At 72.7% G+C, this 57,671-nt stretch carries 39 protein-coding genes and 2 pseudogenes (2 of these 41 only partly in view); 25 read left to right on the top strand and 16 right to left on the bottom strand.

Annotation, left to right across the window (positions count from 1 at the left end; all coding sequences use genetic code 11):
- On the top strand, positions 1–741 hold the 3' portion of the coding sequence (locus OG519_RS31240) for an SDR family oxidoreductase (RefSeq protein WP_405591029.1). 39 nt of this gene lie to the left of the window's left edge; 741 of the gene's 780 nt are visible here — the last part of the coding sequence; its start codon lies off the left edge, out of view; its stop codon occupies positions 739–741.
- Positions 742–813: 72 nt separating this feature from the next.
- Here OG519_RS31240 and OG519_RS31235 read toward each other — a convergent pair whose 3' ends face one another.
- The gene (locus OG519_RS31235; RefSeq protein ID WP_405591026.1) at positions 814–1,839 is read right to left on the bottom strand and encodes an enoyl-CoA hydratase/isomerase family protein; all 1,026 of its coding nucleotides are present in this window, start codon (positions 1,837–1,839) and stop codon (positions 814–816) included.
- A 664-nt stretch (positions 1,840–2,503) separates the two neighbouring features.
- On the opposite strand from OG519_RS31235, the gene OG519_RS31230 reads away from it, so the two are divergent.
- On the top strand, positions 2,504–3,820 hold the full coding sequence (locus tag OG519_RS31230) for an FAD-dependent oxidoreductase (protein ID WP_405591023.1): 1,317 nt from the start codon (positions 2,504–2,506) through the stop codon (positions 3,818–3,820).
- Positions 3,821–3,902: 82 nt separating this feature from the next.
- Positions 3,903–4,628: an HAD family hydrolase gene (locus OG519_RS31225; protein ID WP_405591020.1), complete on the top strand. Its 726-nt coding sequence runs from the start codon at positions 3,903–3,905 to the stop codon at positions 4,626–4,628.
- Here the strand turns inward: OG519_RS31225 and OG519_RS31220 are convergent.
- The 6 genes from OG519_RS31220 to OG519_RS31195 all read right to left on the bottom strand — a co-directional run bounded on the left by OG519_RS31220 (position 4,625) and on the right by OG519_RS31195 (position 18,721).
- Positions 4,625–5,794 carry an AfsA-related hotdog domain-containing protein gene (locus OG519_RS31220; protein WP_405591017.1) on the bottom strand — a complete coding sequence of 390 codons (1,170 nt, stop codon included), beginning with the start codon at positions 5,792–5,794 and terminating at the stop codon, positions 4,625–4,627. The genes OG519_RS31225 and OG519_RS31220 overlap by 4 nt on opposite strands.
- Complete coding sequence (locus OG519_RS31215) at positions 5,791–6,531, bottom strand: thioesterase II family protein (protein ID WP_405591015.1); 741 nt, start codon at positions 6,529–6,531, stop codon at positions 5,791–5,793. Before OG519_RS31215 ends, OG519_RS31220 begins: the two co-directional genes overlap by 4 nt.
- A 62-nt stretch (positions 6,532–6,593) precedes the next feature.
- Positions 6,594–9,680 (bottom strand): type I polyketide synthase, encoded by a 3,087-nt coding sequence (locus OG519_RS31210; RefSeq protein WP_405591013.1) that lies wholly within the window; start codon positions 9,678–9,680, stop codon positions 6,594–6,596.
- Positions 9,677–15,688 carry an SDR family NAD(P)-dependent oxidoreductase gene (locus tag OG519_RS31205; RefSeq protein ID WP_405591010.1) on the bottom strand — a complete coding sequence of 2,004 codons (6,012 nt, stop codon included), beginning with the start codon at positions 15,686–15,688 and terminating at the stop codon, positions 9,677–9,679. The genes OG519_RS31210 and OG519_RS31205 overlap by 4 nt, the downstream gene beginning before the upstream one ends.
- Positions 15,688–17,478, bottom strand: a complete 1,791-nt coding sequence (locus OG519_RS31200) for a fatty acyl-AMP ligase (protein ID WP_405591008.1) — start codon at positions 17,476–17,478, stop codon at positions 15,688–15,690. Before OG519_RS31200 ends, OG519_RS31205 begins: the two co-directional genes overlap by 1 nt.
- A 187-nt stretch (positions 17,479–17,665) precedes the next feature.
- A complete protein-coding gene (locus OG519_RS31195; protein ID WP_405591005.1) occupies positions 17,666–18,721 on the bottom strand; it encodes a transposase domain-containing protein in 1,056 nt (351 codons plus the stop codon).
- 892 nt (positions 18,722–19,613) lie between these two features.
- Here OG519_RS31195 and OG519_RS31190 point away from each other — a divergent pair.
- On the top strand, positions 19,614–21,893 hold the full coding sequence (locus OG519_RS31190) for an MMPL family transporter (protein WP_405591002.1): 2,280 nt from the start codon (positions 19,614–19,616) through the stop codon (positions 21,891–21,893).
- A 265-nt stretch (positions 21,894–22,158) separates the two neighbouring features.
- On the top strand, positions 22,159–22,635 hold the full coding sequence (locus OG519_RS31185; protein WP_405590999.1) for a hypothetical protein: 477 nt from the start codon (positions 22,159–22,161) through the stop codon (positions 22,633–22,635).
- Positions 22,636–23,189: 554 nt separating this feature from the next.
- On the opposite strand, the gene OG519_RS31180 is transcribed toward OG519_RS31185, so the two are convergent.
- Positions 23,190–23,708 (bottom strand): MarR family winged helix-turn-helix transcriptional regulator, encoded by a 519-nt coding sequence (locus OG519_RS31180; RefSeq protein ID WP_405590996.1) that lies wholly within the window; start codon positions 23,706–23,708, stop codon positions 23,190–23,192.
- 789 nt (positions 23,709–24,497) lie between these two features.
- Between OG519_RS31180 and ribB the strand changes: the two genes are divergently transcribed.
- The 8 genes from ribB to fabF all read left to right on the top strand — a co-directional run bounded on the left by ribB (position 24,498) and on the right by fabF (position 31,241).
- The gene (ribB, locus tag OG519_RS31175; protein WP_405590993.1) at positions 24,498–25,187 is read left to right on the top strand and encodes a 3,4-dihydroxy-2-butanone-4-phosphate synthase; all 690 of its coding nucleotides are present in this window, start codon (positions 24,498–24,500) and stop codon (positions 25,185–25,187) included.
- A gap of 77 nt (positions 25,188–25,264) precedes the next feature.
- Positions 25,265–26,551 (top strand): lysophospholipid acyltransferase family protein, encoded by a 1,287-nt coding sequence (locus tag OG519_RS31170; RefSeq protein WP_405590990.1) that lies wholly within the window; start codon positions 25,265–25,267, stop codon positions 26,549–26,551.
- A gap of 46 nt (positions 26,552–26,597) precedes the next feature.
- The gene (locus tag OG519_RS31165; protein ID WP_405590987.1) at positions 26,598–27,149 is read left to right on the top strand and encodes a hypothetical protein; all 552 of its coding nucleotides are present in this window, start codon (positions 26,598–26,600) and stop codon (positions 27,147–27,149) included.
- Complete coding sequence (locus OG519_RS31160) at positions 27,146–27,913, top strand: SDR family NAD(P)-dependent oxidoreductase (RefSeq protein WP_405590985.1); 768 nt, start codon at positions 27,146–27,148, stop codon at positions 27,911–27,913. Before OG519_RS31165 ends, OG519_RS31160 begins: the two co-directional genes overlap by 4 nt.
- Positions 27,913–28,398: a hypothetical protein gene (locus tag OG519_RS31155; protein WP_405590982.1), complete on the top strand. Its 486-nt coding sequence runs from the start codon at positions 27,913–27,915 to the stop codon at positions 28,396–28,398. Before OG519_RS31160 ends, OG519_RS31155 begins: the two co-directional genes overlap by 1 nt.
- Before the next feature lies 1 nt (position 28,399).
- Positions 28,400–28,546, top strand: a complete 147-nt coding sequence (locus OG519_RS31150; RefSeq protein WP_405590979.1) for a hypothetical protein — start codon at positions 28,400–28,402, stop codon at positions 28,544–28,546.
- Positions 28,547–28,874: 328 nt separating this feature from the next.
- Positions 28,875–29,891, top strand: a complete 1,017-nt coding sequence (locus tag OG519_RS31145; protein WP_405590976.1) for a beta-ketoacyl-ACP synthase III — start codon at positions 28,875–28,877, stop codon at positions 29,889–29,891.
- Between the two features lie 108 nt (positions 29,892–29,999).
- The gene (fabF, locus tag OG519_RS31140; RefSeq protein WP_405590973.1) at positions 30,000–31,241 is read left to right on the top strand and encodes a beta-ketoacyl-ACP synthase II; all 1,242 of its coding nucleotides are present in this window, start codon (positions 30,000–30,002) and stop codon (positions 31,239–31,241) included.
- A gap of 329 nt (positions 31,242–31,570) precedes the next feature.
- Here fabF and OG519_RS31135 read toward each other — a convergent pair whose 3' ends face one another.
- Together OG519_RS31135 and OG519_RS31130 are read right to left on the bottom strand one after the other, a co-directional pair.
- Complete coding sequence (locus OG519_RS31135; protein WP_405590970.1) at positions 31,571–32,251, bottom strand: peptide deformylase; 681 nt, start codon at positions 32,249–32,251, stop codon at positions 31,571–31,573.
- Positions 32,252–32,381: 130 nt separating this feature from the next.
- On the bottom strand, positions 32,382–32,849 hold the full coding sequence (locus tag OG519_RS31130) for an FxsA family protein (RefSeq protein WP_405590967.1): 468 nt from the start codon (positions 32,847–32,849) through the stop codon (positions 32,382–32,384).
- A gap of 210 nt (positions 32,850–33,059) precedes the next feature.
- Between OG519_RS31130 and OG519_RS31125 the strand changes: the two are divergent.
- Positions 33,060–33,260, top strand: a pseudogene (locus tag OG519_RS31125) (SAM-dependent methyltransferase); the annotation flags it as partial.
- A 213-nt stretch (positions 33,261–33,473) separates the two neighbouring features.
- A complete protein-coding gene (locus tag OG519_RS31120; protein ID WP_405593131.1) occupies positions 33,474–34,496 on the top strand; it encodes an LLM class flavin-dependent oxidoreductase in 1,023 nt (340 codons plus the stop codon).
- Between the two features lie 528 nt (positions 34,497–35,024).
- Here OG519_RS31120 and OG519_RS31115 read toward each other — a convergent pair.
- Positions 35,025–36,281, bottom strand: a complete 1,257-nt coding sequence (locus OG519_RS31115) for an MFS transporter (RefSeq protein ID WP_405590964.1) — start codon at positions 36,279–36,281, stop codon at positions 35,025–35,027.
- A gap of 88 nt (positions 36,282–36,369) precedes the next feature.
- Between OG519_RS31115 and OG519_RS31110 the strand changes: the two genes are divergently transcribed.
- Complete coding sequence (locus OG519_RS31110) at positions 36,370–37,377, top strand: ArsR/SmtB family transcription factor (protein WP_405590961.1); 1,008 nt, start codon at positions 36,370–36,372, stop codon at positions 37,375–37,377.
- 33 nt (positions 37,378–37,410) lie between these two features.
- Here OG519_RS31110 and OG519_RS31105 read toward each other — a convergent pair whose 3' ends face one another.
- Complete coding sequence (locus OG519_RS31105; RefSeq protein ID WP_405590958.1) at positions 37,411–38,700, bottom strand: MFS transporter; 1,290 nt, start codon at positions 38,698–38,700, stop codon at positions 37,411–37,413.
- 136 nt (positions 38,701–38,836) lie between these two features.
- Between OG519_RS31105 and OG519_RS31100 the strand changes: the two genes are divergently transcribed.
- The gene (locus tag OG519_RS31100) at positions 38,837–39,784 is read left to right on the top strand and encodes a LysR family transcriptional regulator (protein WP_405590955.1); all 948 of its coding nucleotides are present in this window, start codon (positions 38,837–38,839) and stop codon (positions 39,782–39,784) included.
- A 92-nt stretch (positions 39,785–39,876) separates the two neighbouring features.
- Here the strand turns inward: OG519_RS31100 and OG519_RS31095 are convergent, their stop codons facing one another.
- Entirely contained in the window at positions 39,877–40,668 is a 792-nt protein-coding gene (locus OG519_RS31095; protein ID WP_405590952.1) for a transglycosylase SLT domain-containing protein, read from the bottom strand.
- A 478-nt stretch (positions 40,669–41,146) separates the two neighbouring features.
- On the opposite strand from OG519_RS31095, the gene OG519_RS31090 reads away from it, so the two are divergent.
- Positions 41,147–43,828 carry a hypothetical protein gene (locus tag OG519_RS31090; RefSeq protein ID WP_405590949.1) on the top strand — a complete coding sequence of 894 codons (2,682 nt, stop codon included), beginning with the start codon at positions 41,147–41,149 and terminating at the stop codon, positions 43,826–43,828.
- Positions 43,829–43,910: 82 nt separating this feature from the next.
- Here OG519_RS31090 and OG519_RS31085 read toward each other — a convergent pair whose 3' ends face one another.
- Positions 43,911–46,400, bottom strand: coding sequence for a carbohydrate-binding protein (locus OG519_RS31085; protein WP_405590946.1), 2,490 nt, complete (start codon positions 46,398–46,400; stop codon positions 43,911–43,913).
- Between the two features lie 241 nt (positions 46,401–46,641).
- A complete protein-coding gene (locus OG519_RS31080) occupies positions 46,642–47,349 on the bottom strand; it encodes a hypothetical protein (protein ID WP_405590943.1) in 708 nt (235 codons plus the stop codon).
- A 528-nt stretch (positions 47,350–47,877) separates the two neighbouring features.
- Here OG519_RS31080 and OG519_RS31075 point away from each other — a divergent pair.
- Positions 47,878–48,444: an NUDIX domain-containing protein gene (locus OG519_RS31075; RefSeq protein WP_405590940.1), complete on the top strand. Its 567-nt coding sequence runs from the start codon at positions 47,878–47,880 to the stop codon at positions 48,442–48,444.
- A gap of 52 nt (positions 48,445–48,496) precedes the next feature.
- Here OG519_RS31075 and OG519_RS31070 read toward each other — a convergent pair whose 3' ends face one another.
- Positions 48,497–49,345, bottom strand: coding sequence for a UbiA family prenyltransferase (locus OG519_RS31070; protein ID WP_405593129.1), 849 nt, complete (start codon positions 49,343–49,345; stop codon positions 48,497–48,499).
- A 162-nt stretch (positions 49,346–49,507) separates the two neighbouring features.
- On the opposite strand from OG519_RS31070, the gene OG519_RS31065 reads away from it, so the two are divergent.
- The 6 genes and pseudogenes from OG519_RS31065 to OG519_RS31040 all read left to right on the top strand — a co-directional run.
- Complete coding sequence (locus OG519_RS31065; protein WP_405590938.1) at positions 49,508–50,572, top strand: type III polyketide synthase; 1,065 nt, start codon at positions 49,508–49,510, stop codon at positions 50,570–50,572.
- A gap of 12 nt (positions 50,573–50,584) precedes the next feature.
- Entirely contained in the window at positions 50,585–51,130 is a 546-nt protein-coding gene (locus tag OG519_RS31060; protein WP_405590935.1) for an isoprenylcysteine carboxyl methyltransferase family protein, read from the top strand.
- Entirely contained in the window at positions 51,127–52,143 is a 1,017-nt protein-coding gene (locus OG519_RS31055; protein ID WP_405590932.1) for an NAD(P)/FAD-dependent oxidoreductase, read from the top strand. Before OG519_RS31060 ends, OG519_RS31055 begins: the two co-directional genes overlap by 4 nt.
- Positions 52,144–52,415: 272 nt before the next feature.
- Complete coding sequence (locus tag OG519_RS31050) at positions 52,416–56,363, top strand: carboxypeptidase regulatory-like domain-containing protein (protein WP_405590929.1); 3,948 nt, start codon at positions 52,416–52,418, stop codon at positions 56,361–56,363.
- A gap of 299 nt (positions 56,364–56,662) precedes the next feature.
- Positions 56,663–57,126: pseudogene (locus OG519_RS31045) on the top strand (AraC family transcriptional regulator); the annotation flags it as partial.
- A gap of 320 nt (positions 57,127–57,446) precedes the next feature.
- Positions 57,447–57,671: the 5' portion of a glycoside hydrolase family 3 C-terminal domain-containing protein gene (locus tag OG519_RS31040; RefSeq protein WP_405590926.1), read on the top strand. The gene runs 3,810 nt beyond the window's last position; the window shows 225 of its 4,035 coding nt (coding positions 1–225); it begins with the start codon at positions 57,447–57,449; its stop codon lies off the right edge, out of view.

Raw genomic sequence — 57,671 nt, 5'->3', positions numbered from 1 at the left:
GGCGGAAGCCGAGGAATAGGCCTCGCCATTGTGCAGGCATTGGCCGACGAGGGCGTTCACGTCGTCGTGGGATCACGTACGGTCAGCGAGGAACTCGTAAAGCTCGGCGACGCGGTGACCGCCGTACCGGTGGATCTGACCACACCGGAAGGCGTCGCGGTCTTGGCCGAGCGGGCCGGCGAAATCGACATTCTGGTCAACAACCTCGGCGGTGGGGACGACACCCGTTCGGCCAACAGCGGATTTCTGGATATCGATGACGCGGGCTGGCAGAAGACCTACGAGCTGAATCTGTTCGCCACCGTCCGCGTCACCCGCGCGCTGCTGCCCGGACTGCTCACCCGCCGCGGGATCGTGATCAACATATCCTCCGTCAGCGCCCGGGTGGCCTTTCCCCCGGTGGACTACGGCACCGCCAAGGCCGCCCTCACCAACCTCACCAAGGCGCTGGCCGAGGAGTTCGGCGACCGGGGTCTGCGCGCCCTGACCGTGACCCCGGGACCGACCCGCACCAAGCACTGGTCGGAGCCCGACGGCTACGCCGGTCAGCTGGCCCGTGCCGCCGGGATCGGACTGGACGACTTCCTGGCCGCCGTCCCGCGGCAGATGGGCATCACCACCGGTCGCCTCACCGAGCCGGAGGAGACCGCCGCACTGGTCGCCTTTCTCGCCTCGCCGCGCAGCGGCAACCTCACCGGAGCGGACTTCCTCGCCGACGGCGGCGTGATCAAGAGCGTCTGACCGGGGCTGGACCGGCTTTCCGACGTCGGAGCCCGGGATGCGGGCACACCTCCCGGGCTCCGGCGTCGGGCGTCACCACGTCCCGTCGTCGTCCCGGCCGGTGCCGGCTCCGCGGTCCCGATCCGCGAGCCCGGAATCCTCGGGCTCCCCGGCGTGCCGTGCCGCCAACCGCTCCTGCCACTCGGGCAGGTTCTCGCGGTAGAAGTCGACGGGGGCCTGTCCCGCGCGGAGGCTGTCCCGCAGGTAGGTGGCGTACTGCCGCACCGTCTCCTGGGCGGGTCCGCGGGTGGCGAGGCCGAGGAACTCGGCGCGCTCCATCGCCAGGCCCCGGCCGAGGCGTCCCGAACCCCCGTCGTACACAACGCGCTTGAACGCCCGTACGGTGCCGGGCACGCGCCGGCTCAGCCGGGACGCGAGCGCGATCGCCTCCTCGACGACCTGCTCCTGCTTCACCCGGTAATGCACCACGCCCTCCCGGTGCGCCTCCTCCGGGGTGAACAGGCGGCTTTCCAGCAGCGCGGCCATGGCCGCCCCGGCGCCCAGCGTGCGGGCGAGGATCTGGGTGCCGCCGCCCACCGGGATCAGCCCGAAGGTGACTTCGGGCAGGCCGATGGTGTACGGCCCGTCGCCGATGACCCGCAGATCGCAGGTGAGGGCCAGTTCGAAGCCGGCGCCGAGCGCGTAGCCGTCGATCGCGGCGACGAAGACCAGGTCGCTTTGGCGGATCTGCCGCACCGCGTCCCGGAATTGCTGGAGCGCCCGCAGCCCGCCGGTCGGCCCGCGGTCGAGCAGCGGTCCCGCCCCGGGTATCCGGCCGAGACCCGCGACGACGCGCTGCACCGCGCCGGCCAGCCGCACCGGCAGCGGCAGTCCGCCGCGCCGCGAGCCGGCCAGCAACTCCTCGGAGTCGTAGTGGCCGATGAACATTCCGGGGACCGCGCTGGCCAGCACCACCGAGCGCACCGACGGGTCGCGTTCGGCGGCCGTCACGACGCGGGTGAACTCGGCCATGATGGCCTGGGTGAGGTAGTTGCCCGGCTCAATGGCGAACCGCACCACGAGAACCGCGCCGTGCGCTTGTGTGGTCAACGCTCCCATCGGTGGCCCTCCTCGCGCGTCGGGTCCTGGCCGGCCGGGATCCGCGGCATGTCTGGCATGGCATCACACTCCGCTGATGGTCAGAGGTAGGGCGGAATCAGCCTGGGGATGTTCTCGGCGCCTCCGATCGCGGCCGTGTCGTGCCGCGAATGCGGGGGCCCGGTCACCGGAGATGGATCTCCCGGATTCCGGCGCCGTCGGCGGTCATGCTACTCGGCGCGCTGTTACCGAGAAAGCTGCTGATTTAAGGACCGATTGACGGACGGGTCGACCCGCCGGCCGAAGGACCGATGCGCGGCCGATTCAGGTGGGCGGCCCCGCCGTACGGACCCGGGGGCCCTATGGGCAGCGGTCGGCGGGATACGGAAACGTGGTCGGATATCCGGGCCGAACCCGGCTTAAGTCACCGGCACCGCTGCCGACCGGGACACGGAATGCGCTGGTCGGCCCTGTTCATCGCGGCAGGCCGGCGGTTCTCGGCGCTACCGGCCGGTGGATCGGCGTGGCACAATCCCGTTTCGGGGGATATCCGCCCCAGGACGGCCCTTGCTGAACGCGGGCGACCCCTGCCGACCGGTCGGCTGCCTTGGCCGGCGGGCGGGAATTCCCGCGTCGCTTTTCTCCTTTCTCCCGCCGTGTCGTACCCAGCGATTGGAGCACACAGGTGTCTGCTGGAGAACACGCGATCGTGGTGGGCGGCAGCGCCGCCGGCCTGCTGGCGGCCCGGGTGCTGTCGGACTTCTACCCGAACGTCACCATCGTCGAGCGCGATCAACTGGGCGACGAGGCGACCCATCGCAAGGGAACCCCGCAGGACCAGCACATCCACGCGCTGCTGGCGCGCGGCCAGCAGATCCTCGACCGGCTCTTCCCCGGCCTGATGGACGAACTGGCGCTGGCCGGAGCCCCGGTCGGGGACTTCGGCACCAGTCTGCGCTGGTATTTCGGCGCGACGATGCTGCGCAGGACCCACACCGACATGATCTGCGTCGCGGCGGGCCGCCTGCTGCTCGAACAGCGGATCCGCCGGCGGGTGGCGGCCATCCCCGGGGTGCGGATACTGGACTCGACCGAGGTGACGGGGCTGCTGTCGGACGCCTCGCGTACCCGCGTCACGGGGGTGCGGGTGCACCGGGCGTCGGAGGCGGACGGAGTCGCCGAACTGACGGGCGACCTGGTGATCGACGCCGCGGGACGCGGGACCCGGCTTCCGGTCTGGCTGAGCGAGCTGGGCTATCCGGAGGTGGCCCGGGAGCTGATCAAGGTGGGGCTCGGCTACACCACCCGGTACTACGAAAAGTTCCCCGACTTCAACCCGCTCGGCGAGGACATCGGCATCCTGGCGGTGGCCAGCCCGCAGTCACCGCGCGGCGCGACGATGGGACGGCTGCCGGGCACCCACGCCCTGGTGCTGACCGGGCTGCGCGGGGACCATCCGCCGCGTGAGCACGGCGCGTTCCTCGATTTCGTCGCGTCGCTGCCGGTGCCCGGGATCCACCGCGGCATCGTCACGGCGGAGCCGACCGGGCCGCCGATCTTCTACCACTTCCCGGCCAGCGTCCGGTTCCACTACGAGCGGATGAAGCGCCTGCCCGAGGGGGTGGTGGCCCTGGGCGACTCCCTCTGCACCTTCAACCCCACCTACGGCCAGGGCATGACGGTGGGGGCGATCGAGGCCGACCTGCTGCGCGAGCATCTCGAACGCCACGGGGGCGCGCGGACCGCGCAGCTCCAACGACGGCTGGGCAGGGCCGTGGACGTGCCGTGGGCGCTGTCCGGCGGCTACGACCTGGCGTTCCCGCAGGCCGAGGGCCGGCGGACGATCGCCACCAGGATGGGCAACGCCTACATACCCCGGCTCCAGCGGGCGGCGGCCACGGACCCCGTGCTGTCCCGCGCGTTCCTGCGCGTCGCCGGGCTGGTCGACCCGCCGTCGACGCTGATGCGCCCGGAGATCGTGGCCCGGGCGCTGAAGGGATGACGGCGCGGGCCCCGCTCCTGCCCTGCTGCCGGATGTTCGGTTCCGTGCGGACGGCGCCCGCGCGCCCGAGGAGGGACGACCCGTGCCGCTGCCCGTGATCTGGTTCGACTTCGGCGGTGTTCTGTCGCCGCCCCAGCACGAGTTGTTCGCCGGCTACGAACGCAGGACCGGCATCGGCCCCGGCCAACTCCAGGAGGCCTTCCGGGTGGTGAGCCGGGAGTCGGGCGAGCACGCCATGGCCGCGCTGGAGACGGGCCGGACCACCGAGGCCGCTTGGGGGCGCCGGATCGCCGCCGCGCTGGCCGGGGCCGGTGTGGACCTGTCGCGGGCCCGGTGGGAGTCCTTCGGCGAGCAGTGGTTCGCCGGGGTGCGGGCCGACCCCGCCATGCTCCGCGCGGTGAGCGCGGTGCGGACGGCCGGCCACCGGGTCGGTGTGCTGTCCAACAACGTCCGCGAGTGGGAGCCGTACTGGCGGCGGATGATCGAGCCGGCCGGCCCGCTGGACTTCGTCGTCGACTCCAGCGTGGTCGGCCTGCGCAAGCCGCAGCCCGAGATCTACCGGCTGGCCGAGGCCGTGGCGCGGGCCGAGCCGGCCGACTGCGTACTGGTCGACGACCTGGCGGCGAACTGCGCGGCGGCCCGTACGGCGGGCTGGCGGGCGGTGGACTTCAGGAGCGCCGGGCAGGGCCTGCCCGAGCTGGGGGAACTGCTGGGCCTGCCGGGCCTGGCCGCGTCGTGTCTGGCGTCGCCTGAGCCGGAGCCCGGGACCGGAAGCGACGCCGGGACCGAAGCCGAGTCGCTGCCCTAGGCGTAGGGGTACGGGCTGAGCTCGATCCGGCCCTCGGCGATCTCCGTGCCGAACTGGCGCAGTCCGACCCGGACTTCGACCGCTCCCGGCCGGCGAACGGCGGGCTCGGCCACGTACTCCAGCGGCCCCTCGAACTCGCCGTAACCGCTGAACGTGGTCCTCAGCCCGGTCATCGCGGCGACCGGCGAGAGCAGCGCGCCCTCAGCCGTCGCGGACAGCAGCGCCGTCTGCCGGAATCCCTCGACGATGAAGGGGCCGGGCACATGGTCGTAGTCGTGGTCGAAGTAGGACGGGTGCGCGCGGTCGATCACCAGCGGGTAGCGGACCTGACCGGCCGGGGCCACCGGTTCCGCCAGGACCACCGGTTCCGCCGGTTCCGTCGGTTCGCCGACGACGACGTTGCGGCGGTCGCGCCGCCCCACCGCCGCCGGGTCCACCGGCGCCGCGGGCTTCCACGGCGGGATGTCGGCGAGGTGCTTGCGGGCCCGCTGGAAGGCCCGCAGGGCCTCGTAGTCGGCCCGGGAGAGGAAGACGGTGTCGCCGCTGACGGTCATCACCGGTGCGCCGCCGATCTCCAGCGTGCCGGTGAGCGTCATGGTGCCCAGCTCGCCGCCCCGGAATTCACGGTCGCTGATCCGGTAGCGCAGCAGCCCCTGCAACGGGGCGCGCCCGTCGTCCCGGAACGGCTCGAGCGCGCCGACCCGGAAGTCGAACCTGCGCAGGGTGAAGGGCAGGTCGAGCGGAATGTCCAGATAGCGGTGGACGACCACGAAGGAGCCCTGCCGGGCCGCCTCCGCGATGGAGAAGGGGTCGTGGTGGGGGACGGTGCGGTCGCCCCACAGGCTGTGCGCCCTGGGGATCTGCCAGGCCAGCAGGAACTCGTCGTCGGACAGCCGGGCCGAGTCGGTGACGAAGACCTCGCCGACGGCCCGGCGGTGGGCCGTCGCCCGGGGGACGGTCTGCTCGAAGCCCAGCTCGACCCCGCTGGAGTGGATCGCGGTCATGGCGTCCTGCCCTTCCGTACGGTCGGTCGTCCGGCCCGTCCGGCCCGTCCGGCAGGCCCGGTGGTGGCGCCGGCGGATGCGCCGGCGGTGGTTCGCGGCCGGGGACCGCTGGTCGATCGCCGCGGCGGAGGTGCTGGTCGGCGTCACGCCCGCCGCGGTCATTCCCCGACCAGCCGCCGCCGGATCACCGACAGAGCCGCGTCCAGATGGTCGGCCAGGCTGAAGTGCCCGCCGCTCAGCCGGTGGGTCTCGCAGTCGTCGGTGGTGTGCCGCTGCCACGCCGACAGCGTGCCGGGCGGCACGGACACGTCCCGGTCGCCGGCGAAGGCGGTGACCGGGAGCCGGAGCGGCGGTCCCGGGCGAAAGCGGTAGCCGGCCGCGAGTTCCAGGTCGGCGCGCAGGATCGGCAGGAAGTGCTCAATGATCTCGGGCACCGCCAGAACGGCCGCCGGGATGCCGTCGTAGTACCGCTCGACCAGGTCGATCAGGTCGGCGTCCCCGGCGGGCACCGGGGGCGAGGCCCTGAGGTCGGGCGCGGCGCCGGCCGCGGCGAAGAGGTGGACCGGCGGCTTGCCCCGTGCCTGGAGGACCCGGGTCACCTCAAAGGCGACGGCCGAGCCGAGGCTCTGGCCGAGCAGCGCGTACGGCCGCGGCACCGTTTCGGAGATCGCCTCGGCGAACTCGGCGACGAGGGCCGCCCAGTCGGTCGCGAAGGGCTCCCCCTGCTGGGGCACGCGTCCCGGCAGGATGGCGTTCCACACCTCGATGTCCGGCGCCAGCGGATACGCCCAGCGGTAGAAGGCCCCCGAGGGTGCGCCCGAGTGGGCGAAGCACACCAGCCGTACCGCGGCCCGTGGCTGGTGGACGGCGCGGGTGACCCGCTCCGCGGACTGGGTCACCGTTCGGGCCCGGGCCGCCTGACCGGCGGGCCGAGCCGGGTCCGTGGCGCGTTCGCCGGGGTTCATGCGGCGCCGTCAAGGTCCGCGGACGCGCCCGTGTCCGCCGCCGCCTGCTCCGCTTGTGCCCGTACGCCCCTGGTCACGGCCCGGGCGAGGGCGGCCGGACTGTCCCCGTCGAGCAGCGACTGGAGCGGTACCTTGAGGCCGAGGTCGCGCTCGATGCCGTTCTTCAGCTCCACCACTGTCAGGGAGTTGAGGCCCAGCGAGTCGAGGGTGGCGTCCGCCGCCACCAGCGAGGGGTCGCCGAGGCCCAAGGCGCGGGCCACATGAGCACGGACATAGGCCACCAGGGTCCGCTCCACATCCGCGTCGGGGGTGGGGAGATACGGCCCGAGCCGCTGCTCGGACGCGGGCGGCGCGGCGGTGGGGGCGGCTCCGGCCGGCCGGTCCTGCCGGTCCTGCCGGGAGGCGAGCCAGTACCGCCGGCGCTGCCAGGGGTAGCCGGGAAGGGGGATATGGCGTGTGGGGCGGCCGACCACCGCGTCCCACCGGATGTCCACTCCCGCGTGGTAGAGGTCGGCGAGCGCGCCGTCCAGGACCTCCCGTGCGGGCTTGTCGCGGCGCAGACTGCCCACCACCGTGGGCCGGGCCGCGGTGTGCTCCAGGGTGGCGTGGATGTCGCGTACGAGGACGGGATGCGGGCCGATCTCCACGAAGACGGTGCTGCCGTCCCGGGCCAGGGCGGCCACCGCGCTGCTGAACAGGACCGGTTCCCGCAGGTTGCGGCCCCAGTGCTCGGGGCCGAGTTCGGCGGCGCCGACCCGGTCACCGGTGACGGTCGAGTACTGCGGCAGTCCGCCGAGGCGTGGTCTCAACGTGGCCAGCGCGGCGGCCAGTTCGGTGGCGCCGCCGTCGAGCAGCGGGCTGTGGAAGGCGTAGCCGACGGGCAGCCTGCGGGTCTTGGCGCCGCGGGCGGCGGCGGCCGCCTCGGCCCGCGCGACCCGGTCCGGATCGCCGGCGACCACGGTGGAGCGCGGTCCGTTGACGGCCGCCGCGGCCAGCCGGCCGCCGACCGAGGCGACGATGGCCGCCACCTCGGCCGCGGGCAGGGCCACGTCGGCCATCGCGCCGCCCGCGGCGCTCTCGGCGATCCGGGCGCGGGTGATGAGCAGGCCGAGCGCCTGCCGGCGGTCGAGGTTCCCGGCGACGCACGCCGCGACGACCTCGCCCATGCTGTGTCCGGTCACGGCGGCCGGTTCCACTCCCCAGGAGCGCCACAGGGCCGCGAGTCCGAGTTGCAGTACGGCGATGCAGACCTGGGCCACCTCGGTCTCGTGGAACCTGCCGCGGCCTGCCGTCAGCCGGAGCTCGTCGAGCACCGACCAGCCGGCGAGTTCACGGACGATCGCGTCGCACTCCTCGGCCTCGGCGAGCACCACCGGCTCGGTGGCGAGGAGTTGGCAGCCCATCCCGGTCCACTGGGTGCCCTGGCCGCTGAACACGAAGGCGATCCGGCCGCCCGAGGGCAGCGGGCGGACGAACTCGGTTCTGGCGGCCCTCAGTTCGGCGGCCAGCGCGGCCGGTGTGTCGGCTCCCACGCAGATCCGGTACGGGTGGTGGCTGCGGCCGAGGGCGGCAGCCGCGCAGAGATCCGCGGCCGCGGTGTGGTCCGCGCCCTCCAGGCGTTTGGCGTACCGGTCGGCCAGCTCCCCGAGCGCCGCGGTGTCGCGGGCGGACAGCGGCAGCAGCAGTCGGCGGGGCCTGCTCCCGGTGGGCGGGGGCGCGGCGGCGCGCGGCGCGGGCGCCGCTTCGAGGACGACATGCGCGTTGGTGCCGCCGAAACCGAAGGAGCTCACCGCGGCCAGCCGCCGTCCCCCTGAGGGGAGTTCCCGCAACGTGGTGGGGATCACCAGCCGGGAGCCGGCGAGATCGATCTCCGGGCTGAGCCGGTCGAGGTGCAAACTGGGCGGCACCCGGCCGTCGTTGACCACGAGCATCGCCTTGAGCAGGCCGACGATGCCCGCGGCCGCCTCCTGGTGGCCGAAGTTGGTCTTCACCGAGCCGACCGCGCAGGGCAGGTCACCCGCGCCGTAGACCTCGCGGATCGCCTCGATCTCGATGGGGTCGCCGAGCCGGGTACCGGTCCCGTGCGCCTCCACGTACACCACCTCGTGCGGATCGACGGCGCCGTCGGCCAGTGCCTGGCGCAGCAGCTCGGCCTGGGCCCGGGGGCTGGGCGCGGTCAGGCCGTTGGTGCGGCCGTTGTGGTTCACCGCCGAGCCGCGGACCAGGGCCCGGATCCGGCGGCCGGCGGCCTTGGCGTCGGAGAGCCGTTCCAGCAGCAGCACCCCGCAGCCCTCGGAGCGCACGATGCCGTCCGCCGAGGCGTCGAAGGTACGGCAGCGTCCCGACGAGGCCATGGGCAGCACCTTCTCGGTCGCGGCCATCATCGGCTCGCAGAGCACCACGTTGACCCCGCCGACCAGGGCCAGGTCGCACTCGCCGGCCCGCAGCGCGCGGGTCGCCAGGTGCAGGGCGACCAGCGAGGAGGAGCACGCGGTGTCCACCACCAGGCTCGGACCGTGCAGGTCGAGCAGGAACGACAGCCGGTTGGCGGCGATGCTGTGCGCGCCGCCGGGCGCGGTGTAGGCGGTGATGCCGGCCTGTCCGGAGAGCTGCATCGTCAGGTAGTCCGCCCCGTACAGGCCGAGGAAGACCCCGGTGGGGCGCTCCCGGAGTCGCTCGACGGGCACCCCAGCGTCCTCGACGGCCTCCCACGCCGCCTCCAGGACGAGGCGCTGCTGCGGGTCCATGTGGTCGGCCTCGTCGCCGGCGATGCCGAAGAACCCGGCGTCGAACTGGTCGACCTGGTCGAGGAGTCCGGCCCAGCGGCCGGTGTCGGGCACCGCGTCCCGGCGTCCGTCGGTGGTCCCCGGCCAGGGCTTCACCGTGTCGGTGCCGGAACTGAGCACGTCCCAGAGCGAGTCGAGGTCGGTGACGCCGCCGGGCGCGCGGACCGCCGCGCCGATGACGGCCAGCGGTTCGTGGTGGCCGCGTCCGGCCTCGGCCAATCGGGCCTTGGCCTCCCGTAGTTGCCGCACCGCCTGCTCCAGCAGACGCCGCTGGTCGGTCACGGCGGTGGTGTTCATTCCTCCTCCTGTCCGTGCGGGTCGGGTACGGCGGGTATGTCGGGCGGGGCTGGGATATCGGGTACATCGGATGAGTCGAACGTGTCGAGTTCGGCGGCGAGCAGCGCGGTGACTCCGGCGTCGTCCAGCGCGGCCAGTTCACCGGCCAGGTCGTCCGGCGGCGTCTGGTCCACGGCGGCGGGCTGCCGCGCGGGCGGCGGGTTCCGCGGGTCCGACGGCAGCAGGGAGAGCAGCAGCCGGTCGGTCAGTTCGTCGATGGTGGGGTGGGCGTAGACGAGGGTCGCCGAGAGCCGGGTGGCCAGGGCCGGCTCCAGCCGGCCGCGCAGCTCGATCGCCATCAGCGAGTCGAAGCCGAGCGTCTGGAAGGGCACGTCCGGCTGGATGACGGTGGCCCGCGCGCCGAGCACCTGACGGATCTGCTCGGTCACGAAGACCCGCAAGGTGTGCCGCCGGTCGGCGTCCGACGCCAGTGCGAGGAGTTCGGCGCGCAGCGCGCCGGGCCGGGCGGGGCCGGTTCCGCCGGCTACGCCACCCGTCGCGGGGGCGAGCAGGGGGGCCAGCAGTTGGCGGGCGGCCGGCCAGGCCGCGGCCCCGCCCAGTTCGGCCGACGCGAAGGCGGACACCGCCAGTTGGGGGGCGCCGCACCGCATCGCCTCCTCCAGAAGGCCGATCCCCGTGGCGGGGTCGAGTGGGGGCAGACCGCGCGCCGCGAGCCGGTCGGTCTCCCCGTCCGCCGCGGCCAGGCTGACCCCGGCCCACGGTCCCCAGGCCAGGCTCTGCCCCGGCAGGCCGAGGGCGGCGCGGTGCCGGGCCAGGGCGTCGAGGAAGGTGTTGGCGGCGGCGTAGGCGGCCTGGCCGGGCGATCCGATCAGGCCGGCCAGGGAGGAGAACAGGACGAAGAACTCGATCGGCTGGTCCCTGGTCAGTTCGTGCAGATGCCAGGCGCCGAGCGACTTGCCCGCGGCCGTCTGCGCCATGGCGGCCACGTCCACGTCGGGCAGCAGCGCGTCGCGCAGCACACCGGCCAGGTGCAGCACACCGCCGATCGGGCGGCTGGGGTCGGCGGTCCCGAGCGCGTCCCGCAGGTGCTCGCGGTCGGAGACGTCGACCCGGACGACACGGACGTCGCAGCCCGCCGTGGTCAGCGCGGCGAGCCGGGCGGCGGACCGGGCGGACGGCTCGCCGCGGCCCAGCAGCAGCAGGTGCCGGGCGCCGCGCTCGGTGAGCCAGCCGGCCACCCGCACCCCGAGCGCGCCGAGTCCGCCGGTCACCACATAGGTACGGTCGGGGCGCAGCGCGGGCGAGCGCGCGATCAGCCGGCCGCGCGGCACCTCGGCCAGGACGGGGGTGAGCACGGCCGCCCCCCGCAGGGCGACCTGGCTGGGCGGTTGTTCGGAGCGCAGGATCGCGGGCAGCCGGTCGGCGCCGAAGCCGCGTGCGGCCGGATCGAGGTCCACCAGGGTGCAGCCCTGTGCGGGGAACTCATTGGCCATGGTGCGGCCGAGGCCCCAGAGCGCGCCGCCTGCCGGGCAGTCGGGGTCGGCGGGCCCGGCCGCCGCCTGCGTACCGGTGGTGAGCAGCCACAGCCGCGGCGCCGTACCCCGCCAGGCGCGGCCGGTCACCGCCTGGGCCAGCAGCAGCGCGTCGCGGGGGCCGGTCCGCAGCGACTCGCCCAGCTCCCGGGCCGGTGCCGGCATGGCCGCCCGGGCGTCGATCACCCCGCTCGGCACCCGGCCGAAGGTCGCCTCGGCGATGTCGAGCAGCGCGGTCAGCGTCGCGGCGTCCGCGCCGGCGGGTGGGGAGAGGGCCAGCACCCGGTCACCGGTGGGCACCAGGGCGGCCGCCAACGCGCCCACCAGAGCGTCGTCGTGGGTCAGCAGCAGCCAACTCCCGCTGCCCTGGGTCCGGGGCCCCGGCAGCCACTCCTCCCAGCGCACGTCGTAGATGCCGCCGTCCTCCGGACGACGGCGGGCAGCCGCGATCGTGACCCGGAAGCCGGTGGCCGACCAGACGGGCGAACCGTCGTCGTCGCTCACCAGGACATCGGCGACGACCTGGCGGTCGCCCGCCTCGTTCCGCCCGCCGGCGGTTCCCGGGCCCCGGGCCCCGTCCTCACTGGCCTCCCCGTCGTCCCCGTCGTCCCCGTCGTCCCCGTCGTCCACGCTGTCCCCCTCCCGGACCCGGACATGGCACCAGCCGGTGAGCAGCGGCGCGCCCTCCCGGTGCGACCTGACCTCGTCGGCGCCGACCGGAAGCGGGAGTTCGCCGTCGTGGGCCGCGTCGGCGGCGGCGGCGATCGTGTGCAGGCAGGAGTCGAGCAGTGCCGGGTGCGGTCCTTCGGTGCCCCGGGACAGGCCGTCGGGGAGCTGGATCCGGGCCAACGCCTCACCGGGAGCTACGGTGAGCCGGGTCAGCGCGCGGAAGGCCGGGCCGTACCGCAGCCCGGCCCGGGCCAGCCGCTCGTAGAGCCCGTCGACGGACACCTCGGTGACACAGCGCGTCGCGGCCAGGTGCGGTCTCTCCGACGCGGGTCGGTCCGCGTCGGCGGCGAGTCGGACGACCGAGCCTTCGGCGTGCGGATGGCTCGCGCCCGTCGGCGTGCCCGACGTGATCGCGAACCGCCGGCCGCCGGGCTCGGGCCGCAGCCCCAGTTGGAGAGCGGGCGGCTGGTCCGCCGCCAGCGGGCGGGGGCGCTTGAAGGCCACCTCACGCAGCGCGACCGGTGCGCCGTCGAAGGCTTCGGCCGCCGCCTGGAGCGCCGCCGTCAACCAGTACGTGCCCGGTACGACCGGGGTCCCCTCGACCTCGTGGTCCGCCAGTTCCGGCCGGGTGGCCAGGCTGATCGGCAGGTCCCACAGCCGCAGTTCCGGCGCGACGCCGACCGGGATCCTGGCGCCGAGCAGGCTGTCGCCCGACCCGTACGCGGGCGCGTCGGGCATGGCGGCGGCGGAAGCGGTGGCGGCGGCTTGGGCCGTGGTGACGGCGGCTTGGCCGGTCGGCCGGGCCAGCGGATAGTGCTGGTGCCGCCAGCCGTGGGGCGGCAGCGGGGTGTGCGCGCTGCCGCCCGGGTGCAGGGCCCGCCAGTCGACCGAAGCGCCCGCGGTGTACAGCGTGCCCAGCGCTTCGAGCATGCACCGCGCCTCGTCCTCACCGCGGCGCAGCGAGGAGACCACGAGGCCGTCGTCGCGCCCCCGGTCGGCCAGGTACTCCGCCACCGGGCGGGCCAGCACCGGGTGCGGCCCGATCTCCACGAACGTGTCGAAGCCGTCGTCGAGCAGCCGGCCGAGCGCGGGCCCGAACCGGACCGGGGCCCGTACGTTCTTCACCCAGTAGTCGGGCCCGAGTTCGGTGCCGGGGATCGGTGCCGCGGTGACGGTGGAGTACAGCGCGACGTCGGTCGCGCCGGGCCGCAGCCCGGCCAGGGCGGCGCGCAGCCGTGGTTGCAGCGGCTCGACCTGCGGGCTGTGCGCCGCGAACTCGACCGCGATCCGGCGCCCGAACACCCCGCTCTCCGCGAGCCGGGCGAGCACGCCGTCGAGCGCGTCCGGCGTACCGGAGAGCACGGTGGCCCGCGGGCCGTTGACCGCCGCCACGGACAGTTCCCGCTCGCGGCCTTCGACCAGCGCTGCCGCGTCGTCCGCGCCGAGTTCCACCAGGGCGAGGCCGCCGAGACCGGTCAGCTCGGTGAGCAGCCGGCTGCGCTCGCAGACGATCCGGGCCGCGTCGGCGAGCGAGAGCGCGCCGGCCACGTGTGCGGCGGCGATCTCCCCCATGCTGTGCCCGACGACACCGTCGAACCGCAGCCCCCACGAGCGCCAGGTGGCGGCCAGGGCCACCTGCGTCACGAACAGCGACGGCTGGACCTCCGCCGTCCCCTCGACCACCAGCCCGTGTTCGTCGCTCCACAGCGAGCGGCCCAGATGGCGTGCCACGGCCGCGTCCGCGGCCCGCACCGCGTCCCGGAAGACGGGCAGGGTCGCGGCGAGCCGCTGACACATCCCCGGCCACTGCGATCCCTGGCCGGGGATGACGAGGGCCACCTTGGGCTCGCGGCGGGCCTCGCGGGGGCCGGCCACGCCGGGCGCCTGTTCCCCCGCCGCCAAGGAGCCGAAGCCGGCGGCGAGTTCGGCGGCGTCGCGGCCCACCACGGCGGCCCGGTGCGGGAGATGGTCCATGCGCAGAGCGGCCGCCGACGCCGCCCTGGCCGGCCAGGCCGCGTCGTCGGCCTCGGCCAGGGCCCTGACCGACCAGGCGGCGGCGCGGCGCCGCAGGGCCGGTCCTGAGCGGGCGGAGACCGGCACGAGCAGGGGCAGTCCGATCCCCGGCGACCGCTCCTCGTGGCGCGCCCGGTCCGCGGGCGCCGCCGCGAGCAGCAGATGGGCGTTGGTGCCGCCGAAGCCGAAGGAGCTGACCCCGGCCGGGGCGGGCTCGCCGTCCGGGCCGACCGGCCAGTCCTCGTTCCGCGCGACGATCCGTACCGGGACGCGGTCCAGGCCGAGCAGCGGGTTGGGCGTGTCGAAGTGGACGGTCGGCGGAATCACCCGATGGTGCAGCGACAGCGCCGTCTTGATCAGCCCGGTCACGCCCGCGGCGGCCTCCAGGTGGCCCACGTTGGACTTGACGGACCCGACGCGCAGTTCGTCGCCGTCGGTCCTGCCGCCGGCCAGCACCCGGGCCAGCGCGGCGACTTCGATCGGGTCGCCGACCGCGGTGCCGGTGCCGTGCGCCTCGACGTACCCGACGGCGCTGCCCGGCACCCCGGCCGCCCGGCAGGCGGCGGTCAGCACGGCCTCCTGCGCGAAGCCGTTGGGCGCGGTCAGCCCGTTGGTCCTGCCGTCCTGGTTGACGGCGCCGCCGAGGATCACCGCGTAGACGCGGTCCCCGTCGGCGGTCGCCCGCGGCAGCGGCTTGAGGACCACCACCCCGACACCCTCGCTGCGGACGTAACCGTCGGCCCGCTGGTCGAAGGGCTTGCACCGGCCGTCGGGTGCCGTCAGGCCGCCGGCGCTGAAACTGAGGCCGATCCGGGGGCTGGTGACGACGTTCACCCCGCCCGCCAGCGCGAGATCGGCCTCGCCGGAGCGCAGCGCCTGACAGGCCAGCTGGATCGCGACCAGGGAGGAGGAGCAGGCGGTGTCCACCACCAGGCTGGGGCCGCGCAGATTGAAGGCGTACGACAGCCGGTTGGCGACGATGCTCAGCGCGCCGCCGGTGCCGTCGTAGGGCTGGATGTCCCGCATCGACGACCACAACGCGGTCGCGTGGTCGAAGCTGGAGACGCCCATGAAGACCCCGGTCGGCGAGCCGGCCAGCGCGTCGGCCGGGATGCCGGCGTCCTCCAGCGCCTCCCATGCGACTTCGAGGGCGAGCCGCTGCTGTGGGTCCATCCGCGCGGCCTCGCGCGCCGATATGCCGTGGAACTCGGCGTCGAATCCCTCGATGTCGTCGAGGAAGCCGCCCCAGCGGGTGTTCATCTTCCCGGGTACGGCGGGGTCCGGGTCGTAGAAGGCGGCGGCGTCCCAGCGTCCGGCGGGCACCTCGCCGATCGCGTCGACCCGGTGGGTGAGCAGCTCCCAGAACTCCGCGGGACCACGGGCACCGGGGAGGCGGCAGCCGATGCCGACGACCGCGATGGGGACCGGCCCCACCGGCTCGTTCACCGATCGCGTGCCGGCGTGCGGGGTGGCGGCCCCCGCTTCCCCGGATTCGTCCGGCCGGTGGGGACGGGCCGTTCCGGCCGGCCGGTCCGCGGTGTCCGGGGCGTCAGGTCCGGCCAGCGCCGCCACATGCCCGGCGATGTCGGCGATCGACGGGTAGTCGTAGGCGGCGGTGGGGGACAACTCGACGCCGGCCCACCGCTGGAGGTGGTCGGAGAGTTCCACGGCCTGGAGCGAGGAGAGGCCGAGGCCGGCGAAGGGGACGTCGACCGGGATCTCGGCGGCCGGCAGGTCGAGCAGAGCGGCGAGGCGCTGGACGAGCCAGTCGGCGGTGCGCTGCTGGCGGTCCATCACACCCGTCCTCCGAGGGCCCGGCTGCCGGGTTCGGCGGCGAGCGCGAACTCACCGTTCTCGTAGGCGCTCCGGCACGCGCGGCGCTTGATCTTTCCGCTTGTGGTCCGCGGCACGGCGGCCGGCGCCACCAGCAGTACGTCGTCGAGCTGGATGCCGTGCTCGACCGCCACCGCTGCCCTGATCCGGCGGGTGATCTCGGCCAGTGTCGGCGGCGGCGCCCCGTCCCCCGCGCCCGTCTCCCCGCCGGTCCCCGCGCCCCAGGTGCCGAGCGGGCGGCGGGTCTCGGCGACGAGGACGACCTGCTCGCGGTCGTCGCGCTCCACCGCGAAGGCGGCGCAGAAGCCGGGCCGCACCCAGGGGTGGGCCGCCTCCGCGGTCGCCTCGATGTCCTGCGGATAGTGGTTGCGGCCGCCGACGATGACGATGTCCTTCAGCCGGCCGACGACGTAGAGCTCGCCCTCGTGGAGCACCCCGAGGTCCCCGGTGCGCAGGTACGGTCCGGCGCCGGTGTCCGCGAGCCGGGCCCCGAAGGTCTCCCGGGTCTCCTCGGGTCTCCCCCAGTAACCGAGCGGCACGTCCGCGCCGGTCTGCCAGATCTCGCCCACCGTGCCCGCCGGGCGGGCCAGCCGGGTGTCGGGGTCGACGACGAGGATCTCCCGGCTCAGCCGCGGCTTGCCGACGCCGATCATCCGGTAGTCACCGCCGGGAACCGCGCGGCCGGCGCGCAGCGCCTCGTGGTCGACGTCCAGGGTGATCGGCGGCCGCTCCCTGACAGCGCCGCAGGTGATCAGGGTGGCCTCCGCCAGTCCGTAGGCGGGTTGCATCGCCTCGGGGACCAGCCCCCGCGGGGCGAAGGCGGCGGCGAAGGCGGCCACGGTGGCCGGCCTGATCGGCTCGGCGCCGGTGAAGAGGACCTTCCAGGCGCTCAGGTCGAAGGCGGCCCGGTCCTCCTCGGGGATACGGCGCAGGCACAGGTCGAGCGCGAAGTTGGGGGCGCCGGAGACTGTGCCGCGGTAGCGGGTCATCGCCCGCAGCCAGCGGGAGGGCCGCTGGACGAAGGCGAGCGGCGGCATGACGACCAGGTGCGCCCCGAGATAGGTCGCGTGCAGGACCATGCCGATCAGTCCCATGTCGTGGAAGAGCGGCAGCCAGGAGACCAGCACGTCGTCCTCGGTGGTGCCCATGATGGCGACGAACATCTCCTCGTTGCGCAGCAGCGCGCGGTGACTGACCATCACACCCTTGGGCAGGGAGGTCGATCCGGAGGTGTACTGGAGGAACGCGATGTCCTCGGGCTCCACGGACGGCGCGCGGAAGTCGGCCGCCTCCCCGGGCGGCACCGTGTCGACGTCGATCCACCCGAGTCCGGCCACTTCGGGTGCGAACCGCCGGAGCGGCTCGCGTACCGGGGTGGTACTGCCGCTCAGCACGAAAGCGGCCGAGCAGTCCTGGGCGATGGCCCGCAGGGTCGCGGCCTGGCGCGCGTTGTTCAGCGGGAGCGGCGGCGCGACCGGGACCGCGATGACGCCTGCGTACTGGCAGGCCATGAACGCCCGGATGAAGTGCCCCGCGTCGGCGGCGAGGACGAGCGCCCGGTCCCCCGGCCGGGCGGAGCGCTGGAGCCGGGCGGCGATGGCGCGGGCTTCCCGGTCGAGCCGGCCGTGGGTGAGCACGTCCGACTCTTCGTGTCCGTCGGCGAGGACGGTGAACGCGGTGCCGTCACCGCGAAGCCGGGCATTTTCGGACAGGAGGACCGAGATCGTCGGGCTTTTCAATGACGTCTGCAATTTCCCGCTCCTTGTGAGGCGTTCACGCGCCCGGGCGGCCGGTGCAGCTTCGCGCACTTTAGCTACGGGCGGTACGGCGGTCAACGGTTTTCCGGTGCGTGAGGCGCGGGCCCGTGCACCGGATGTATTTCCCGTCGGCACGTCACGCCATGCTTTATCGAAACAGTGCGCGGGCAACGGCGGTGACTTAAGCGATCCCGGTATTGGCCAGTCGCCGAATTGCGGAGCAGATCAGCAGGTGGCCCCAGATCTCCTGCTCGACCATCTCCGGGGAACGCGACCTGAGCGGCAGGGTCACCCGGTCGCGCAGCACGTCGTCCTGCTTGAGGTTCCACCGCCCGGCGTGCACCGCGCGCAGCTCGTCGGCCGGCGCGCTGTCGCAGTCGAGCAGCGTGGTGATCAGTTCACCGCCGCCGGGACGAGCGGGGTCGAGCACCCGGACCAGCCCCTCGGCCGTCCGCGAGCCGCCGCGCAGCACGCATAGCCTCGAGCCGTCCCGCTGTGCCTCCCCCGCGGGCAAAGTCACCGACTCCGGCACGCTCCAGAGCAGATCGGCCCGGGTGGCGGCGGCCGTACGCCACAGGGCCGGGCGGGCGTAGTCGCCGTCGGCGAGCAGCAGATCGCCGGGGCCGAGCGTCCGGGTCAGGTGCTCCACCGGGGATCTCGGGAAGTCGTCGGCCGGCGAGACATCGGCGGCCAGCAGATGTGAACTGCCGTTCTCCGCCAGCACCGAGACCCTCGCGCTGGGCGCCGCGGGACGGTTGGCGCCACCCGGGGCGCTGTAGGCGATGGCGTTGCTCCTGCTGTGCGGCACCACCGCCAGGTCCCCGTCCATGATGCGCAGCCGCCAGCGCCGGTAGCGGGCGCCGGAGCGGTCCGCGGCCCTGGCCGGGGAGGCGGTGACGGCTTCGGCGAAGAGCGCCTTGAGCGGCTCGGTGCCCAGCCGGGCCCGGGCGCGGGAGATCGCCGCGGTGGACGGCGTGGTGGCCAGTTCGGCGCCCTGCCGGAGGCCGGACATGGCCAGGCCCTGGGCGAGTTGGGAGGAGACGTGCTCGTAGCTCTGGTCCTCGAACAGGCTCATCGCCAGCACGAAGTAGACGACGATCCTCGGCGGCAGCAGGCGGTTGCGGAACCCGGCCCTGCCGGTGGCGCGGATGGCGCGTTCCACCAGCTCCGGCGGGTAGGCCCGGATCAGCATCTGGACCGCGAGCCGGTCGGACAGCCGTGCCTCACATCCGCGCATACGTCAACCCCGTGAACCTCGTGGACCCTGTGAACCGTGTACCGCGCGTGCCTTTCGTAAAGCGCGCGAACCTCGTGATCCGCCTCGGCCGCCGCGCGGTGGCGCGGTGAATTGACGGCGAATTCGGGATCGAATACGAGACCGCGGTGGCGTTGCCTGAGCTGTGCCGACGCGGACCCGGAGTCGGAGTCGGGTCGCACGACGGGCGGAGGTCGCGATCCTCATCTCCCCGTGCGGCACCTCAGAGCACTAATGAGCATTGCGCTGGGACGAGTTCCGGATCAACCCGCGCCTGTCACAAAGATGTGCGGCCGAATCTGTCGCTTCTTGGCCGTGCGCGTGGCCGGCGATACGGGTGCGGCGCGCCGGACGGCCCGGCCGCGCGGTCGCGCGGTCGCGGTGACCTTGGGGCCGCGGGTCACGGCGCGGTGGCCGGGACCGGCGCTACGCCCGGAAAGCTACCCGAGTCCGCCGGACGCGCGATACGGACTCCGCCGGGCGGGCTCCGTACTCAGCCATCCGACAGGCGTACGACGTCCGCGCGCCATAGACGGCGGTGCGGGCAAACGGCAGAAACCGTGTCACCCCTCCTCGCCCGGCGGGCCGGTGGAGCGGTCTTCGGCCAACGCCGGTGCGCAGCCGCGGACGTGACCTGCGCGGGAAGGGCCGGGGCGGGGCTGGAGGGGCCGGTGAGGAGTGATTGGCGTGAAGTGGACCCAAAAGGTGTTGCGTCATCGATGTCACGTGATGCATGATGAGACATCGATACTGAGACATCAATGTGGCGTCACCAAACGACTCTTAAGTACCCAGCAGAGCTCTCAGCAGTCCCGAGCAGTCCCGAGCAGTCCCCGCCCTCACCGCACGCAGGGCCTGATCCCCAGGAGCAGAGATGAACAAACTGACCGCCTTCTCGATCGCCCGGCCCAAACGGGTCATCGCCGTATGGTTATTGCTGCTCTTCGTTGCGGCACCGTTCGCCCTCCAGCTCGAAGGCGCGCTGAAGGCGGGTGGCTTCTCCAACCCGCGCGGTGAGTCGGTGCACGCCCAGCACACACTGGAGACCGCCTTCAAGGAGGCGCCCAACTCGCTGCTGGTCGTCCTGCACGACAAGGCCGGCGCGGTGCGCGGCACGGTCGACGAGGCGCGCGCGGCGGCGCGGCGTTCCGGAGTGTCGGAGATCACCGACTTCCGGACGCACCCGGAGTGGCTGTCCAAGGACGGCCGGACCACCTTCCTCCAGGTCGGCTTCACCAGTGACAACACCACGGTGCAGAACCTGGTGCCGGACGTGGAGAAGGACGTCCAGAAGAAGGTGGGCAAGAGCGTCGAGGTCGACGTGACCGGCGCCCCGGCCCTGGACTACGCGCTGAACGTGCACTCCAAGGAAGACGTCACCCGGGCCGAGATGATCGCCTTCCCGGTGCTCTTCGTGGTGCTGCTGCTGGTCTTCCGCTCGGTCGCCGCGATGGCGGTGCCGCTGGTCATGGCCGGTGTGACGCTGGCGTCCACCCAGGCCATCGGCTACGGCTTCACCCAGTTCACCGACGTCAACAGCCTCTTCGCCAACATCGTCTCCATGGTCGGCCTGGCCGTCGCGGTGGACTACTCGCTCTTCATCATCAAGCGCTTCCGTGAGGAACTCGCCCTGGGTCGCGGTGTGGACGCCGCGCTCGAGCGCTCGATGAAGACCGTCGGCCACTCGGTGCTCTTCAGCGGTGTGGCCGTCGTGGTCGCCCTGTCCGCCCTGTTCATCCCGCGCGCCATGTCCTTCACCAGCATCGCGCTGGGCGGTGTCGCCGTCGCGGTGGTCGCCGTCGCCATCGCCATGAGCCTGCTGCCCGCCGTCCTCAAGCTGCTGGGCGACCGCATCAACTGGGGCACCCTGAAGCGCCGCGGCAAGAACGCCGCCCAGGGCGCCGCGGCGGACGCGGCGCCCAAGCCCACCAAGAGCGGTGCCATCACCAAGCGGCCCGGACTGATCCTGGTCGGCCTGCTGATCGCCTTCATCGGACTGGCCTCCCCCGCCGCGCAGTTGACGCTGCGGGTGCCGGTCGCCAGCGCCGACATCCTGCCCTCCGGCGACAGCGCCCGGGTCGGCATGGAGCGCGTCAAGCAGGACATCGGCGTCCGGGCCATGTTCCCGGTGACGGTCGTACTCACCGCCGACGCCAAGGACCCCAAGAACGCGGCCTCGCTGCTCAAGACCGCCGCGTCCGTCACCGACTACGCCAAGAGCGCCAAGGGCTCCGACGGAGTGACCGCGGTCACCACGCTGGGCCTGCCCGCGGCCTCCCTGCCGCAGACCCTCGCCGACGGCGGCGCCGGCCTGAGCCCGGCGGCCAAGGCCGCACTCGGCCAGGTGTGGACCCGCAGCGGCGACCAGTTCGTCACCCGCGTCGTGGTCGTCGCCGCCGATGACCCCGACAGCGCCTCGGCCCACCACCTCGTCAGCCAACTGCGCAGCCACGTCAAGGACGTCACCGCTCCCGGCGTCTCCGCCGAACTCGCCGGCGCCACCGCGACCGGTTCGGACTTCGACAGCCTCGTGCTGCACTCGGTCCCGCTGGTGGTCCTGACGGTCGCCCTGCTGAGCTTCCTGCTCCTCTTCTACGCCTTCCGCTCGGCGCTGCTGCCGCTGCTCGCCCTCGGCTTCAACATCCTGGTCGTCGGCGCCAGCCTCGGCTTCCTCGCCCTGGTCTCCGGCAACTCCGACCACTCGATCAACAGCGTGACGCCGCTGATGCTCTTCGCGGTGATGTTCGGTCTGAGCATGGACTACATGGTCATCATGTTCGGCCGGATGCGGGAGATGTACCAGGAGGGCACCTCGCACCGCGAGGCGGTCCTGGGCGGCCTGGCCCGTACCGCGGGTCTGGTCAACGGCGCGGCGGCCATCATGGTCGCGGTCTTCATCTCCTTCACCAGCGCCCAGATCAGCATCGTCCGTGAACTCGGCATCAGCCTCGCGGCCGCCGTCATCCTCGACGCGATCGTCATCCGCCGGCTGCTCATGCCCGCCGCGCTCCTGCTCATCGGCGACCGCATCTGGGGCCACCGCCCCGGCACCACCCACGGCGCCGTCTCCGCCGAGCCCACGCCGGCCGGCACCGACCAGGCGGACGAGGCGGAGCTCCCCGTCTCCCCGCCGCACACAGCCGGGGTGAGCTGAACCGGCCGCCCCCGCCGATCAGGAACCGCCGGGACAGCTCGGAAGACCCGCAGGACCCGCACCACACGCCAGACCCGCAGCACCCGCAGAACCCGCAGAACCCGCACAGCGCACAGCGTTCCGCCGTCCGGCCCGCCGCTCTCAACGGGCGGACGGCGGAACGCTTACCAGCACCTCCCCGCACCTCCCCGCAGTTCGGCCGCACTTCCCCCGCCTCGCCCCTGCCCCCGTCCCCGCCCCCACCCCCGGAAAGTGCTGACCTCCCATGACGACGATGACCATGGACCTCGCCCCCGCCCCCGCCCCCGCCCCCGCCGGGCCGGCGCCCGCGCACCAGCTCCGGGACGTCTTCCAGCGCAGCGCTGCGCTGATCGCCGAGCGCGGCTGGTGCCGCGGCGCGGAGTTGCATTACGTGGGCAACTCACATGATCCCGAGGCCGCCAGCCTCGGCGGCGCGCTCCAATGGGCGGCCACCGGGCACGCGGAGCTGCCCGACCAGGTTTCCCGGCAGGCGCTGTCGCTGCTGCGGGACCGGATCGACCCCGACCGCAAAGCCCCCTTCGACGACTGGGAGTTGTTCTGCGCGTGGAACGACTCGCCCTCCCGGACCCGGGCGCAGACCATCGCGCTGCTCATCTCGGCGCGCAACGCGGTGGAGCGCAGCGGATCGAGCGCCAACCTCACCTATCCGCGCCCGCTGCCCGGCCACCTCGTCCAGGTGCCCATCGCACGGCGGATCTGAACGGAGGCCCCGTCCGATTCCCCACCCCCAGCCCGCCTTCCGCTCCCCTGTCGCAACCGACCACCGGCCGGTGTGCCTTCCCCAGGCACACCGGCCGCCGCGTTCCCGTGCCCGGGACCGAGCGCGTCGAGGCCCCGCTCGCTGAGCGCGGTCCGCGGCTCTCCGGTGCACGGGCAGAAGCGGGATCGCTGGTCGAGGGCCGGGCAGCCGTCTGCGGCGCCGGGCCGGCGCTCGCGCGGGAGCCCGCCGCGGGGCGGCCGGCGGCAAGTGGGTCAGAGCCCGCCGCGGGCGGAGGCACGCGGAATCCGGTGGACGGCACGTTCGGCGAGCAGGGCGCGGCGAATCACCGCACAGGGGCGTCAATCGAGGGGCGCTGCCAGAACCGGCGCTGCCACCAAGTGATGTGCTGGAATCCGTGGCGCCGGGGCGCCCCTGTGGGCTCCTGACGGCATGCCAAAGGCGCCACACCCGAGGGAGTGGCGCCTCACCGGCGGCGTGCCGCCAGTCGGTTTCCGTAACGCTGCCCGCCGCCGTGTCGGGGGCCGCCGTACGGCCTAGCTGTGGCGGGGGAAGCGGACCGTGAGCGCGGTCCCGCTGGCAGAACCATCAATGATCTTGCGCAATGCACGAATCATTACACCCTTCTCGTCCGAGCCCAGTCTGGAGGCGATCATCGCGTCCACCCCCCGATCGATCTCCCGCAGTTGGGGAAGCAGTTCCTCACCCAGCGGGGACAAACCCAAGTAGACGACCCGGCGGTCGATCTGGCCGGATTCCCGGTTGACAAGTCCGCGCTTGACGAGCGTGTCGACGATCCGGCTGGGGCTGTGGCTCTCGCAGACTATGAGACGGCCCACCTCCGCGAGGGTGAGCGGGGCACGCTGCGAAAGCACCAGCAGGATCTCCGCCTGCGCCGGGGTCAGGCTGAGCGGCTTGAGCAGGCCTGCCATGTACCTGGCTCCCTCCCGCTGGGCGGCGAGCACCAGGTAACGCAGCTCCGTGTCGTCCTGGCTGCGCGCGGGGAGCTGCCCCTCACCCGGTGGCGCGTCGACTACGGCCTGGAAGGTTGTCATGTCGAAGACCTCTCTTTGCAGGTGGCGAGGTGGACGGATGCGGGTGCGCGGGGTGACACATGGGTCCGTGTGTTCAGTTCATGGTGAGGCATTCGTTTCGATGATACAACATCCATGAAGCATCATTCGATGATGCGCCATAGGTAAGGCTCATTCGAGACCTTGCCGTCGCCGAGCGCGACTCCCCCTCCGCGCGTGCCGTCCGCCCGGCGGCGACACCCCGCCGCAGGCCGCCCCACCTGCGGCGAACGCCCACCGGACACCCCGTCGGCGGGCGCCCCGGACACCCGGGCGCGGGGACACACGGACCTATGGGCCGCCGGAGACATGTGTGACGGGTCACCAGCCGGCGGGCAACTCGCCGGCCCCCGGACGCCCACCGCTCGGACCGCGGGGCGCCCCGGAGTGAATCCGCCCCGGAGCGCCCCGCCCTGACACCCCGTCCGCCGGACGAGCGCCGCGATACGCCCACCGCGCCACTCCGGCCACAACATTCCCGAGCCGGCCGCCACCGCCCCGCCGCCGGGCACAACACCCGCCGACCGGCGCCCACCTGCTCATCCCATGATCGACGGCACATCTGAAACCCGCCGCCCAAGCGGAGAGTTTCCGCTCACTTTCGAGAAAGCGGCCAAACAGTGTTGCGTCACCGATGACGTGACATGCATGATGAGGCATCGGTGCTGAAGCATCGATGCGGATACACCGGTCGAATCCGACCAACCCGTACCGACCGAACCGCACACCCCAAAGAGCGCACACCGAGAACACCGAGAAAAGGACCCTCCCATGACCGTGCAGCCCCTGGACAACGCTTCCACCGCCAACGCCGAGGGCGAGGCCGCTCTCCCCATCGTCCTGGACGAGGCCGAGGCCGCCGTGGCCGCGATCGGCCGCGGCGAGCTCATCGTGGTCGTTGACGACGAGGACCGCGAGAACGAGGGCGACCTGATCGTGGCCTCCGAGTTCGCCGACGCCGACGCGATCAACTACATGATCACCCACGGCCGTGGCCTGGTCTGCGTCTCGATCACCCCGGAGCGCGCGGCGGAGCTGAACCTGCCGCCCATGCTCGAGTACAACGAGGACCACAACGGCACCGCGTTCACCGTCAGCGTCGATGGCACCCTCGCCCACGGTGTGACCACCGGTATATCCACCTGGGACCGTGCCAAGACGATCGAGCTGGTCGTCAAGGGCACCGCGGACGACATCCAGCGTCCGGGCCACATCTTCCCGCTGATCGCCCGTCCGGGCGGCGTGGTGGAGCGCCCCGGCCACACCGAGGCGGCGGTCGACCTGGCCCGCTTCGCCGGCCTGGAGCCCTCCGGTGTGATCGTCGAGATCATCCTCGAGGACGGCACCATGGCGCGGCTGCCGCACCTGGTGGAGTTCGCCCGCCGCGAGGGCCTGGTCCTCACCAGCATCGAGAAGCTGCGGGAGTACGCCGCCGCCCGTCAGAACGCCGAGGGCAAGTGACTCGGAGTAACCGGTTGATGGCCGGTGTCACGGCTGCCGTAACTCGTCCGGCAGTCGTGCACCGGTTCCTCGCCGGTGTGGAAGGAGCACAGCACATACCGGCGGACGGACCCTTCATCCTCGTCCCCAACCACAGCAGCTTCGCTGACCACTTCATCCTCGACGCGATCCTGGACGCGCTGCGTCCCTCCTTCACCTACTACCTGACCAAGGCCGAATCCTTCGTCCACCCCCTGCGCAGCCGATGGACCGTCGCGATGGGCGGGATCCCCGTCAACCGCGAACAGCCCAGCCGCGAACTGCTCGCCGCGGTCGACACCGTCTTCGCGGAAGGCAGCACCCTCGTCGTCTACGCGGAAGGCACGCGCGGCCCCGGCTGGCCGCTGCTCCCCCTCAAGGACGGAGCCTTCCGCTTCGCGGTCCGCTCCAAGATCCCGGTCATCCCGGTCGGCATGTGGGGCAACCAGCACATCCTCCCCAAGGGGGCCAACCTCCCCCGCCGCGCCACCACCCGGGTGGTCTTCGGACCCCCGCTCGCGGTGGACAGCACCCAGTCCCGTTCCGCCCGCGTGGCCGCGCTCACCCAGTCCGCCGCGGCCGCCCTGGAGAACCTCGTCGACCTCGCCCGCAACCCGACCGCCGAACGCGACCGCGCATCGGCGCAGCAGCTGGCCGACCGGGCGGAGGCCACCATCGAGACCATGCTCAGCCACACCGACACCCAGCCCCCCGCCCTCCGGGTCCACCAGGCCCGCACCCTCCTCAGCCTCGCCGCCAGACTCGACCCCGACAACGCCGACGTCCGCGTCACCCGCGCCCGCCTCACCGGTCTGCGCGCCATGGACGCATCGGTCCCGCTGCGCCTGGCCCTGCTGCCCCGTGTCCGCAGCGGCGCGGCGCGGGTGGTGGAAAAGCACCCCGACCACCTGATGGCCCACTACCTCCTCGGCCGCTGGAACCTCATGACGCCCCGCCTCCTCGGCGGCCGCACCTCGAAGGCGGTCACCCACTTCGGCCACACGGTCCGGATCGCACCGCACGACACCCGCTATCCCATGGCCCACGCCGAAGCACTCATCGCGGCCGGCGACACCGCCGCCGCCGCCAGACAACTCGCCCGCATCGTCAGCACCCCCGCCCCCGACCCCCGCACCGCCGACCGCAGGCAACGCGCCGCCGCCCTCTACCAGAAGCTCACCAACACCCCCGCCCCCGACTCCGCCCCCGACTCCAGCGTCCTCGACGCGCCCGAAGCCCCCAACTCCGCCAGTTCCTCCAACTCGTCCAGTTCCACCGGTTCCTCCAACGTCCTCAACGTCCCTACTCCTGCAACCGTCCCGACCCCGTCCATCCCTGCGAGGTGAAAACCCGATGAGTTCGTCGCCGACCCTACGGTGCGGGAACACGCTGGTGGTATTCGATGGCAGCCGCCGGCTCGTCTGGTCCGCCTCGTCGACCAGCGCCTACACCCCCGTAGCCCTGTGGCCCACTCCTCAGCAAGCCGCTGAGGTCCTCGACCACCTCGCCTCCGGCGGAAACCTGCTGGTCATGGTCGAGCAGGAATCCACCACCGTCCCGATGTACACCGAGGAAGCCGCCCAGATTCCCGCGGAACTCATTGAGCGCATCACCCTCACCAGCGACGGTGTCCTCAGCGAACTCCATCTGCCCGCCCTCGACTGGCTCCCCGAACCCCTGCGCCAGCGCGGTCTGCGCTTCCTGCGCGACACCACCCGCACCATGTCCAACTACCCCGACCTGCTGTTGCCCCCGCTCCTGATGGAGGACACCGGAACCGAACCCCAACCCCATGGCAGCAACGTCCGCTTCGCCCGCCGCCGCACCGTCCGCCCCTACACCGACGACCGCCTCTCTCCCGTCAGCGACCACCTCTTCCCGCAGCTCACCACCGACCTGACCGCCGAACTCGACTACGACGCCGTATTGGAGACCACCGCATGACCGCCGCCATCGACCACACCCCCTGGGCACCTCCGGGTACGCTGGAGGGTCGGGTGGTCGTCCTCACCGGCGCCGGCCGCGGCCTGGGGCTGCTCACCACCCAGACCCTCCTGGAACAGGGCGCCCTGGTCGTCGCCAACCACCGCTCCCCGTCCGAGGAGCTCAGCCGCCTCAGCGAGAAGTACAGCGACCGCCTGCGCCTGGTCGCCGGGGACGCCGCCACCGACGAGACCGCCATCGCCCTGGTCGCCGAAGCCCGCCGTTTCGGCCACCTCGACGTCCTCATCCACAACGCCGGTGTCGCCCGCGACCAGCTCCTGGTCCGTACCTCCACCGAGGACTGGGACGAGGTCCAGCGGGTCAACCTTCGCGGCGCCTTCGTCACCACCAAGCACGCCCTCAAGGCGATGATGCGCTCCCGCTACGGCCGCATCATCTACGTCTCCTCCGTCGTCGCCCTCACCGGTAACGCCGGCCAGGCCGCCTACTCCTCCTCCAAGGCCGGCCTGCACGGCCTGGCCCTGACCGTCTCCCAGGAATACGCCTCCTACAACGTCCGCACCGTCACCGTGGCCCCGGGCATCCTCAACTCGGGACTCGGCGCCGCCGTCGCCCCCACCCAGCGCCGCCGGATGGCCGACCGCTCGCTGCTCGGTCTCGGCGAGGCCCAGCAGACCGCCGACACCATCGCCTTCCTCTCGTCCGCCGCCGCCGACTACATCAACGCGACCCTCATCCGCACCGACGGGGGGATGAGGTACTGATGTCCCCCACCGCGACCATCAGCCCGGCCCTGACCCCGACCGCCACTCTCCCGCTGACCGCCGCCCCCGCCCTCACCTCACGCATCCTCATCAACGCCCCGGTCCACGTCGTCCGCAGGATCCTCCTGGACCCGTCCGCGATCCCGGAATGGAACCCCGCCTTCCGCGCGATCACCGCCCCCGCCACCGCCACCGCCAATCTCCCCTATCCCATCGAGACCCGCGACGGCCTCCTCGGCCACTACGAGTTCCGCAGCATCATCGGTACCCGCATCGAAGCCCAGTGGGACGTCCCCGGCTTCACCGAGCACCAGCTCTGGGAACTCAGCCCCTACAACTACGGCACCCACGTCCGCCACACCGTCGAACACCGCGGCAACCTCACCAGCCTGCTGCGACCCGCCTTCGCCAGCGCCGCCTCGCTCCGCCTCAACCGACTCGCCCAACGCGCCGAAAACCGCGCCTCCACCACTAGGACCCTCTGACATGGAAACCACCGCGACACTCAACCCCGCCCCCGCCACCACTCTGAGCGAGACCGACTCCGGACCCTGGTCCAACCCGGTCCCCCTGCACCACGCCCGCCTCGCCGGCGACCCGGCAGAACCCCACATCTTCCGCGGACTGGACTGACCACGAACGCGACAACGGCCCCCAGCACACCCCCATCCCCGAGCCACCGTCCCGACAACCCCCACACCTCCGACGGATTCCACCAAGCCCAGCAGCCCTCGCAGTTCAAGCAGTTCCAGCAGTTCCGGCAAAACAACCGTCATATCGACCCACCCGACCACAGCGGCCGGTGGGCCCGGCCCTCACCAAGAGCCGCCCCGGGCCCACCGGCTGCCCGATTTCCCGCCCCCGTCCACCTGACGCGCCCTCAGCTCGGCACCCCTCATCCCACCCTTCACCGCACCGCTCAGCCGTTCCATCACCTTCCCGACATCTGAGGAGCTCCACAGTGTCCGACCAGAACCCCGTGCTTCGCCCGCCGGTCGGTCCGGCGCACGCCCGCATCCTCGGAGTGGGCGGCTACCGGCCCGCCCGCGCGGTGACCAACGACGAGATCGCGCCCCGGATCAACTCCAGCGACGAGTGGATACGCGAACGCTCCGGCATCGTCCAGCGACGCTTCGCCGACGCCGAGGAGACCGTCCCCCACATGGGAGCCGCCGCCGCGGGCAAGGCCCTGGCGCAGGCCGGCATCGCGCCGGAAAACGTCGGCGCCGTGATGGTCGCCACCTCCACGCACTTCAAGCAGATCCCCGCGGTCGCCACCGAGATCGCGTACAAGGTCGGCGCGGTCAACGCCGCCGCCTTCGACATCTCGGCCGCCTGCGCCGGCTTCACCCACGGCGTCGCGCTCGCCGGTGACATGGTCCGCGGCGGCAGCGCCGACTACGTCCTGCTGGTCGGCGCCGAGCGGATGTCCGACCTGATCGACCACGACGACCGCAGCTCCGCCTTCCTCTTCGGCGACGGCGCCGGAGCAGCCGTGATCGGCCCCTCGCCCACGCCAGGCATCGGCACCGTCGTCTGGGGAGCCGACGGCTCCCAGCGCGAGGTGATCGACCAGACGTCCTCCTGGCTGGACCTGCGCGGCCCCGGCGTCCCCGACCGCTTCCCCGCACTGACCATGCAGGGCCCCACCGTCTTCCGCTGGGCGGTGTACGAGATGGCCAAGGCCGCCCAGCAGGCGCTGGACGCGGCGGGCATCACTTCGGACCAGCTCGCGGCGTTCATCCCGCACCAGGCGAACCTGCGGATCATCGAGACGCTCGCCCGCACCCTCAAGGTGCCGGCCGGCGTGGCCATCGCGCGTGACGTGGTCGACAGCGGCAACACCTCCGCGGCCTCCATCCCGCTCGCCATGGAGCGCCTGCTGGAAACCGGCCAGGCCCCCAGCGGCGGTCTCGCGCTCACCATCGGCTTCGGCGCGGGCCTGTCCTACGCCGTACAGGTCATCACCCTGCCCTGATCGACCCGGCCCGACGGCAGGCCCGAGAGCAGGCCCGGAAACAGACCCGGAAACAGGCCGGAAGAGCGGCCCGGCAACAGATACGAACCCTCAGCCGAAAGGATCGAGATGCCCACCACCGACCGCACCGTGCTCGTCACCGGACTCGGTGCCACCACCCCGCTGGGCGGCGACGTACCCACCACCTGGGAAGCACTGCTCGCCGGCCAGTCCGGCGCCCGCCCCCTCACCGAAGACTGGGCCACCGACCTCCCCGTCCGCTTCGCCGGCCGCGCCGCCGTCGAACCCGCACCCCTCATCGGCAACGCCCTCGCCAGAAAAACCGACCGCTCCGCACACTTCGCCCTCACCGCCGCCCGCGAAGCCTGGAAAGACGCCGGCACCCCCCACATCAACCCCGAACGCCTCGGCGTCGTCGTCTCCTCCGCCCTCGGCGGCCTCACCTCCCTCCTCACCTCCTACGACTCCCTCAACAACCGCGGACCCCGCCACGTCTCCCCCCACATGGTCCCCATGTTCATGCTCAACGGCCCCTCCGCATATGTGGGCCTCGAACTCGGCGCCCGCGCCGGCATCCACGCCACCGCCTCCGCCTGCGCCTCCGGCGCCGAAGCCATCGCCTACGGCATAGAAATGATCCGCTCCGGCCGCGCCGACATCGTCGTCGCCGGCGGCACCGAAGCCGGCATCCACCCCGTCGTCATCAGCGCCTTCGCCAACATGATGGCCATGTCCAAACGCAACAACGACCCCCAGACCGCCTCCCGCCCCTACGACAAAGACCGCGACGGCTTCGTCATGGGCGAAGGCGCCGGCATCGTCATCCTCGAATCCCGCGAACACGCCCACGCCCGCGGCGCCCGCGTCTACGCCGAAGCAGCCGGCCTCGGACTCACCTCCGACGCCCACCACATCGCCCAACCCGAACCCCACGGCCGCGACGTCGCCCGCGCCCTCCAAGCCGCCCTCACCGACGCCCACGCCAACCCCACCGACGTCATCCACATCAACGCCCACGCCACCTCCACCCCCCAAGGAGACCTCGCCGAACTCCAAGCCCTCCACCACGTCCTCGGCCCCACCGCCGGCCAAGCCCCCATCTCCGCCACCAAATCCATGACCGGCCACCTCCTCGGCGCCACCGGCGCCGTCGAATCCATCGCCGCCATCCTCGCCCTCCACCACCGCATCGCACCCCCCACCATCAACATCGACACCCTCGACGAACGCGTCGACCTCGACATCATCCGCGACAAACCACGCGAACTCCCCGCAGGCGACGCCATCGTCCTCAACAACTCCTTCGGCTTCGGCGGACACAACGTCACCCTCGCCTTCAGGAACCACTGACGAGGGCCCACGGACGCGCCGAAAGCCGACGCCCCCGAGAAAAGCCGATGCCCGGCACGGCGGTACCGACCCGGCAGGGGAAACCGCGGGTCCCGACCGCACTCAGAGAACTCACGAAACCCGGCGCCGTCCAGTCGCCGGGACGCCGGGCATCGGCTCCGCCGAGACGCTGCCCGATTCGCCGCGGCGGCACCGGGATCAGTACGCGGCGCCGCCCGGGTCGCGCCTCCGGACTGGTCGGCCGGAGGGCGATGATTCGGGCATATGTGCCCGTGGGCTCATGCCCCGCACACATGTGTCGACACGTGCGCGACCTGTCACGCGCTCGCTCAGCCCTCGTCCGGGTCCGGGTCCGGGTCCGGGTCCGGGTCCGGGTCCGGGTCCGGGTCCGGGTCCGGGTCCGGCGGCAGGGTGAAGCCGAGTTCCTTGGCGGCGGCCTCCAGGCCGGCCGGCTTCCAGCGGTTGGCCATCTCCTCCAGGCTGCTGAAGGACCGCAGCTCCGCCCGGTCGAGGTAGAGCGTGCCGGCCAGATGGTCCGTCTCGTGCTGGGCGATACGCGCCGGCAGCCCCGTACGCTCCTCGTCGATCCTGCGCCCGGTCTCGTCCTCGTAGCCCAGCTCGATCCGGTCCGGACGGACCACCACCGCCTGCCAGCCCGGCACACTGAGGCACCCCTCGAAGAAGGCGGTGTGCCGCTCCCCCGCCGCCCGGTAGGAGGGATTGATCAGCACCGTGAAGGGCAGCGGGGTCTCCCCCTGCTCGATCACCCGCTCGGCCAGCTCCGGCGGGTACTCCATGACGGCCACGTTGAGCGGCAGCCCCACCTGGGGTGCGGCCAGGCCGACAGCCCCCTGGGTGGCGAGCAGCGTCTCCCGCATGGCGGCCAGCAGCGCTCGCAGCCGGTCCTCGCCCAACTCCCCGTCGTACGGAGCGGCCGGCTGCCTCAGCACCGGATCGCCCGCGGCGACGATGCGCAGCGGGCGCGGGCCCGCGAGGATACGGTCCACCATTTCCACACGATCAGTAGTCGACACCTCGACATACTCGCAGACGGGCCCGGGCGGCCCGTCCCGGGGCCCGCGCCCGGCACGTGGCAGCCGCCCGCCGTGACCGCGAAGACATCCGCGGCCGCGCCAGGCGCTATCGCCGCGCCGCCCCGGCCCTGGCGCCGATGAGCCTGCGGATCGGCGGGAAGAGCACCACCAGAGCCACCGCGTCCGAGATGAGTCCCGGCACGTTCAGCAGGAGGCCGCCGAGCAGGCGCAGGCCGCTCTTGCTGTCGATCGGCCGCTGGGTGGGCGCGGTCCCGCCCGCCGCGTCCTCGGACCCGGCCTTCCGCCGCCCCGCGCGCTTCAGGGTCGCCGTCATGTCGTCCCAGGCGCCGAGCCCGGCCCGCCTGACCAGGCCGGCGCCGAGAACGGAGCCCGCCAGGAGGATGAACAGCACCACGAAGCCGTTGGTGGCATAGGCCACCACGATCATCGCCCAGATCTCCAGCCCCGCCCCGACGGCGGCCGCCAGCAGCGCCAGCGCGCGGGCTCTCGACCGCCGCCGTTTCGGCAGGTCCGCCGGATCGGGATGTATCGGGGAAAATGTGGTCGAAGTCATATGTCCAGTGTGCAGCAGCCGACGGGACCGGTCGCGCGCACGATAGGACGCGCACGCAAGGCCTCGGTTCTCCGCTACGAAGGGTGAGCACTCAGGATCTGCGTCACCATCGCCAGGGAGCGTCACGGCCCGGTGCGGCGGCGAAGCACCCCCGCACGCCCGGCGCGCGGGGCGAGGGAACGGCTCGCGGATCGTCGCCCGCCCAGCGCCCACCCGCGCTCGGCGTACTTCCGGGCGATGGCGCGCCACCGCCTGGTCCCGGTCCACGTCGAGGACCTCACGGCCGAGACGATTCCGTACTGGGAGCTGCGCAAGAAGGCCGATCACCTGGTCACGGGCATCGAGGACGCGTTCTTGACCGCGTACAAGAACGGCAGCTTCCAGTACCTGCTGATCGCGGCGGACCGGGTCTGGCCCTGGTCCGGCCCGGCGCTTCACCTTGACGCCCCTCAGCCGACGCGCCGGCTGACGGGCGCTGGCCCGCGGCCGGCGCGGACCGGCCGAGCCCCCGCCGCTCCCGGCTCGGCCCAGGCGCGGGCGCGGGACCCTACGGCGGCCTCGGCGAAGAGCGCCCGCCGGGAGTCACCCGGGAATCAAACGTGGCCGCCGTGCGCTGTGAGCTGCGTGAAGAAGATTGGATTCCTCTCGTTCGGGCACTGGTCGCCGAGCCCGCACTCGCGGACCAGGTCCGGCGCCGACTTCCTGCACCAGTCGATCGACCTGGCGGTCGCCGCCGAGGAGCTCGGCGTGGACGGTGCCTACTTCCGCGTGCACCACTTCGCGCGGCAGGCGGGCAGCCCGTTCCCGCTGCTCTCGGCCATCGGCGCGCGGACCTCGAAGATCGAGATCGGCACCGGCGTGATCGACATGCGCTACGAGAACCCGCTGTACATGGCAGAGGAGGCCGGCGCCGCCGACCTGATCTCCGGCGGCCGGCTCCAGCTCGGCATCAGCCGGGGATCACCGGAGCAGGTGATCGACGGCTGGCGCTACTTCGGCTACGCCCCCGCCGAGGGTGAGACCAGCGCTGACATGGCGCGCCGGCACGCCGAGGCGTTCCTGAAGGTGATCGAGGGCGAGGGCTTCGCGCAGCCGAACCCGCGGCCGATGTTCGCCAACCCGCCGGGCCTGCTGCGCGTCGAACCGCACTCCGAGGGGCTGCGCGAGCGGATCTGGTGGGGTTCCGGGTCGAACGCGACAGCCGTGTGGGCCGGGGAGCTGGGGATGAACCTCCAGAGCTCCACGCTGAAGGACGACGAGACGGGTGAGCCGCTGCACGTCCAGCAGCGCAAGCAGATCGAGGCGTACCGCGAGGCGTACCGGGCGGCGGGCCATACGCGCGAACCGCGGGTGTCGGTCAGCCGCAGCATCTTCGCCCTGACCAACGACATCGACCGCGCCTACTTCGGCAACGACCGCGACTCGCGGGACCAGGTCGGCATGATCGACGACACCACCAGGGCGATCTTCGGACGCTCGTACGCCGCCGAGCCGGACGCGCTGGTGAAGCAGCTCCAGGAGGACGAGGCCATCCAGGCCGCGGACACGCTGCTGCTGACGATCCCGAACCAGCTCGGCGTCGACTACAACGCGCACGTGCTGGAGAGCATTCTCACGCACGTGGCACCGGAACTCGGCTGGCGCTGAGCGCCCCCGCGGCGGCCGACCGACCGGAAAACCCGCCCGGAGCTCCGCCGGGCCGGCGGTTGGTTGACCGGGCCTCGCCGCTGCGACCGGCGGGTACGCCCCTGCCGGTACCCACCAGCGCGGCCCCCGGTAGCGCGGGCCGGGCCGCCCGGCTGACCGGGCCTCGGCGCTGTGACCGGCGGGTAACCATCGCCGATGCCCACCACCTCGCCGCGCTCGACGCGCGCTTCCGCCGCCGACCAGCGCGGCACCGGGTATCGCGGCCGGGCCGCCGCCCGGAACACCCCGCTCCCGCCGCGCCCGACCGGCGCTTCCGGTGCCGGCCAGCGCGGCCCCCGGTAGCGCGGGCCGGGCCGCCGCCCGGCCGACCGGGCCTCGCCGCTGCGACCAGCCGGAACACCCCAGCGCCGCGCCAGGCCGGCGCCATCGCCGTACGTCAGCGTGGCGGGAAGCCGGTCCACCCCACCCGGCGGTCGCAGGGGGCGGAGCGGCAAGTGCCGGCCTCGACCACTCCGAAGGCACTCAGCTTCAGGTGGCTGCCTTCGGTGTCGGGCGCGGGCGCCGCCAGCTCAGAATCCACGCCGCGGTCAGCAGCGTGCCGAGACCCGCCAGTGCCATCGCGGCGCCCGTACCGCTCGGCGCGGCGATCGCGCCGATGGCGACGGGGCCGAGGCCCTGGAGGGTCATATTGCCGGAGCCGAGCAGGCCGAACGCCTGGCCCTGGCCCTCTTCCGGCAGGGCGTCCAGGAACTCGCGTTGCAGACCGAGACCGTTGGCGAAGCCGAGGCCGGCGAGCAGCAGCAGCCCCGCGGACAGCGCGCGGCCCGGGTCGGCGGCGAAGCCCAGCAGCGGCAGCCCCATCAGGACGATCAACGGGACCACGAGGCGTTCCCGGATGGCCGGCCGCAGCCACCGTCCCACCACGAGGTCGCCCAGCAGCATGCCGACCGGCAGGCAGGCCATCAGCACGGCGTAGGAGCCGGCCGCGAAGTGGCGCCCACCCGCGTACGCGACGATCATCCCCTCCGCTCCGGCGACGAAAGCGCTCGGCAGCCACTGCGCGAACAGCAGCCTACGGACCGCGCGGTGCCGCAGCAGTGCGCCGGCGCCGCGCAGGCTGTCCCGTACCGCGCCGCCGCCCGCACCGACCGCCACCACCACCGGCTCCGCCTCAAGCCGCGGCAGGCGCAGCCGCACCACCGCCGCGCAGAGCAGGTGCGCCGCGGCCCCCGCCGCCAGTGCCGCCCGTGGCCCCGCCGCCGCCACAGCGGCGCCGCCGACCATCAGGCCGATGAGCTGCGCGCCGCTGGCGGCCATGTTGTTCAGCGAGCGTCCCAGCACGTAGGCGTCGCCGTCGAGCCAGCGGGCGACGAGCCGCGCGGAGGCGCCGCTGAAGGCGGGGGTCACCAAGGCCACGGCGCCGATCACCGCGAGGCCGACCGCGATGGGCATCCGCACGAAGGCGAGCAGGGCCGCCGCCGCGCCCTCCAGCAGGTAGCCGCCGGCGATCAGCGCGCGCGGCGGCAGCCGGTCGGCCAGCGAGCCGAGCAGCAGCGAGCCGAAGAGCTGCGGCAGGAATCCCGCGCCGAAGGCCAGCGCGCTCAGCAGCGCGGACCCGGTGCCCGCGTAGACCAGCGCGGAGAAGGTGGTCACGCGCAGCGAGTCGGCGATCACCCCCAGCGTCCGGGTCGAGAAGAGCAGCCGGAACCGCGGCTCGGTGAGCACCTGCCGGTACGTCGTACGGCTCGCCGAGGGGTCCGCGAGCGGTGGGGATGCGGTGGTCATACGCCGCAGCGTCGCGGAGAACCCCGGCGGGAGGCTAAAGATTCGCCACCGGACGTAAGGTCGGACTCGGGCGCTCTACGGTTGAGGGATGCTCCGTTTCACCGCCACCGCCGAGGACCTGCTGCGCAGCCGGTTCGCGCTGTCGCCGGCCTTCGAGCTCAACGGACTGCTGCGCCGGCTCGACGGCCGGGACACCGCGCTGCCGGCCGACTGGACGGCGCGGCTCGCCCCGGGCCTCGCGCGGCTGCGGCGGGAGACACCCCTGGACGCGGTGCTGGCCCTGCAGACCGCCACGGCGGCGCCCAACTTCCTCGCCCCGCCCCCGCGTGCCCTCACCCAGCGCTGGGCGGACGATCTCGCGGCGATCCGGGCCACCCCGATCGCGGTGGCGCGGGCGGAGATCGACGAGGTGCTGCGCGAACAACCGGCCCGTGACCGCCACGTCCGCGAGCTGCTGGCGTCCGACCAGCTCGTGGAACTGGTCGCCGACGCGCTCGACCGCGCCTGGCGGGAGCTGCTCGCCCCGGACTGGCCGCAGCTCCGGGCGGTCTGCGAACGCGACATCGTGCACCGGGTCGGTGTGATCGGCGAACGCGGCTGGAAGGAGGCGATCGAGGGCCTGGAGCGGGGGCTGGTCTGGCGGGGGCAGCACCTGGCGGTACCGCTGCGCTCGACCGACGCGGAGGTGAGCCTCGCCGGGGAGGGCCTGCTGCTGGTGCCCTCCGTCCTGGTCTGGCCCGGTCTGGCCGTCTTCCACGACGAGCCCTGGCCCAAGGCCCTCATCTACCTCGCCCGCGGCACGTCCCTGCTGTGGGAGCGGACGGCACCCGACCCGGACGCGCTGGCAGCGCTCGCGTCCCTGCTCGGCCACTCCCGCGCCCGCCTCCTGCTGGAGCTGCGCACGCCGGCCAGCACCAGCCAGCTCGCCCGCAGCCTCACGATGGCGCCCGGCGCGGTCGGCGACCACCTCAGCGTGCTGCGCACCACCGGACTGCTCGCCCGCGCCCGCTCCGGCCGCTCCGTCCTCTACCGCCGCACCGCCCTCGGCGACGCCCTGGTCACCGGCGCGACTCCCGCCGAGTCACCCACCGGTTGACCCCCTCCGCTGCGGTCCCGCCGTCAGCCGCGCTCAGGGGCTTCCCGGCGTACGGCTGGGGATCGGTTGCCGAGGGTCCGGGCCGGGCGCGGCCGGCTCGCGGGCGTCCACGGGCGCGAGGCGCTCACCGCGGGGCAGGAGCAGCGGGCTGGTGAGGATGAGCAGTCCCGCGACCGTGAGGGCGGTACGTGGGCCGGTGAGGCCGGCGAGCAGCCCGCCGAGCGCGGTGCAGACCGCGATGGACGCCTGCTGGCCGATCGACCAGGCCGACAGGGTGCGGGCGATGAGGTGCCCGGGGGTGTGTTCGAGCCGATACGTGGCGAGTACCGGGGCGTACAGGCTCATGTTGATGATGATCGCCAGCTCGACGGCGATCACGGTGACCAGGCCGACGACGCCCGGGCGGACGAACACCAGGCCGATCAGCCAGATCGCGCGCAGGGTGCCGACCGTACGGAAGACCCCGTGCCGCCCGTAGCGGGCCACGACCCGGCGGGCGAGCCGGGAGCCGATGAGTCCGCCGACGCACGGCGCGGCGAAGGCGAGGCCGTACTGCCAGGGCGGGAAGCCGAGTTGGCGGAGGAGGAGGACGGCAAGCAGCGGCTCGGTGGCCATGATCAGGCCGGCCACGAGCATGTTGTTGAGGTAGAGCGCGCGCAGCACGGGGTGGCCCAGGATGTGCCGCCAGCCGTCGAGCAGCGCACCGGCCCGGACCGGGCTGCCGCCGGGCGTGCGCGGCGCCTCTTCCCGGCGGCGGATCGCGGTGATGCCCAGCGCGGAGAGCAGATAGCTGAGCGCGTCGGCGACCACGGTGGTGACCGGCCCGAACAGGCCGATCGCCGCGCCGCCCAGTGGTGGCCCGACCGCGATGGAGCTCCAGTTCGTCGACTCCAGGCGCGCGTTGGCCACCAGCAGGTCATCCGGCCCGACCAGGGCCTTGAGGTAGGCGCCACTGGCCGCGTTGAAGGCGATCTTGGCCGCGGCCACCACGGCGGAGACCACCAGCAGTTGGGCGAACCCGAGCCGCCCGGCGGCGTAGGCGGCCGGGATCGTCGCCATCGCCGCGAACCGGGTCAGGTCCATCGCGATCATGACCGGCCGCTTGCGCCGGAACTCCACCCACGGCGCGAGCGGCACCGCGATCAGCGCGCCCACGGCCGGCCCCACCGCGGACAGCGCGGACACCTCGGCGGGCCCGGCGCGCAGCGCCAGCACGGCGATCAGCGGGAGCGCCCCGAACCCCAGCCCCGACCCGTAGGCGCTGACCGCGTATGCCGCCCAGAGCCAGCCGAACGGCCGCCCCAGGGATCGTCTCGCCACCACGTTCCGTACCTTCATTCCGTCCGCCGCACCCCGCCGTTGGATCGCTGCGCATCAAATCAGCGGTGGTCAGCGCGTATCAAACAACCGGGGCGGCGGCGAGCCACAACCCCCGGTTGTCCCCCGTAGGGTCGCGTGCGTGGATCTCGATACCGTGCGCACCTTCGTCGTCGCCGCGGACGCCGGCCAGTTCCAGGAGGCCGCCGCCGCGCTGTCGATCACCCAGCAGGCCGTCTCCAAGCGCATCGCCGCGCTGGAGAGGGAGCTGGCCGTGCGCCTGTTCACCCGCACCGCCCGCGGCGCCCGGCTCACCATCGACGGGCAGGCGTTCCTGCCCCACGCCCGTGAGCTTCTCCGGGTGGCGGAGCGGGCCGACGCGTCCGTCCGGCCGGGCCGGCGCGCGCTGCGGGTCGATGTCGTCAACCGGCGGATCGCGCCGGCCGGGCTGCTCCAGGACTTCTACCGGGCGCATCCCGGGATCGAACTCGATGTCGTGACGCTGGACGCCGATATCGACGGCGCGATCGCCGCGGTCGAGGCCGGGACGATCGACGCCACCTTCCACGGCGTTCCCGCGCGACAGCGCCTGCCCGCGGCCATCCGGGCCGCCCGGGTGATCGACGAACCGCACCAGCTCCTGGTCGGCCCCCGCCACCCGCTGGCCGGGGCCCGTGCCGTCAGCCCGTGGGAGCTCGCCGGCCACCGGATCCGGATGCCCGGCCTGGACGCCCGCGGTGAGGTGGCCGCCTACTACGAGGAACTCGCGACCGTCTTCGGCCTCACGATCGACGTGGTCGGGCCGGTCTTCGGGAACGAGGCGCTGCTGGCCGAGATCGCCGGCTCCCCGGCCCTGGCGACCCTGGTCGGCGAGCGCTCCCGGTATCTGTGGCCGGACAGCTACGACCTGCGGCGGGTGCCGATACGCGACCCGGCGCCGGTCTACCCGATGTCGCTGATCTGGCGCGGCGACAACCCGCACCCCGGGCTCGTCGAACTGCGCGGATACCTCGGCCTGCGGCGGACAGCCCTGCCCGACGCCGGGGTCTGGACGCCCACGTGGGCGCGAAAGGGCGGCGGGTCCCTTTGAGGTCCCGCCGCCCTTTCCTTCAGGTTCCCCGGGATTCCTTCAGGTTCCCCGGGATTCCGTCACGACCGGCCGTACCGGTCGGGTGCCGTCGATCAGTACGCGGAGTTCACGTTGTCCATCGAGCCGTACCGGTCGGCCGCGTAGTTACAGGCGGCGGTGATGTTGGCGACCGGGTTGTAGATGTTCCACGACGTTCCCGCCACGTGATAGTGGTTGAAGGTCGGGTTGATCACCTGGAGCAGGCCCTTGGACGGAATTCCGTTCTTGGCGTTGATGTCCCACAGGTTGATCGCGTTCGGGTTACCACTCGACTCGCGGATGATGTTGCGGTGAATGCCGCTGTAGCTGGCCGGGATCCCCTTGGCGTGCAGGATGTCCAGCGACTGCCGGATCCAGCCGTCGAGGTTGTTCGGGTAGGTCTTCACGGCCGGCCGGTGCGCGGCGTGCGCCTTCTTGGCGGGCGCGGGCGCGGCGGCCTTGTGCGCGGCCGCGTGCTTGACCGCGTGCTTGACCGGCTTGGGCTTGGCGGCCGGCTTGGCCGGGGCGTGCTTGGCGGCCGGCTTGGCGGCCATGGTGTGCGCCGTGGGCACGACGACGGTCTTCATACTGAGCGTGCCACCCTCGGCGCTCTTCGTGACGGCGTCGCCCGCCGCACCGGACTGCGTACCGAGCCCCGCGACGTGCTGGCCGGCGGAGACGGAGAACCCGGTGCGGGCGCTCGCCGCGGTCGCCGACGAAGCTTCCGCGGTTGCTTCCAGTCCGGTGACTGACAGCACAAGAGCGGTGGCGGCGAGTGCGCCGGCCGTCGTGATCTTCTGCTTCTTCGACAGCCGGTTGAACTTGGAGAACGTGGGGAGCTTGTTCGGGATCGTGGTGAGCTGCATACGAGACTTACCTCTTCCGTTGAGCGGACCCGTGAATTCTTAATCGCTTCGAATTCACGGGTCAAAGAGCGCGTCTACGAATATGCTTCGTAGCCGGCCGCGGAAGGGGCGCCGAATAGTCCGGGTATCGTTTGCAGCGCAGGGGTGCGGGATACTAAGCGCCTTGCTATGTGACGCACGTCCTATGGATGGAATCACGAAGGGCCGGTCGCGGCGTCGCTTTATGTGACCCGTGCGGCGCGTTATGTGCCCGCTTTTAGGTCGGGGGCGCGCGAGCGCGCGGGGGGGCCGCGGGGTTTCCTCCGGACCCTCGTGCGCGCGCCTGCGGGGCGAAATCATCGGATGTGCGTGGAGCAGTGGCCATCGGGCGGGCTCGGGTTGGCCGGTTCAGAGCGTGTGCGATCCCTTGACAGCGGATACGCACGGGCCGAACATTCACGCAAACATCGGATGTAAGTGCGGAGGGAAGGACTCGCCCGTGTCACCAGAAGGCTCGATCACGCGGAGGCTGCTGCGCCGTGTCGGCCCGCTCGGGGCAATCCTCAGTCTGACGATGGTGGGACCGGCGGTTCAGGCCGCCACCGCCGCGACCGCCGTCACCCTCTACGCCTCTCCCTCCGGCGCCGGCTCCGCTTGTTCCGCCGCGGCCCCCTGTTCGCTGTCGGGCGCCCAGAGCGCGGTGCGCTCGCATGTTGCGGCGAACGGTTCCGCGGACGTCAGCGTGCTGCTGGCCGACGGTACGTACCGCCTGTCGAGCACCTGGACCCTCGGCGCCGCGGACTCCGGCACCGCGGGCCACCCCGTGGTGTGGAAGGCGGCGCCGGGAGCGCATCCGGTGATCTCGGGGGCCTCGCAGATCACCGGCTGGACGCAGGTCGGATCGAGCGGCGTCTGGTCCGCTCCCGTACCCGGCGGGAGCAACAGCCGCCAGCTCTACATCGGCGGGCACGAGGTGCCGGTCGCGCAGGCGTCCCCGGCGAGTCTGGGATTCCGCGGCTCGTGGACCGGCTCTTCGACCGGCTACACGATCTCCGCCGACCAGGCGGCGATGGCGTGGTTCGGGTCACTGACCGCGAGCCAGGTGGCGGGAGTCGAGTTCGACTACCCCGGTGGCAACGGGCCCTGGACCGAGTCGAGATGCCGCGTGGCGAGCTTCTCGGCGTCGGCCGGGACGCTGAAGATGAGCCAGCCGTGCTGGACCGACGTGACCGCCAGGGCGTCCTTCGCCCAGGGAAGCGGCGGTCTGCCGTCCATGTCGAACAGCACCATGCCCGCGCTCGTCGAGAACGCGCAGGCCCTGCTGGGGTCCGGGCAGTGGTTCCTGGACGGCGCCGGCGGCACGCTCTACTACAAGCCTTCCGCGGGCCAGCCGATGGCCGGCCTCGAGGTGGAACTGCCGCGCCTGGAGTCACTGGTCCGGGGCGCCGGTACGCTTGCCGCGCCCCTGCACGACCTCACCTTCAGCGGCCTCCAGTTCTCGTACGCGACCTGGAACGCCCCCTCCACCAGCTCCGGTTTCGCCGACGTGCAGAGCAATCTGCGGATGACCGGCGCGAACAACCAGAGCATGTGCACCTTCTCCACTCCCGCGGGAAGCTGCCCCTGGGGATCGCTGACGCAGCCGCTGGCGAACGTCGCGTTCAGCGCCGCCAAGAACGTCACCCTCACCGGCGACCGTTTCGCCGAACTCGGCGGCGCGGGGCTGAGCGTGATGTACGGATCCGCCAACACCCTCATCCAGGGCAATGAGTTCACCGACATCGCCTCCACCGCGCTCCTGCTCGGCTGCACCTACGACCCGCTGCCGACCGACTCGTCGGAAGCCGCGGGCATCAAGCAGAACTGCGCCCCCGACGCCTCCGCGGTCAGCGGCGACACGATCGGCGCCAACGAGATCCTCACCGGTACCACCGTGTCGGACAACATCATCCACCGCATCGGCACCGACTACTCGTCGGCCAGCGGCATCACCCTGCTGTTCTCGCAGCACACCACCATCACCAGGAACAATCTCTACAATTTGCCCTACACCGGCATCACCGCCGGCGTCGTCCAGGGCCATGTCGACCAGGCGAGCACCCCGCGGAACAGCACGAACATCAACGGCTCCAACGCCATCAGCGACAACGTCATCCACGACTACCTGTCGGTCCGGAGCGACGGCGGCGCCGTGTACGTCGAGGGACACCAGGCGCAGTACGTGTACCAGGCGGACGGAACCACGATCGACCCGGCGCAGACCCTGGCCAAGGGCCTTCAGGTCACCGGCAACGTCGCCTACGACGGTCCGACGACCAACTTCACCTACTACGACGACGCGGGTTCGGAATGGGTCAACTGGCAGGGCAACATCGCCTTCAGCGCCGGGGCCAGCGCACAGGGCGGTTGCAGCCCGACGGGCCACTTCTGGATCACCGGCAACTACTTCTCCGCCAACATCCAGTCCTACCCCTGCGCCCAGCCGGTCGACACGCACGCCAGCGGGAACACCACCATCCCCGCCGCCCCCAAGCCGAGCGACCTCCCCAGCGCGCTGCTGAGCGCGGCGGGCCGGGGTTCCGGCTCCTTCGCGCCGGTGACCACCGTCAGCCCGGGCATCTTCTACGTGTCACCGACCACCAACGCGACGCAGGTGCTCGTCGCCGGCGAGGGCTTCGGCCCCGCGACACCGGTGTACGTCGGCACCACCCAGGCCGGCAACGTGACCCATCTGTCCAGCGGGTTCATGATCGTCCCGATTCCGGCCGGCACCACCGCCGGGCAGATCTCCGTCACCCCGCAGGACCCGAGCGCGACCCGGCTCAACGACACCGACAGCAGGATCACCTACAGCGGCTTCTCGTACGCGAGCGGCCGCACCTTCGGCGACTACCAGAGCGACGTCCACTACGCGACGGCCAACGGATCGACGGCTTCGCTCACCTTCACCGGCACCGGGATCCAGGTCTACGGCGAGCAGTTCACCGACCAGGGAAACGTCGGCATCAGCATCGACGGCGGATCGCAACAGGTCGTCAGCACCACGCCGAGCGACGGCGCCCGGCACGCGAACGTCGCGGTCTACACCTCCGGCACCCTCGCCTCGGGCACGCACACCATCGTGGTGACCAAGCTCTCCGGCCAGTACGGCACCCTCGACGGCTTCACCACCCGGGCCTGAGCCGATGAGTACACCCGCCCTGACAGCGCCGTCCCCCGGGTCGAGGACCCGGGGGGCGGCGCCGCGTGGTGTCGAGGTACGGCTACTTCGCCGTGAAGGTGGCGCTGTTGGCGTTCCAGCCGCCGACGTCCTCGGCCAGGGTCAGGACCTGCCGGCCGGCCGGCAGGGTGACCGTGGCGGTGACGTTCGTCCAGTTCTGGAAGCCGCCGGTGGCCGGGATGTTGACGGCCCCGGTCAGGTTCTTACCGCCGGCGTCGGAAAGGTGGAAGCCGTCGGTGACGGCGGCGGGAGCCGCCACCCGGAAACTCACCGTGTAGGTCCCCGCGGCGGCCGCGTCGACCGTGTACCGGAACCACTGGGCGCCGCCGGTCCAGCCGAGGTCGTAGCCGCCACCGGAGTCCGCGGTCGTCTCCAGGTCGATGCCGTCGGGGCGGTAGCCGTTGCCGCTGCCGTTGGCCGACGCGACGGAGTAGGCGACGCCCTGGCCGCCGGTGTCGTAGTTCTCGGCCTGTACGGTCCCCGGCACCGCGGCGGGGGACCCGCCGAACGGCGCCTCGCGCGAAGTACCGCCCTGCCAGCTGTTGCCGCTCGCCGTCACGGTGAAGGCGCCCGAGTTGTTGGTGAACGCCGAGGCGCCGGAGCGCAGCCCGGTGACGCTGTTGCCGGTGACGGTCGCGGAGCCGGTCGGCGCCGGGTAGAACGGCGGCGAGATGACGATGCCGCCCCGCCAGGGCGAGACGATCGTGTTGTCCTGCACCCTGGTGCCGGTCGAGGTGGAGAAGCCGACCGCGTCGTACACCGCGCCGCTGACCGTGTTGCCGGACACGGTGACGCCGCTGACGGTGCCGGAGTTCTGGCCGTCACCGCCGTTGCCGATCTGCACGGCCGGCTGGCCCTGGCTGTAGGCGTTGCCGCCCGACCGCAGCACGGTGTTGCCGGACACCGTCGCGCCGAGCAGGTCGCTGCCGTTCACGCCGAACCGGCCGGCGCCCAGGCCGATGTAGCGGGCCGTGTCGCTGATGTAGTTGTCCTGGACGAGATGGCCGCTGCCGCCGTAGATCCCGATGCCCTTGCCGCCCCAGGGGGCGATGAGGCTGTTGTGGGTCAGCGTCACACCGGACATCGCGGTGTAGTAGATCTTCCCGTTGCCGTAGTCGTTGTACGCGACCGAGTTGATCGCCATCGCGTCGTCGCCGGTGCCGCGGACGTAGTTGTTGGTGGCGGTCAGGTTGCTGCCGGTGGTGCCGTTCAGGGAGACGTTGTTGAGGTTGATGCCGTCCGCCCAGATGGCGGTCAGCCGGCTGTTCTTGACCGTTCCGCCGGAGCCCGACGCCCAGAAGCCCGACTCGACGTGCTGGCTCCAGATGTTGTCGGCCACCCAGTTGGTGCCGGTGGTGTCCATGGCGCCGCCGGCGCCGTCGACCGTGGCGCGGCTGGTCGCGTTGGAGTCGATGTGGAAGTTCTCGACCGTGCACGAGGTGACCGAGAAGACCGCGCCGAGGCCGACGCTGTTGGGCAGCGGCACCGACCGGTAGACGGTGCTGTACCAGGGTCCGGCGCCGGCGATGGTGATGCCCTTGGCCTGGAGCCCGTTGGTGCCCTTCAGATAGAAGGTGCCCTGCGGGATCCACAGGATCTTGCCCTGGGACTGCGCCTGGTTGATGCAGTTCTGGATCGCCCCGGTGCTGTCGACGGCCTGGCTGTCGGCGGATCCGTTGGTCGGGTTGTCGTCCGCCACGGCGCCGCAACCGGTGATGGAGATCGAGTTGGCCGGCTGGGCGAGCGGCGCCGGCGGATTCTCCACATCGACGGAATCGATGTCGTAGAAGGCGGCGCTGTTGGCCGCGTCCTTTTTGAGGGAGATCGTGCTGCCCGGCGCGACGGGGGCTCCGGTGATGAACGTGCTCGACTCGTCGAAGAAGTCGCGGCTGTCGCCGTCGGCCGGATTCTGGTCGTTGCCGTTGTAGTTGTTGTTGCCCTCGTAGAGCCAGCTTTGCTTCGAGTTCAGATTCAGCGGCTGACGCAGTACGCCGTTGACGTAAAGGTCGAGTGTGGCGGTGATTCCGCCGCCGGCCGCGGAGTCCGGAATGCTGGCGCGCACGTTGATGGCACTGACCGACTGCCCGGTATTGTTCGTCCACTGCACGGACTGCCCGGCCGCTGACAGGTGCACATACGCGTGGCCGGAGGCCTCCAGGGCGGCGGTCGCGTACTGGTTCGTCGGCGCGGCGGTCAGCGACACGGTCTGGGCGCCACCGCCGAGGGTGCCGCTCTCGGCTTCATAGCTGGTGAAGGGGGTGCTCGCGCCCGCGGCACCGGCAGCGGCGGTGGCCCGGGGTGCCGCCTTGGCGTGCCCGGCGGGGACGGTGGCACCGTCTGCCATCCGTATCCCCACCAGCGCGAAGGCGGCGGCGACGGCGAGCGTCGCCACCGCCGCGCCGGCCCGGTGCCGGCGCGGCTTACTTGCCGTGGTCGTCAACTGCGTACCTTTCTGCATGATTTCGCGGTCGCCACGATTACGCGTCATCATCCGCAGGCTCAGCAGCTTGGCGGGTCCGGTCGCGGCGGTCACGAAATGGAATGTCGTCCGGTGCGGGAACATCCACCGATCGGACGAAAGTGGGGGGTTCGCATTCCATGCGGCCAGCTAGGACTCTAGGGTTGCGCTAGTCAAGCGTCAAGGCGGGGCTTCCCGCACCGAAGGTATATGGTCCGAAATGTGCGGCGCCGCGGCCATCGTGTGCGCATAACGCGTGCCGAGTAGGGCCGACTTCCCTTTATTACCGCGGAGTTGCGAATCCGGGGTGGTGTTCTCAGCGCGCGCCGGGATCCGCTCCGTCCGCTTCGTGCGGTTGCTCGGCGTCCTGGGCGAGGCCGTCGGGGTCCTCGGCGGCGGGTTCGCCCGGTGTGAGGGTGAGGGTGAGCGCGCGCCGGACGGTGACATCGGGCGGCAGGTGGAACTCGCCGATGTCCTGCCAGCCCCAGGAGTAGAGCGAGGCGTACCCGGCGAGGTCGCTCTGGCTCACCAACGTGACGCCGACGGACGGCTGGTGGCCGGCGAGCAGCCGGCGCTGGAGGTGACCGGCCAGTCCGCGCTCGCGTTCGTGGCGGTGGACCAGGAGGTCGGTGACGGCGAAGACATCCCCGGCCGCGGTGAGTTCGGCGATCCGGTGCGGGAGCGGTCCGTGGAATCCCAGCCACCAGGAGCCGTCCGGCGGGACCGGGAATCCGAAGACGGCGCCGACCAGCACCGATGCTTCTCCCGGCCCGGCCGTCGCCTCCGCGATGATCGTCTCGAAGCCGGGGCGGCCGCTGTCCTCGGTGAGCCGGCGCAGGAATCCCTCACGGGTGTCGTATGCGTCGTCGCCGTCCGCCACGGAGGATTCGGCGAACAGGTCGGCCAGTGCCGCACGCCGGTCCTCGGCCTCCGCGCGGCTCAACGCGCGCAGGTGCACCACGCCGCCGGTGGACGGCTCGTAGTCGTCGATCGTCTGTATCTGTTCTGCCCTGGTTTCCGCCATCGGACTCATTCCTCCCGCGACCGCGGACGCGAGGCCGAAGCCGGCCGGCACGGCGGCGGCTTCGTACGCGTCATCGGGTCGCTCACCAAAGGGACGAGAAGGCGGACCGTCCGCCGACCGTGCCGACAGCGGACAGCCCGAAGCAGTGATCGTGAGGATTCGGACCAGCGTCGGGCACGGGTGTCCCGCGCGGGCAACCCTCCAGTGATTGGCTCAGTACCGGAGTGGTGTGCAGGTCGTTTTCTTCGGTCAGCGTGATCAGCGGCCGGTCATTCGTCTGTCGTCTACCACGAACTCGGTCCTCGAAACGCCACGGACGTGGGGCCGGGCCGCCAACGGCGCCGGCGGCGCCCGGACATCGGTGTCGTGGGCCGAGGGGCCCATTGCCCTTGGGTCGTCGCGGCTCCTACAGTGAAGAGTCCGCGAGGCTCCCCGCTGCGGAACGCGCACCGGGCAGTCCCGAGGACGGGTGAGATCGGGACGGCTCTCACTGTCGATCGATGCGGTACCTCCGACGACGGGCAGCCCATGGGAATCGACCTCTCCGACGACGAACGCGCCTCTCTGCGCGGTTCGTTCGCGATCCTTGACACCCCCTACGCATGGCGACAGGTCACGTCGCGTTTCAGGGACGAGGTACCGCCGAGGGAGCGGACCAGCCACGTCCACGTCGTCCCGTTCATCGGCGAGCAGGCGGTGTTGCTGCGTACGGAGGAAGACGGCTGGTCGACGCCGGGCGGCACCCTGCTGGAGGGTGAGGCGATCGACGCGGCTGTCTCGCGGGAGATGGCGGAGGCGATCGGTGGCCGGGCCGAACGGTTCGAGCTGTTCGGGCAGTGGGACAGTTCGACCACACAGCAGACCCCCTACCGCCCGTGGCTGCCGCATCCGCACTTCGCCCTGGCCCTCGGCTGGGCGGATGTCGTCATCACCGGTCCGCCGGAGTTCCGGGGCGGCGTCGAGGAGAAGACGGTCCTGGAGATCGCCATCCTCCCGATCGAGGATGCCGTCGAGCGCCTGACCCGCAACGACCGCCCCCACTTGGGGGCGCTCTACTCGCTCGCCCACCAGGTCCGCCGGGCGAGCGCCCGCTGATCCCCCCGCGGTGCGCGGCGGCCGGCGGTTCCGCCCCGCGGTGGCCCCGGACTCAGGCGATCCCGTTTCCGCGCGCGAGCAGCAGTGCCACGTCCACCACCGCGACGCAGACCGCCGCCGCGAACGCCGTCCGCTCCCAGCGCCGTCCCAGTACGGTGCCCGCCGCCGCGATCAGTACGGCCGCCCCGAACCCCGCCGTGCCCCACGCCCCGGGTGGTCCCGGGGGTCCCAGCGCCAGGACCGCGGTGGCGGCCACCAGCGGCACCGGCAACAGCAGGCGCGCGCGGTCGGACCCGAGCCGGTGCGGCCACCCCCGTACCCCCAGCGCCAGATCCGCGCGGATGTCCGGCAGCGCGTCGCCCAGGTGGGACCCGACCCCCAGCAGCGCGCCCGCGGTGACGATCCACCAGGCCGGCCGGGGGTGTCCGGGCAGCCCCAGAGCCACGAAGGCCGGCAGCGCGGCGAAACCGATCGCGTAGGGCGCACAGGACCACGCGGTGGCCTTCAGCCGCAGGTCGTACGCCCACGCCGCCGCCACCCCGGCCAGGTGGACGGCGCCCGCCCACCAGCCGCAGGCGAGTGACAGGGGTACGCACAGCGCCAGCGCGGCGAACGCGGCCACCCACACCGCCCGCGCCCCGATCCTGCCGTCGACCACCGGTTTGCCCCGGCGGTCGGCGGCGATGTCCCGGCGGGCGTCGAAGGCGTCGTTGCACCAGCCGACCGACAGCTGCCCGGTCAGCACGGCTGCCGCCACCAGGACGCAACGCCCCGCGCCCTGGCCGGCGGTGACCGCCAGCGCCGACATCAGCGCGGTGACCGCCACGACGGGCCCGGGATGGCACGACCCGGCCAGGGCGGCCGCACGGCCGCCCCAGCGCGCCGGTGCGCCGCCGGCCATCACCCGCTCGGGAGTAACCACCGGCTGATCGTAGGCGTCACCGTCCCCCGGCCCGTGCAGGGCCCGTCCGGTCCGGGAGAACGATCCGGGCCGGCGGCCCGGCATCGAAAGCCCCAGCCTGGGCAGGGACGTTGAGCAGATAGCCCGCAAGGCAGGAGCTCTATGACCCGGATAGCCGCCGTTCACGGTGTCCTGGCACCACACCGGCACGCCCAGAGCGAGATCACGGACATGGTGGCCCGCACCTGTCTGCCCGAGGGCGCCGACCGCCGCGTCCTGGACCGGCTGCACAGCAGTGCCCGGGTCCGCTCCCGCACCATGGCGCTGCCCCTTCCACGCTATGCGGAACTCGACGGCTTCGGCGCCGCCAACGACGCCTTCATCACCGCCGCCACCGAAATGGGCGGCGCCGCCGTCCGCGGCGTCCTGCGCCAGGCGGGGCTGGCCGCCGCCGATGTGGACCTGCTGATCTTCACCTCCGTCACCGGCATCGCCACTCCCTCGATCGACGCGCGCCTGGTCGGCCGCCTCGGACTGCGGCCGGACGTCAAGCGCATGCCGCTGTTCGGCCTCGGCTGCGTCGGCGGCGCGGCCGGCCTGGCCCGGATGCACGACTACCTGCTGGGCCGGCCCGGGCACGTGGCGGTGCTGCTGTCGGTGGAGCTGTGCTCGCTCACCTTCCAGCGCGACGACGCCTCGATGGCCAACCTCGTCGCGGCGGGCCTCTTCGGTGACGGCGCCGCCGCGGTCGTCGCACGCGGGGCCGACCGTACGGACACCGGCGCCGGTACCGGTCCGACCGTTGTCGACACCAGAAGCCACCTCTACCCGGACACCGAGCGGGTCATGGGCTGGGACATAGGCGATTCCGGCTTCCAGGTCGTCCTGGACCCGCGGGTCCCCGACGTGGTCCGGCGGCATCTCGCCGACGACGTACGGGGTTTTCTGGGCGACCACGGACTGAAGCCGGAGGACGTGACCGCCTGGGTGTGCCATCCGGGCGGCCCCAAAGTGCTGGAAGCGGTCCAGGAGAGCCTCGAACTCCCGCCGGGGGCGCTGGATGTCACCTGGCGGCACCTGGCCGACGTGGGCAACCTGTCCTCCTCGTCGGTGCTCCACGTGCTGCGCGACACCCTGGCCGAACGCCGCCCGGCAGCCGGCACCCCGGGCCTGCTGCTGGCGATGGGGCCCGGCTTCTGCTGCGAACTGGTCCTGCTGCGCTGGTAGTCCGGAGGAAACATGATCTGGTACGCAACGCTGGTGGCCGCCGTCGCCGCCGAGCGCGTCGCCGAACTCGTCGTCGCCCGCGGAAACGAGCGGTGGAGCCTCGCCCGCGGCGCGACGGTCAGCGGGCAGGGCCACTATCCGGCCATGGTCGCGCTCCACACCGGTCTGCTGGCCGGCTGCCTGGTCGAGGTGTGGCTGGCCGACCGGCCCTTCCAACCGGTACTGGGGTGGCCGATGTTGGGCGTTCTGGCCGCTTCCCAGGCGCTGCGGTGGTGGTGCATCGGCACGCTGGGGCCGCGCTGGAACACCCGGGTGATCGTCGTACCCGGCCTTCCCCTGGTGACCGGCGGCCCCTATCGCCTGTTGCGGCATCCGAACTACGTCGCGGTCGTCGCCGAGGGAGTGGCTCTGCCGCTCGTGCACACCGCGTGGGTCACCGCCGCGGCGTTCACGGTGCTCAACGCCGTTCTGCTCGGCGTGCGCGTCCGCTGTGAGAACGAGGCACTGGCCGCCTGCCCCGGTCCGGCCCTCGCCGCGGCGCGGGACGCGGGGTCGTGATCGATGTGCTGGTGGCCGGCGGCGGACCGGCCGGCCTGGCCGCGGCCATTCACGCCGCGCGCGCCGGGATGGAGGCCGTCGTCGTCGAACCCAGGACCGCCCCGGTGGACAAGGCCTGCGGCGAGGGCGTCATGCCCGGCGGTGTCGCCGCGCTGCGGGCGCTGGGCGTTGACGTCACGGGCCGCGAACTGCGCGGTATCCGCTATCTGGACGCCGACGGAGCCCGCGCGCAGGCACCCTTCCGCGACCGGACCGGGCTGGGCATCCGCCGGACGGCGCTGCACTCGGCGCTGCACCGGCGTGCCCTGGACCTCGGCGTGCGGATCCTGCCGGGCAAGGTCGGCGAGGTGGGCCAGTGCGCGGACTCCGTCACCGCCGCGGGAATCACCGCCCGCTGGCTGATCGCCGCCGACGGCCTGCACTCGCCGCTGCGCCGCCGCTTGGGCCTTGATCTTCCGGCCCGCACCATCGGCCGTTACGGACTGCGCCGGCACTACCGCGTCCAGCCGTGGACGGACTACGTCGAGGTCCACTGGTCCGCGCACGGCGAGGCCTATGTGACACCGGTCGGCGACGACCTGGTCGGCGTCGCCGTCCTCAGCCGCCGCCGCTGCGGGTACGACGAGCACCTGGCCGGCTTCCCCGCCCTCGCGGCGTCCCTGCACGGCCCGGCCGCCACCCCGGTCCGCGGCGCGGGACCGCTGCGCCAGCGGGTCCGGCGCAGGACCGCCGGGCGCGTTCTGCTGGTGGGCGACGCCGCCGGCTACGTCGACGCGCTCACCGGCGAAGGCATCGCCCTGGCCCTGGCCACGGCCGGCGCCGCCGTCCGCTGCCTGGCCGCGGGCCGCCCACAGGACTACGAACGGGCCTGGGCGCGGCTGACCCGGCGCCACCGGCTGCTGACGCTCGCCCTGCTGACCGCGAGCGCGCGCCCCGGCACCGCCCGCCTCGTCGTTCCCGCGTCCTCCCGGCTGCCGGCCGTATTCGCCGCAGCGGTGCACGCGTTGCAGTAGACCCGCCCGCCGCGGCTACTGGCGCGGACTCAATTGGCTGCCCCGCACCCTCCCGCACGCCCCGCCGACGGTGCCCGACAGGTGGCCGCCGCGCGGGCCGGACCGCCCCGGACCGTCCCTGAGCACCCCGTTTCCCCCCTGTATCCGGTTGATCAGTAATCGTCCCGCACCCCATTGACATGCATCCACCACGCGTTCTTAATGATCACCGGTGTGCCCGCCGTCGTCCTGACGTCGCGGGAGTGCCTTCGGACGACCCACGGGAGTGGCTGGTGCGCAGACGAGGAAATTCGGGCCCCACGACGGATCGGAAGGGGCCTGGCGCGCTGGCGCTGCTCGGCGCCCTGGCACTGGCGGTGCTGGGCCTGCCGGCGCCGGCGGCGGCCGCGGCGCCCGCGACCCCGGCGGCCCACGCCGCCACCGGCACGGAGACCGCGGCCCCCGCCCCGGCCCCCGTGCCGTACAAACCCGTCTGCGGCACACCGGAACCGGGCCAGTACGCCTGCTTCGCGCTGCGCCGCACCGACCTGCCCGCCGCCCGCGGCGCGCGCGCGGCGGTGGCGCCCACCGGGTACGGCCCCGCCGACCTCCAGGGCGCCTACGACCTGCCGGCCGACGGCGGCGCCGGACAGACCATCGCGATCGTCGACAGCTACGACGACCCGGCCGCGGAGTCCGACCTCGCCGTCTACCGCGAGCAGTTCGGGCTGCCCGCCTGCACCTCGGCCGACGGCTGCTTCACCAAGGTCGACCAGCGCGGCGGCACCGACTACCCGGCGCCGGACACGGACTGGGCGGGCGAGATATCCCTGGACCTCGACATGGTCTCCGCCGTCGCCCCCAACGCGCACATCCTGCTGGTCGAGGGCGACGAGCCGAGCAGCGACGACCTCGGCGCGGCCGTCGACACCGCGGTGGCGCTGGGCGCCAAGTACGTCTCCAACTCCTACGGGAGCGACTACCGGGGCGGCCCCGGCAGCGGTGAGGATCCCTCGGACACCGCCGCGCTCGACGCCTACTACGACCACCCGGGCGTCGCGGTCGTCGCCTCGTCCGGCGACTACGCCTACGGCGTCTCCTACCCGGCGGCCTCCCCGTACGTCACCTCCGTCGGCGGCACCTCGCTGACCCGCGACGCGGACAGCGCGCGCGGCTGGACCGAGGCGGCATGGGCGAAGGCGGGCTCGGGTTGCTCGCTGTACGAGCCCAAGCCCGCCTTCCAGCAGGACACCGGGTGCGCCAACCGCGCCGTCTCCGACGTCTCCGCGGTCGCCGACCCGGCCACCGGCGTCGCGGTCTACCAGACCTACGGGAACACCGGCTGGTCGGTCTACGGCGGCACCAGCGCGTCGTCGCCCATCATCGCGGCCGTGTACGCGGACGCGGCCACCCCGGCGGCCGGCACGTACCCCAACGCCTACCCGTACGCCAACCGCGCCGGGCTCAACGACATCACCGGCGGCAGCAACGGAAGTTGCGACCCCGCCTACCTGTGCCGCGCCACCGCGGGCTACGACGGCCCGACCGGCCTCGGCACCCCGAACGGGCTGCAATCCTTCCGCACCGGGCCGCACGGTCAGCTCTCCGGAACACTCACCGACAGCGCGACCGGCAAGCCCGTCATCGGCGCCACGATCTCCTCGGGGACCGACGCGGCCCGTACCGACGCCCAGGGGCATTACTCCCTGGCACTGTCGGCCGGCGGCCATGACGTCACCGCCACCGCCTTCGGCTACGCCACCCGCACCCTGAAGAACATCGCGATCGGCGACGGCGCGTCCGTCACCCGGAACATCGCCGTCACCCGGGTGCCCAGCGAGACGGTCTCGGGGAAGGTGACCGACGGCTCCGGCCACGGCTGGCCGCTCTACGCGAAGATCGGCGTGGCCGGCGATCCCAACGCGGTCTGGACGGACCCCGCCACCGGCGCCTACCGGGTGACGCTCCCCCGCGGCGCGGACCTCACCCTCGACGTGGCGGCCGTGGCGCCCGGCTACCGCGCCCTGACCAAGGACATCCACGTCGGCACCCGCGCCCTGACGGCGGACTTCGCGCTGACCGCCGACCCGTGGGTCGCCACCGCGCCCGGCTACGCCGTCCACCTGACCGGCAGCACCGAGACGTTCGACTCGTCCACCGCCCCGCCGCGGGGCTGGACGGTCACCAACGCCGACGGCACCAAGGGCGGCTGGGAGTTCGACGACCCGGCGGGCGAGGGCAACAGCACCGGCGGTGACGGCGCGTTCGCCATCGTCGACAGCACGTACTACGGCTGGGACCAGCACCAGGACTCCGACCTCACCAGCCCGGTCTACGACTTCACCGGCAAGGACACCCCCGAGCTGGCCTTCGACAACATGTACACCTACAACCCGGCGCGGATGGTCTTCGACGTCCAGGCCACCGACGACGGCGGCGCCACCTGGTCGACGGTCTGGACCCCCGACGACACCGTGTACTACGCCGGGCCCACGCCGGTGGTGGTGGACCTCAGCGCCTACGCCGACGCGCCCGCGGTGCGACTGCGCTTCCACTACGCGGCGTCGGGCGCCTGGTACTGGGGCGTCGACGACGTCTTCGTCGGGCAGCGCGACTTCACCCCCACCCCCGGCGGCATGGTCGTCGGCACCGTGAAGGACGCCAACTCCGGCCTGCCGGCGACCGCCGCCACGATCACCGACGCCGGCGACCCGGCCGTGTTCACCCAGACGGTGGCCACCCCGGAGGACCCGACCCTGGACGACGGGTACTTCTCGCTCTTCACCCCCGGCCCCGGCAAGCACACCCTCACCGCGACCAAGAGCAACTACGCCGGCCAGAAGCAGGCGTTGACCGTACGGGCCGACCGCACCACCCTGGTGTCGTACGCGCTGAAGGCCGGCCGGCTGTCGGTGGCCCCCGGGACCCTGGACGCCACCGCGGCACGCGGCAAGCGGGTCTCCCGGAAGCTCACGATCACCAACACCGGCACGGAGCAGGCCACTTTGACGCTCGGCGAGCAGGACGACGTGCTGCTGCCCGACGCCGCGCAGGGCGCGTCACTCCAGCGCGTCAAGGGCACCTATCCGCTCGGCCGCGTCCCCACCCGGGCACCCGCCGGGTCCTCGCCGGCCGGACACACGGCGCCCACCCCGGCCAACTCCTGGCAGAGCGCGCCCGACCTGCCGGTGGCCCAGATGGACAACATCGCGGACAGCCACCAGGGCAGGCTCTACGCCGGCTTCGGCGACCCCGGCTTCTCCATCGGCGGCGAAGGTGACAGCGACGAGCTGTACGTCCTCGACCCCGGCGCCGACACCTGGAAGCAGCTCAGCAGCGCCACCGACACCCGCGAGGCACCGGGCCACGGCTTCATCGGCGACAAGCTGTACATCGCCGGCGGCTGGGGCGCCGACGCCAACCCCGATGCCAAGCTGGAGGCGTACGACACCACCACCGGCACCTGGACGACGGGCGCCGCGGAGCCGCGCCCGCACGCCGGGGCCGGCAGCGCCGTCCTCGACGGCAAGCTGTACCTGGTCGGCGGGTGCGACGTGTCCTGCGGCGTCGCCGACGTCAACGTCTACGACCCGGCGACCGACAGCTGGGGCCAGGCCGCGGACTACCCCGAGCCCGTCTCCTGGGTGTCCTGCGCCGCGATCGGCGGCAAGCTCTACTGCGCCGGCGGGGCCACCGACGCGGGGAACATCCCGCACACCTACGTCTACGACCCGGCGTCCGACGCGTGGTCACGGCTGGCGGACATGCCGCTGCCGCTGTGGGGCTCGGCGTACGCCGCGGCGGACGGCCTGCTGCTGGTCTCCGGCGGTGTCGACGACGGCGCCCTGAGCAATCAGGGCTTCGCCTACGACCCGGCCAAGGGCACCTGGAGCGCGCTGCCCAACGCCCCCACGGCCACCTACCGCGGCGGCGGCGCGCTCGGCTTCTACAAGGTCGGCGGCGGAACCGGCGGGGTGTCCGTCACCGGGGTGGTGGAGAACCTGCCCGGCTTCGCGGTCGACCCGGCCTCCGACGTCCCCTGGCTGAAGGAGAGCACGCGGCGGCTCACCCTGCGCCCGGGGGCGAAGGCCACCGTGACCGTGACCCTGGACGCGGGCGCGCCCGGCGTGACCGGTCCTGGTGACTACCGGGCCCGGCTCGACTTCGGCACGGACACGCCGTACGCGCTGCCGTCGGCCGCGGTGACGCTCCACGTCACCGCGAAGGGCCGGCGGTCCTGATCACGAGCGTCGCCGCGGCGTACGGGGCCTGACCCCGTAGGCCGATGGACCTCCGGTGCGGTGGGACTGTCCCTGGGACCCACCGCCCGGAGGTTTTCGGCGTCCCCGGGGGTCAGCCCCGCCCGCGCGCGTCGGCGGCCGGGTCAGCGGTGTCGGCGACAACGGCTTCGGCGGCTGGGGTCGCCGCCCGCGCGGCGGCGAGCGCACCGTCCTGGGCGCAGGATCAGCAGCGCGAGGACGGCGGCCGCCGCGGCGGTCAGCGGGATCGAGGCGATCAGCCAGCCGCTGCCGAGGACGCGGACGGACGCCCGGGCTACCGGATCCGCGTCTGCGCCGAGCGGCCGGAGGTCGACGCGGGTTCCTTCACGCTGCGCGCGCCCTGGGGGCTGGACGGGCTCAGGGGAGCCGACACGATCATCGTCCACGACTACCCGCCCACCCCGCACGGCGCGACCTTCGAGCGGCTGCTCACCTGGTTGCAGGCCAACCTGGGCCGCGATCTCACCCTCGCTGACATCGCCGCCACGCCGGCACCAGTACCCGTACCCTGATGCGCCGGTTCCGCGAACAGACCGGCACCACCCCGCTCCAGTGGCTCCACCGCGCCAATATCCGCCAGGCCCAGCACCTGCTGAAAACCACCCGCCACTCCGTCGAACGCGTCGGCGCCCAGGTCGGCTTCGGCTCCCCCACCGCTTTCCGCGACCGCTTCAAGAAAACCATCGGCGTCAGCCCCCACGCCTACCGCCGTACCTTCGGCTGACCAGGACTTCCCCTCAACCGCGCGGCACGCGCGGCCACTTACGACGAAGTCCGTCACAACTGCCCACCGCGGTATCACCAGTCATGGCCGACGTCCGCGTTTAGTCATATTGAGCCCGTCACCGGAGAGCCGGTCCGACCGGGTCATATCGCCCAACTGCGCAGCCAGCGAGCCTTTCTGACGCTTTGTTCGGGCCTACGGAAGCCTCCGGCATGAGTCTTGACTTTCGCTCATAGCAAGCTAAACAGTGGGTGCGCGAGTTGCCATCAGTCCGGTGAGCCGCCGCGGTGCGCGGTGCTTGGTACGCGAGGGAGACACCTATGCGCTCCGGAAGACGCACATCAGTGGCCGGACGGGTGCTGGCCGCGGCCGTGGCGGTGAGCGTGGTCACCGGGGTGCCGGCGGTGGCGCGGGCTGACGCGCACGGAGCGGTGCGCGCCGCCGCCGCCTCGACGCAGCCGGTCTACCTGAACACGCACTACTCGTTCGCCGAGCGGGCGGCCGACCTGGTGTCGCGGATGACGCTCGCCGAGAAGACGGCGCAA

The sequence above is a fragment of the Streptomyces sp. NBC_01190 genome (genome assembly GCF_045039895.1).
Classification (GTDB): Bacteria; Actinomycetota; Actinomycetes; order Streptomycetales; family Streptomycetaceae; genus Actinacidiphila.
This window is presented reverse-complemented; position numbering and strand designations above follow the sequence as displayed.

Excerpts from the sequence above, each read along its gene's own strand:
- OG519_RS31150 (WP_405590979.1), top strand. The coding sequence starts at position 28,400 with ATGGAAACCACCGCGACACTCAACCCCGCCCCCGCCACCACTCTGAGC.
- OG519_RS31180 (WP_405590996.1), bottom strand. The coding sequence starts at position 23,708 with ATGACAACCTTCCAGGCCGTAGTCGACGCGCCACCGGGTGAGGGGCAG.
- ribB (WP_405590993.1), top strand. The coding sequence starts at position 24,498 with ATGACCGTGCAGCCCCTGGACAACGCTTCCACCGCCAACGCCGAGGGC.
- OG519_RS31220 (WP_405591017.1), bottom strand. The coding sequence starts at position 5,794 with ATGACCGCGGCGGGCGTGACGCCGACCAGCACCTCCGCCGCGGCGATC.
- OG519_RS31110 (WP_405590961.1), top strand. The coding sequence starts at position 36,370 with ATGCTCCGTTTCACCGCCACCGCCGAGGACCTGCTGCGCAGCCGGTTC.
- OG519_RS31080 (WP_405590943.1), bottom strand. The coding sequence starts at position 47,349 with ATGGCGGAAACCAGGGCAGAACAGATACAGACGATCGACGACTACGAG.
- OG519_RS31060 (WP_405590935.1), top strand. The coding sequence starts at position 50,585 with ATGATCTGGTACGCAACGCTGGTGGCCGCCGTCGCCGCCGAGCGCGTC.
- OG519_RS31130 (WP_405590967.1), bottom strand. The coding sequence starts at position 32,849 with ATGACTTCGACCACATTTTCCCCGATACATCCCGATCCGGCGGACCTG.
- OG519_RS31190 (WP_405591002.1), top strand. The coding sequence starts at position 19,614 with ATGAACAAACTGACCGCCTTCTCGATCGCCCGGCCCAAACGGGTCATC.
- OG519_RS31095 (WP_405590952.1), bottom strand. The coding sequence starts at position 40,668 with ATGCAGCTCACCACGATCCCGAACAAGCTCCCCACGTTCTCCAAGTTC.
- OG519_RS31070 (WP_405593129.1), bottom strand. The coding sequence starts at position 49,345 with ATGGCCGGCGGCGCACCGGCGCGCTGGGGCGGCCGTGCGGCCGCCCTG.
- OG519_RS31135 (WP_405590970.1), bottom strand. The coding sequence starts at position 32,251 with ATGGTGGACCGTATCCTCGCGGGCCCGCGCCCGCTGCGCATCGTCGCC.
- fabF (WP_405590973.1), top strand. The coding sequence starts at position 30,000 with ATGCCCACCACCGACCGCACCGTGCTCGTCACCGGACTCGGTGCCACC.
- OG519_RS31065 (WP_405590938.1), top strand. The coding sequence starts at position 49,508 with ATGACCCGGATAGCCGCCGTTCACGGTGTCCTGGCACCACACCGGCAC.
- OG519_RS31185 (WP_405590999.1), top strand. The coding sequence starts at position 22,159 with ATGACGACGATGACCATGGACCTCGCCCCCGCCCCCGCCCCCGCCCCC.
- OG519_RS31155 (WP_405590982.1), top strand. The coding sequence starts at position 27,913 with ATGTCCCCCACCGCGACCATCAGCCCGGCCCTGACCCCGACCGCCACT.
- OG519_RS31195 (WP_405591005.1), bottom strand. The coding sequence starts at position 18,721 with ATGCGCGGATGTGAGGCACGGCTGTCCGACCGGCTCGCGGTCCAGATG.
- OG519_RS31205 (WP_405591010.1), bottom strand. The coding sequence starts at position 15,688 with ATGGACCGCCAGCAGCGCACCGCCGACTGGCTCGTCCAGCGCCTCGCC.
- OG519_RS31075 (WP_405590940.1), top strand. The coding sequence starts at position 47,878 with ATGGGAATCGACCTCTCCGACGACGAACGCGCCTCTCTGCGCGGTTCG.
- OG519_RS31115 (WP_405590964.1), bottom strand. The coding sequence starts at position 36,281 with ATGACCACCGCATCCCCACCGCTCGCGGACCCCTCGGCGAGCCGTACG.
- OG519_RS31210 (WP_405591013.1), bottom strand. The coding sequence starts at position 9,680 with ATGAACACCACCGCCGTGACCGACCAGCGGCGTCTGCTGGAGCAGGCG.
- OG519_RS31235 (WP_405591026.1), bottom strand. The coding sequence starts at position 1,839 with ATGGGAGCGTTGACCACACAAGCGCACGGCGCGGTTCTCGTGGTGCGG.
- OG519_RS31160 (WP_405590985.1), top strand. The coding sequence starts at position 27,146 with ATGACCGCCGCCATCGACCACACCCCCTGGGCACCTCCGGGTACGCTG.